Origin of the sequence: Myxococcus hansupus (assembly GCF_000280925.3) — a bacterium.
GTDB lineage: Bacteria > Myxococcota > Myxococcia > Myxococcales > Myxococcaceae > Myxococcus > Myxococcus hansupus.
In genome coordinates, this window is the sequence record NZ_CP012109.1 from 8502707 (window position 1) to 8560377 (window position 57671).

Consider the following 57671-nt stretch of genomic DNA (forward strand, 5'->3'; position numbering starts at 1 on the left):
CTTCATGTAGAAGGCGCCCGCGAGGATGTTCGTCGCCGGGTCGGACAGGTCCTTCCCCTGCAGGTCCGGGTACTTCGCCTGGAGCTCCTTGAAGGTGTTCGGGTTCACCTGCATCAGACCGGTGTCCGTCAGGCCGTTGCCGCCGTTGGTGGACGTGGCGGACACGTCACCGCGCGACTCCGCCCAGACCTGCGCGGCAATCATCTCCGCGGGCACGCCCGCCTTGGCCGCCGCGGACTCGATGAGGGGGCGCAGCTTCTCCAGCGCGGGAGGCAGGTTTCCGCCCAGGCCCTTTCCGCCGCTCGCGCCCGAGGTCGACCCGATGGACGGCGCGGACACGGGGCCGTCAATGGCCGGCGCGGCCGCGGCGCCGCCCACGTCCGGCGGGGCCACGGGGCCACCCGCCGCCGGCGCGCCCCCACCGTCACCCACCGGCGCCGCCGCGGCACCCCCCGCGGCCGGCGCGCCCTGGGGGCCACCCGCCGGGGCGCCCTGCGTGAGGCCCTCCACCGGATCATTCATGAACGGAGACGGGCCCTGCTGGGCGCCGGGGTTCAGCTCCACGGGAGGACGGCCACCGCCGCAGGACGACGCGGGCGAGAAGGAGCTGTCCTCGAAACCCTTGAAGGGCGAGGCGCCCGTGCCACACTGCGCGCCGGAGACGCCCTGCGCGCCCGTGCCGCAGCCCTGCGCGCCTTGCGCCCCCGCCGCGCCACCGCCCTGGATGGACTGCTGGAGCTGGACCAGCGTGTTGATGAGCTGCATGGCCCCCTCAATCAGGTTGCCCAGGGCCTGCTGCTTGCTGCCACCCGCGTCGAAGCCGTCCTGCTGCATCCCGAGCCGACCCAGCGAGGGCTTCTGGCCCGTGGCACCCGACGGGCCCGTCAGCGACGCGGAAGGACGGGAAACGGAGACATCCTGGGCCGGGGAGCGGATGGCGGAGGTAGCGGAGCCGCTGAGGGGAGAGAGGCGCATGGCGGAGGTCCTTCGGGATTGAGTGGAGGGCTTCGGTAGGCGACGGACTCACCAGTAGCAGCAGGTGTGCCAACGGCCCGGCGGGCCCGGACACCGCTCAACTCACTGATTTTATTGAACGTCGTTCGGGCCCCGACCCACGCGGCCCCCACGCGCCCTGGTGACCCTCGTCAGGGGGTGGTGCTCGCAGTCACCAGCGCCCGGCGTGGAGGAACCCCAGGGCCTCGGACCCGCCCACGCCCATTCGGCAGGAACCGTTGCATCGAGAGGGGAAGACTGCGCGAGCCGCCCATGCGGGGCCGGGGCGGCTCGTGCCATCACCTTCATCCGGCCCCCTGGAGGCTCGCGCGTCACAGTGGGTGCGGGCGCGCTAACGTAGCGGCCTCCACGATGAGAGGGGACGCGGGACCATGAGCCAGACTGAAGGCAGTGCAGCGAACGCGCGCGTACGGTGGTTGGTGGCGGGAGCCACCTCCGCGACGCCCACGGGGCGGCGCTTCGCGCTCAACGTCCACACCTTCAACGAGGAGCTCACGCGCGCCGCCGCCAACCTCCGCGTCACCGTCCCCGACCGGCTCGGGGCCAGCGACACACGCACCGTCGAGCTGTCCTTCGACAAGCTGCGCGACTTCAGCCTCGCGGGGGTCATCACCCACGTCACCGTGCTGCGCGAGCTGCACCACCTGTATGAAGCCCTCTCTGGCACGGACCCGCTGGGCACCCTGACGCCCGAGGAGGCCGCCACCCGCGTGGCCACCATCACCGGCCCGGGTCGCCTGCCGGACGCGGTCGCGGAGGCCCTCCGCGCCGCCGCCACGCCGCCCCTCGCCGCCGCCCCGGCCGCGCCCACCGAATCCGGCGATGACCTGGTGGAGGCGCTCCTCAACCGCGCCGAAGCCGGCTCGCCCGCCGCCGCCTCCCGTGCGGTGGATGCCTTCCTGCGCGCCATCAACCCGCGCGTGCCCTCCGCGCCCGCGCCCTCCGCCTCGCCCGCCGCCGTGTCGCGGCAGACGGCGCGAAGCCTGGTGGAAGAAGCCCTCCTGCTCACCGCGAAGGACCTGCTCGCCGCCGAGCCCGTGGCCCGCCTGGAGTCCGCGTGGCGGGGCCTCAAGTGGCTGCTGGACCAGGCGCCCGCGTCCTCGGGCATCGCGCTGGAGGTGCTGGACGTGGCGGGCCCCGGCCTGCTGGACGCGGTGCGCGGCGCCCTCGCCGCCGAGCCCTTCGAGCGCCCCGACGCCCTCTTCATCCTGGACGCCACCGACGACACGGCGCTCCTGGCCCGGCTCGCGGCGCTGGGCGAGCAGGCCCAACTCCCCGTGGTGGCGGCGGTGCCCGCGTCGCTGCTCGGCGTGGCGCCGGCGGAGCTGGCCCTGGCGCTGGAGGAGGAGCGCGAGCACGTCCCCGAGGCGTGGACGGAGCTGCGCCAGGACGAGGGCTCGCGCTGGCTGTGCGCCGTCATCAACCGCGTGGCGGTGGCCAGCGAGGGCCGCGGCGTGGCCCGGCGCGTGAGCTTCACCAGCCCCGCGCTCGCGGTGGCGGCGATGCTCGCGGCCAGCTTCCGGGACTCCGGCGCCTTCGCGCGCATCATGGGCCAGTCGGGCGGCCTGCGCGCGCCCGCCACCTGGGAGCTGCAGGGCGGGCTGTCCGTCCCCACCGAGCACTTCCTGCCCATCCGGGCGCAGGCGCGGCTGGAGGCGCGCGGCATCCTGGGCCTGGGCAGCGGGCGCAACGCGGACGCGGTGCTGCTGGCCGCCGCGCCCACGGTGTTCGGCGGCGGCTACGCGGTGCCGCTGCCCGCGCAGCTCCTCACCGGGCGCATCGTCCGCTTCGCCACCTGGGTGAGAGACCAGCTCCCCGCGAGCGCCGCGGGTGACGACGTGAACGCCATCTTCTCGCAGGCCGCGGAGGTGTTCCTCTTCCAGGGCGCCACGGAGAACGGCCAGCTTCGCGGCGAGCTGGTGGCCACGGACAGCGGCGGGCGCGGCGTGCATGTCACCGCCACCGTCCGGCCGGAGCACGCGGGGACGCGCTTCCAGCTCGCCTTCACCCTGCCGCTGCGCGCCTGAGTCAGTCCTTCTTGAAGCGCAGCACGTAGGCTTCCAGGAACACGGTGGGCAGGTCCAGGTCGCCCACCGGTTCGCGCGCGTAGCCGCGCCGCATGTACATGCGCGCCACGCCCACGGCGCCCCGGCGGACGTGGAGGCACACGGCGTCCACGCCCCACTCGCGGGCCCGGGCCTCGGCGGCGTCCAGCAGCGGCCGGCCCAGGCCGGCGCCGTGGTGGCTCACCGCGGTGGCCAGGCCGCGCAGATCGGCGGCGTTGGGCAGCCACGCCTCGGTGTCTGGAGCACCGGGCTTGAAGAGGGCGACGGTGCCCACCACCTGCCCGTCCACCTCGGCCACCAGCACGGTGGCCACCTTGCGTCGGGACGCGACGTCCCGCAGCTCCCGCTTGCGCTCCTCGCCGTAAACAACTTCCGGGAGCTTCTTCGCGTACTGGGTGAGGAAGGCCTCCACCAACAGGTCCCCCACCACCGCGTCATCCTCGGGCCGCGCCTCGCGCACGACGGCCCGCTCCACCACCTGCCGGGTCTCCATGGCCCGGGACTCTACGACGTCACCACGCGCCCAGGGTGCCCACCAGGTTGCCCGTCTTCGCGTCGAAGATATCCAGCCACACCCAGTGGGGCACGAAGACGCGCCCGCCGTGATGCTTGAACGCCGAGGTCCCCGAGCCGCTCGTGCTGTTCGGTACAGGGACGTCCCAACCCACACGCCCGGTCCGCAGGTCCCTGCGCACGAGCTGCTCGCCCCCCTGCTTCAACCCGTAGACCATGAAGAGCGCGTCCTCGGAGAAGGAGAGGGTGTCCACCACGGACTCCTTCACGTTCTTGGGGTCCATGTCACCGACGCCTTCGACCCACAGCGGGGCCTTCGCGCCCGGCTCGAACACCGCCGTCATGGGCATCCGGCTGCCAGGATTCCGCGACCCCATGACGACATCCAGGCCCTGCCACTTGTAGACATGCTCCGCGCGGAAGCCGGGGACAGCGGGGACCCCGCGCGGGTTGAGACAAGGAACGGGGCTCTTCCGAGCCGTCGTGATGAAGCAGTCCTCGCGGCTGTTCCACTTGGGCACCCCGCAGGAGGGCGGAGGCTCGATGACGGGCCGGGCGGCCGTCGTCGCCGTGTTGAGCAGGAGGTTGCGCTCATCCGCGACCTCGACCCAGACGGACTCGGCGTCGCCCTCGGGGACGCAGAGCCGCTTCGGCTTGTCGGAGAGCGCCACCTTTCCGAGCTGCTTGCCCGTGGCCGGCTCGAGGAGCAACACCGCGTCGGGCGTACTCACCACCACGCGCCCGCCCTGATGAGCGAAGTGGACCGTGCTGTACAGCTCCGCGAGCTCCCCCTGGAGCTCCAGCTCCCAGAGCAGCTCGAGCGACTTTCCATCGAACGCGGCCGCTTTCGACCGGATGTCCATCCCACCGGTGTTGGGCACGAGCCGGCGGATGCGCCCGACGATGTCGTCCGTCCCGTCCCCATTGAGGTCCACCAGCAGGGGAAGGCCCGTGGAGTCCCACTGGAACTTCGACTTCTGCGCCACCACCGGCGGCGGCGCCACGACGGGAGACGGGGCAGTCCCGCCCACGGGGAGGGGGCCCCCGCTGGACGGGGAATCCGGAGCGGAGATGAGGAAGACCGCGACCCCCACGAAGAAGAGCGCGACGACGGCGCCAATGGCCCCCAGTTGAATCACCCCCACCGGGATGCCTCCGCTGTCGACGGTGGGGGCCTCATAGGAGGGCCGCGGCGCCGTCGCGCCCCGCGTGTCGATGGAGGCGTTGCAGTAGCCGCAGGTGTACAGCGCCTGGCCCTCCGTGAGCGCGAAGGGCGCGTTACAGGAGGGGCACCGGGGCGAGGTCGGACGTGCGCGAGCCATGCCGGCTCTTTACCACCTCCGCCCCATGCGCTCCGAGCGTGGCGCCCTGACTCAGAGAAAACTTCCGATGAACCAGGGGAGCTGCTCGCCCAGCTTCTGCAAGAGGCCCCGCCGCTTCCACCCGCTCCAATGAATCTCCCGGGAGTGGCGCAGGTCCTTCTCGAAGGACGCGGCGAGCTGCGCGGCCAGCGTCGAATCCTCCACCACCACCGAGCACTCCTCCAACGTCGTCAACGCCAGCGGGTCCATGTTGGTGGAGCCCACGACGGACAGGGAGTCATCCACGAGCATCGTCTTGGAGTGCATCATGGACAGCTCGTACTCCCAGATGCGCACGCCGCCTTCCAGCAGGCGCGCATAGGACGCCCGCTGCGCCGCGTGCACGGGCGCGACGTCGTGGTGCCGCCCGGGCACCAGCACCCGCACGTCCACGCCCTGCTTCACCTTCTCCAGCAACATGTCGCTGATGGCGTCGGAGGGAATGAAGTACGAGTTGGCGATCCACAGCCGCTTCGTCGCCGCCGCGATGGTGAGCAACGTCATCCGCCGCGCGTCCGACACGAAGCGGTTGTCGGTGCTGGCCACGAAGCCCGCACGCGCGTCCCCCGCGTAGCGCGGCTCCGGGAAGTCCGTCGCGGGAAGGAAGTCACCGCCCGCCTCCTGCCAGTTCTGCGCGAAGGCGACCTGCATCTCCCGCACGGCCGGGCCCGCCACGCGGATGTTCATGTCGCGCCAGTACGCCTCGCTCTGCGCGTTCCCCATCCAGCTCTTCCAGATGCCCCAGCCGCCGGTGATGCCCACCTCGCCGTCCCGAATCACCATCTTCCGGTGATTCCGTGCCCGCAGGCGCGTGGCCTCCAGGGCCGCGAAGTCCCCCTGGATGGGACGGAAGTAGCGCGCGTCACACCCCGTGGCCGCCAGCGCGGGGATGACCGCCTCGAAGTTGACGCTGCCCAGCGGGTCCACGAGCACGCGGCACGCCACGCCGGGCCGCCGCGCCGTCAACGCCCGCACCAGCCGGTCCGACGGCTCCCCAGGCCGCCAGATGTAGCTGGTGAGGTGGATGCTGGAGTGCGCCGCGAGAATCTCCTCCTCGATGGCATCGAAGATGTAGCCGTTCTCCACCAACTCCGCGCTGTGGCCCGGCACCAGCGCCACGCCCAGGGACTGGAAGAACGCGAGCGAGCGCGCCTCCGGACTGGTCCCCGGCAACTCGCGCAGCCGCAGGTCATGACGGTGATTGGGAGCGACACACCCAGCGGCGAGGAACACCACGGGCAAGAGCCAGGCGAGCTTCACCGCCGGAAGCTAAGCGCCCGGAGTCAGGCGCGCACCTGCCGATGTTTCACGGACGACATCCCACCGCGCCCCTGGGTGAAAGCCCCGCGCGGAGGCTGGATGCACGCGTCGCGCATGACCACCTTCCCCCGCGTGTCCTCTCTCCGAAGAAGCCCCTTCGCCGCGAGCGCGCTGCTGGGCTCCCTGCTGAGCCTCGGTGCCCACGCGGCCAGCGCGGATGCCCCCCTCCGGGAGACCGCCCCCGCCGGACGGTACTTCGACCCCACCGGGGACGCACCCCAACGTGCGGCCGTCGCCACCTACGTCGAACCCGAGGACGTGCCGCTGCCAACGGGCGCGGCCGTGACACACGCCGCGTTCGCGGTGCTGCCCGTGGCCGGCGTGTGGGGCGCCAGCCGCGTGGGCGGAGACACCCGCGTGGCCGCCACCGCCTCGCAGACGGCGGCGGGGATGCTCCTGGGCGCCATGCCCTCGCGGCTCCTCTTCTTCCGCCCCGCGGCCCCCAGCCCCGAACGCTGGATGGAGCTGGAGACCGTGGCCTTTGGCGGAGGGCTGGTGCTGACCCCGCCGCTGGCAGCGCTCGGGACGTGGGGCCTGGGGGAGCTCGCCTTCGGCCGCAGCCAGCACACCGGACGCGCCTACGTGGGCGCGCTCGCGGGCGCGGCGGCGGGCACGCTGCTGGCCGTCATCACGCACGAAGTCCTGGTGAAGCTGTCCAAACCCAGCGCACGCGGAGGGGCCGCTCGCAAGCTCATCGGCCTGGGCTTCATCGGCGCGGGCGCCGCGCTGGGCTACCAATGGGCAGGCGGCGGACCGCGTCCCGATGGACACACGCGATAGTTCCGCCCATTCTGTTTCACACGCGCGCCGCGTCTGGGTCAGTCCTTTCACAACACACACGCCGCGCGCGTGACACGTGGCGCATTGTGATTGTCAGACCCCGACCCCACACTGCGCCTCGCAGCATGGACACCGCCACTGGAGAGACCGCAATGACTGCTCGCAAGCACCTCCGAATCGCCGTCGTCCTCACCGCCGCCGCCGCCGTGCTGGGCCTGGGAGTTGTCATGACGCCCGCCACGGCCTCCGCCGAGGATTGTCAGCCGCCCTGCTGGAAGCACCCCATCACCGGCGAACTGATTTGCGGCACCCCGTGTCCGTAAGCCACGCGGGCTGAAACACCTGGGGCCTCGTCCGCACCGCGCGGCCGAGGCCCCATTCATGTCCAGACGCCGCGTTCCGGCTCAATCCGCGCGCATCGCCTCCACCGGGTCCAGCTTCGCGGCGCGCGCGGCCGGGTAGATGCCGAACACCAGGCCCACGCCGCTGCTCATTCCCAGCGACAGCAGCACGGCCCAGGCCGGCACCTCGGCGGGCAGGCCCACCATCCACCGCGCCAGGTGCGCCAGGCCCACGCCCAGCCCCACGCCCAGCAGGCCGCCCACCAGGGACAGCACCACCGCCTCCACGGCGAACTGCGCGAGGATGCGCCGCCGCTTCGCGCCCAGCGCCTTGCGCACGCCAATCTCTCGCGTCCGCTCCGTCACGGCCACCAGCATGATGTTGAGGATGCCGATGCCGCCCACCAGCAGCGACAGCATGCACACGCCGAAGCTGGCCGCGGAAATCACCTTGGTGAGGCTGTTGAACATCTCCGTGGCGCTCTCGTTGGAGAACACGAAGAAGTCATCCTCCTCCAGGGGCTTCAGGTTGTGGCGCCGCCGCATCAGCAGCGTCACCTCATCCTGCGCCTGCTGGAGAATCTCGGACGAACGGGCCTGGATGCTCACCCGGTAGTCCCGGACGCCGAACAGGGGACGGAAGGCCGACAGCGGCATCATCACCTGGTTGTCCTGGCTGCCACCGCCCATGAAGCCGCCGCGCTTCTTCAAGGTGCCAATCACCACGAAGGTGCGGTTCATCACGCGGAGTTCGCGCCCCAGCGGGTTCATCGCCGGGAACAGCGTGTCGGACAGGTCCTGGCCAATCACCGCCACGCGCCGGCCATCCAGGTACTCCGCGTCGGTGAAGGGCCGCCCCAGCTCCACCGCCACCGAGTTCGTCTGGAAGTACTCCGGCGTGCCGGCCCACACATTCACGTTGGCGCGCGACTCACGCTCCCGCGTGCTGACCTTCTGCCCGCCCCGCGAGTCCTCCGCCGCCGCGCGCAGCACGGACGGCTGGATTCGAATGGCGGCCAGGTCCGCTTCGTTCAACCGGGGCCGCCGCGCCAGCTCCGCCAGGGAGAGGTTGCTGCCGAAGGGCAGCCGCTGCACCTGGAAGCAGTCCGAGCCCAGCTCGGACATGCTCTCGTTCACATGGATGCGAAGCCCCTCGATGAGCCCCATCATCGCCACCACGGTGGTGGCGCCAATGACGATGCCCAACAACGTCAGGAAGGAGCGCAGCAGGTTGGAGCTCAGGGTTCCAAACGCCAGCCGCAGGGTGTCCAACAATGCCATCATCGCCGCCGTCTCCCGTCACTCGTGGCGGAGCGCTTCCACCGGGTCCAGGTTCGCCGCCCGCGCCGCCGGCCAGATGCCGAACAGCAACCCCACCGCCGCCGCGAACCCCACGCCCGCCGCCACCGTCAGCGGCTCCACCGCCGCCGCCAGGGGCGTAATCAATGACACGATGCGCGCCAGGCCCAGGCCCACGATGGTGCCCATCGTCCCGCCCAGCGCCGACACGCACGAGGCCTCCATCAGGAACTGGAGGATGATGGTGCGCTTGCGCGCGCCCAGGGCCCGCCGCACGCCAATCTCCCGCGTCCGCTCGCGCACCGACACCAGCATGATGTTCATGATGCCGATGCCGCCCACCAGCAGCGTGATGAGGCCCACGCCCACCGCCACGGCGTAGAGCGCGCCCGTGAGCTGCGAGTACATGTTGGCCAACTGGTCGGGCCGGTTGATGGCGAAGTCGTCTGGCATGCCCGGGGGCGTATTCCGATGCTGCCGCAGCACCGCGGTGAGCCGGTCCACCACCTGCGGCGCGTGCTCCGGCGAGGTGACGGCCACCGCGATGTTGGGCGAGCGCTTCTTGCCGAACGTGGACAGGAAGCTGCGAAAGGGAATCATCACCACCAGGTCCTGATTCTCACCCAGGATGGTGCCCTTGGGCTCCAGCGTCCCCACCACGCGGAAGGGCTTGCCCTCCAGCAGGATGCGCTGCCCCACCGGGTTCAGTCCCGGGAAGAGCGTGCGCGTCAGCTCCGCGCCAATGACGACCACCGGCGCGCGGTTGTCCACGTCCGCGTCCGTGAGGAAGCGGCCCCGCTCCAAATCGAAGGACGACACGGTGGCGTAGTCCGGCGTGGTGCCCACCACCACCACCGAGCCGACCTTCCGGTCCAGGAAGCGGCCCTCCACGCGCTGGAAGAAGAGCGGCGCGGCGGCCAGCACGTGCTCGGACGCCTTGAGGATGGGTGGCACCAGGTCCGCCGTCAGGTCCTTGCGGTTGCGGTAGGTCCACCAGTCGCCGTTGAGCGTCCAGGGGAACTTGGAAATCTGGAGCGTGTTGGCGCCGATGTTCGCGAGCTGGTCCTCGAACGAGCGGTTGATGCCCTGGATGATGCCGACGATGGCCAGCAGCGTGCACACGCCCACGCCAATCCCCACCGTCGTCAGGACGGTCCGAAGACGGTTGGAACGGAGCGAGAACAGCGCGATACGCGCCCCCTCCCACACATCGACCCGGATGCTCACGTAAGGACCTCTCCGCCGCTTTGGCACGTCTCGCCCGGGCACACCTGTCCCACGGCCACCTGGATACGCGCCCCGGAACGGGTGATTGCACGCGACATTCCCTCGGTGCAAATACCGTGTGATGAAATCCTGGAATCGCCTGGGAGCGAGGGCACGCCCCGTCTGACGGTGTAGGTGCGCCCTCTGGGGGGCGCGGACCCACCGTGCGACGTGCGGCCACAGGAGCGGCCGCCGGCTTTCACACGCCTGCCACTTGGGACGCCGTGCCAGGTCGGAGGCTCGGCGTCCCAGGAATGGAACTATGGCAGGACCGTCACCGAGTCTCCCTGGATGTGAACGTTGAGGAGGGCCTCGTTGGGGTGCACGTCCGCCTCCTCGATGATGTCCTGCTCGTCCACGCCCACGCGCAGGGAGTACGTCCCGTCCGCCAGGCCGGTGATGTCAATCCACTGGCAGGGGATGTCCGCCACGTAGATGTCCGTCCAGCCGGGGAGATGCTCATCCGGTCCGAGGGGAAGAAGACGGGCGCGGCGTCGTCGCATTGGCGGTGATAGTCGACCAGGTAGAAGCCCTGCTTGCGGCCCTCGACCACCTCGTTACCCTGCGCGTCCCGCAGCGCGTACTGGGCGAAGTTCGTCAGGTGCTCGTGCCCGTGGCACTCATCCCAGACATAGAGGTCCGGGCGCACATCCGAGAGCGGCACCGAGGCCGCCGCCGAACCGAAGTTCTGGATGGACGTGCTGAAGCGCAGCAGGCGCCGCTCGCCGGGCCCCGCCACACAGCCCTCCAGCATCTCGCAGGAGTCCGCGGCGAAGGTGCGGCGCTCCACGTACAGCGAACGGGCCAGCACGTCCGCGTCCACGGCGAGGTCCGGCAGTCCGTGCTCTGGATCCACCGTCAGGCCACACCCCGCCACGGTCGGCAGGCTCGGTGGGGACGCGGGCGACGCGGGCACCTTCCCCCCACCCAGGATGACCACGCGACCCGCGGGCCCGTCGACGAGCCCCACGGGCGGCGCCACGCCCGCGACGAGGTCCGCGTACCCGTCCCCATTCAGGTCCCCGGGCGCGAGGACCGTGAAGCGGTTGAACCCCTCGTAGTTCGGCGGCAGGCGCTCCGCGCGCGGCCAGGCCCACACGGGGCGCAGGTCCGCGGAGACGCCCTGCTCGGGTGTATAGAGATAGAGCCGCCCGTCGGCGCTCACCACGAAGTCGTGGCCCGCGCCGTCACCATCCATGTCACGCACGGGGACAATGGTGGACCCGAAGCCCGCGAAGACGGGGTCCCCCATGGCCGACCAGATGGGCGTCTCGGAGTAGCCGCCCGCCTCGGACAGGTGGAGCCGCACCGTGCCGCCACCCGGCCCCGTGAAGCGCTCGGGGACGCCGTCACCGTTCATGTCCGGGACAAGGCTGAGGGACAGGGTGTTCACGTCCCAGAGGGGCTGTGTCATGAGCGCCCCGTCACACGGTTCCGTCGAATCCGCCTTGCAGCCACGAACAAGCGTGAGGGCGTCCGCGATGACGCTGCCTCGCAGCAGCAGCAGGTCTTGCGCGCCATCCCCGTCGTAGTCGCCCGCGCGCCGCACCGCCGTGGCGTAGAGCGGCTGCGAGCGCTCCGCCAAGGTGAAGGGCCCGCCGGGCGCGTTGGGCGTGGCCAGGAAGACGGACACCTGGGTGCCTCGCACGCTGACCACGTCATCCAGGCCATCACCGTTCACGTCCGCGAAGACGGCGTTGTTGTAGATGCCGCCTCCGGGCACGACGAACGCGGGCGCCGCGAAGACGGCGCTCAGGTCCGCCTGTCCCTTGAAGACGAGCGCCCCGTACTGGCCGGAGACCAGCACGTCCGCATGGCCGTCCCCATCCACGTCACCCGTGAAGACCACCATCCGGTTGCCGCTGGTCCGTGAGTTCGTGTTGTGCCAGTCCATCACCGTCGTCACGCCCTGCGTGGAGAAGTACGGCGCCTCGCCCGCGAAGATGGACACCTGCCCCGGGTCTCGCGTGGTGGTGAGGCACGGCGGCGCGGCGACAATCAGGTCCCGCTGGCCGTCACCATTCACGTCGCCCAGCGCGATGGCGCGTCCGAAGCAGCCCTGGGCGTAGGCGGGGTCGTGGCGCACTTCCCACAGCGGCTCCTCGGAGAGGAACGGGCCGGCGTCGCCTGAGCTGGCGTCGGGCGCGCCCCCGTCTGGCTCGCCGCCATCCCCTGAACCCGCATCCAGCGAGCCCGCATCCGACGGCCCCGGGTCATCCGGGTCATCACATGCGCAAAGTGAAACAGCCAGCAACGCGGTCAGTGCCAGGGCTCGAGTTCGATGCATGGGGTGTTGTCCGGGGAACGCGTCGCGTCCTGCCTCTCGCGACGTCTGGGATTGGACGCCCGCAGCGTAGACTGGCTCCACCACCCGACGTGAAGCCCTTGCCGAATGAAGGCTTTCTTCCAACCCCACCGCTCCCCGCGCCGGGGATGAACGCAATCTTGCGGCGCCACGGGAATCCCAGAAGGTCCACGCGCCACGGCGGGTGGCCGTCTGCTAGGAACGTCCCCACCTTCCCCCTGGCGCCCCTGTCCCGGGCGGCCACCGCGACACATGGCCCCGTCCGCCGCCCACGCCTCCGCCGATGCTTCGCCCACCGCGCCGCCGGTGTTCACACGCTCGCAGAAGGTCTTCACGATGACGGGCGCGGTGCTGGGGCTGCTGCTCGCCGCGCTGGACCAGACGATTGTCGCCACCGCGGGGCCGGCCATCCAGGCGGACCTGCGCATCCCCGCCTCGCTCTACCCGTGGCTCACGACGTCCTACTTCGTCGCGTCGACCTTGATGGTGCCCGTGTGGGGGAAGCTGTCGGACCTGCTCGGCCGGCGCACGGTGTTGGCGGCGGGCATCCTCGTGTTCCTCGCGGGCAGCTTCCTGTGCGGCGCGGCGCGCTCCACGGTGGCGCTCATCCTCTTCCGCGCGGTGCAGGGGCTGGGCAGCGCGGCCCTGTTCACCGCCGCGCTGGCGGTGGTGGCGGACCTCTTCGAGCCCCGAGAGCGCGGCAAGTACCAGGGCCTCTTCGGCGCCATGTTCGGCCTGTCCAGCGTCGTGGGTCCGCTGGTGGGCGGCTTCATCACCGACCACCTGGGCTGGCACTGGGTGTTCTTCATCAACCTGCCCGTGGGGGCGGTGGCGCTGACGCTGGTGCTGTCGCGCATGCCGAAGCTGAAGCCCCACCGCGAGGCGCGCGGCGGGCTGGACCTGCTGGGCGCATTCACCCTGTCGCTGGCGGTGGTGCCGCTGCTGCTGGCGCTCAGCCTGGGTCAGGGCGACGGTGGCGCATGGGCCTGGGGCTCATGGCGCATCCTCGGCCTGTTCGCGTTGGCGGCCGTGGGGCTGGTGGCCTTCCTGCGGGTGGAGTCGCGCGCGCCCGAACCCCTGTTGGACTTGAAGCTGTTCCGGCTGCGGGCCTTCAGCGCGGGCAACGCGGCGGTGTTCATCGTGGGCGCGGCGTTCCTGTCGGGCGTCGTCTTCCTGCCGCTGTTCATGGTGAACGTGGTGGGTTTGTCGGCGACGCGCTCGGGGCTGACCATCGTCCCGCTGACGCTGGGCGTGGTGACGGGGAACGTGCTGAGCGGACAGCTCGTGTCCCGGATGGGCCGCTACAAGGCGCTGATGCTGGGCTCCATGGTGTTGCTGATTGCCGGCTTCGCCATCATGGGCTTCACGCTGACACCCGACTCCACCCAGGCCGAGGTGACGGTGAAGATGGTGCTGGTGGGCCTGGGCCTGGGGCCGTCGATTCCCATCTATACGATGGTCATCCAGAATGCGGTGCCGCCCAGCCAGATTGGCGTGGCCACCGCGGCGGCCACCTTCTTCCGGCAGTTGGGGATGACCATCGGCGTGGCGCTGTTGGGCACGGTGTTCGCGTCCACGCTGACCTCGGAGCTGCGCACGGGGATGGCCCAGGCCACTGACGCCCTCCCCGCCTCCGTGCGGGCCGAGCTGCGGCAGGCGACCCCGGGCGTCAGCGGCGAAGGCGGCCCCACCGGACAGGTGTTCCAACCGGCCGAGGTGAAGGCTCGGCTGCGCGCGGAGTTCGAGGCGGAGCGGCGACGCGTGGCGACGACGCCGGAGGCCCAGGCGAAGCTGGACGCGGCGGAGCGTCAGGCGTTGGCGGCGGTGGATGCCGCGGACCGGGCGTTGAAGACAGCCTTCACGCGCGGCGTCGCGGCCGTGTACCACGTCGCCGTGTTCATCGCCGTGGCGGCGCTGCTGGTGACGCTGCTGCTGCCCGAACAGCACCTGCGCGGCAAGCACCGGCCAGCCCGCGCCGCGGAGCCGTAGGCTTCAGGAGCCGCTGCAACGAATCTGGAGCGGGTAGCTCTCCATCACCAGACACTGACCGCTGCTGCACTGGAACAGGTCGCAAATCTGCGGCGACTGGACACAGCGGAGCTCCGGGCCCGAACCCAGATTGAACGAGGCACACTGGAGCCCTTCCGGGCAGGCATTCTGCTCACCGGCACAGGCCGGGCCGAGCACCTGCCCTTCCTTCAGCGACAGCCGGGCCTCCGGTGATGAGGGCACTTCTTCTCCAGCGCCACGACACCCCGCCAGGACGAACGCGGCGATGACCCACTTCAGCCCCGGAACACGCTTGCCTTGCTTCCTCATGGAGAGCCCTCCCACCTGCCGTGGTCAGCACAACCGAAGCCAGACATACGCCACGAGGCGCCGCGGCGGCCACTCCCCGCGGCGTCCAGCGTCACCCGTACGACGCCAGCGCCGCATGCCCTGAACGCATGCAAGAGGCCGTGACGTTACGCGCGGAAGAGGGGCAGTCCTTCGCGGATCCGGTAGAAGACCTCCCCCCTGTCGAGCTGCCCGTCCTCGTCTTCCTGGAAGACTTCGTCGACGAACAGCTCGCGCAGACGCTCGCTCACGCCGTCACCGTAGCCCTGCTGATACGTATCCATGTCGAAGTGATGCTGAGCGTGGACCGAGGCGTCGACGCTGTGGTCATCCTCGATGACGACGCGCGCGTGGATGGCTCCTGCCGACAGCACGTGGTCGTTGTAATAGCCGAGCACCACGTCTCTTGCGTGGATGTCGCCCCGGACGTTGAGTTCCCCGTCGGTGTACAGCGCGTGGCAGCGCACGTCGCCCAACACGTTGATGAGCGAGTCGTTGCCACAGTCCCGCAGCACACCGTGAACGATGAGGTTGCCCGTCACGGCGAAGGGCCGCTGGATGTCGAGGTGACCGTCCACCTCCAGGTCGCCGTGGTGGAAGAACGGACGATTCAAGGTCAACGGTCCCTGGAGTCGGACGTGCCGGGGTGGCGCATCGAGCACGCTCCGCAGCGCGGCGAGGTAGTCCAGCGGCTTCTCGGGCTCACCGTAGCCGTGGAGCCCGGTGGCGAACTCCTGGGCGGACCCGACGTCATGCGTGAAGGAGAGCTTGCCGTCCGGTGCCGCGGCGCTCAGTGCGGCCATGTCGATGGGAAAGGGCGCGAACGGGTCCTCGCTCCGGGCGAAGGGGACGCGGGGCTGGCCTCCCGCGCGTTCCAGCAGGGCGCCGAGGGCTTGGAATTCCGCGATGCGCTTCGGGTCCTTGAGCCAGCGGTTCGCTCGCGCGCGCAGGACAGCGCCCAGCGGCGTGCGGCCGAGCCCGTCGAGGGCGTTCACCTCGGCGCCCCGGCTGAGCAGCACCTCCGCGATGGACACATGTCCGTAGGAGGCGGCCTGGTGAAGCGGGGTGGCATCGACTCCGTCGCGGGCATTGATGGGAGCGCCCGCATCGAGCAGCTCCTGATAGACGCGAAGACCGCCCATGCGGAACGCGGCGCCGCCGGCGTCCTGGATGTCGGATGAAGCCGTCGCTCCCGCCGAGCGGAGCACCTTCATGATTTCGAGCGCGCGTTCTTCCTGCTCGGCGGAGTCCTTGTCATAGGGAAGGGCTCGCAGCAGTGGCGTCTGGGCGTGGTCATCGCGTGCGTTCGGGTCGGCCCCCGCCTCGAGCAGGGTTCGCACCACGTCGACGCTGGGGAGCGGGTGCTCTCGCTGATAGGGCGCGAGCACGGCGAAGTGCAGCGGCGTGGAGCCGTAGTCGCCTCGGCCGTGAACGTCCGCGCCCTGGGACAGCAGGTCCTTCACCCGCTCCGGAGTCAGCTCCGTCCGCCAGCGCATGCGGTCCTGACACAGGGAGAGCAGGGCCTGGGTCGCGGTGGCCTTCGAGTCGGTCGACATGGCCGGGCATCTGAACAGCAATGCCCGCCGTACCCAAGCGTCACGGCGCCCCTCGGAGACACGAGGGACGCACGGAAGAGCGCTCTCAGTTTCCCAGAGTCTTCGACTGCGGCGCGGGCGCGGCGGCGGGCGCGCGCGGCGCGGGCGCCTCGGGGCGAGCGAGCGTCCCGGGCATCTCCGCCAGTGCGTACGTCATCCACGCCACGGCGGCGGTGCTGCGCGCCAGGTCCTGGGGGTCCACCTTGTCCAGCGTGTCCGCCTCCGTGTGGTGGACGTCGAAGTAGCGGCTGCTGTCCACCTCCACGCCGAAGAAGGGCACTCGCGCGGGCAGCAGCGGGCTGATGTCCGCCCCGCCCGCCTCTCGCGAAGCGAACTGCGTCACGCCCAGCGCGGTCAGCGGCGGCATCCACGGGCGCAGCAGCTCCTGTCCATCCTCCCCCGCGCGCACGCTGATGCTCACGGGCCGTCCACCGCCCGCGTCCATCTCCAGCGCGCCGACGTGCCGGGGCAGCTCCGCCGCGTGCGCCTCCGCGTAGGCGCGCCCACCGCGCAGGCCGTTCTCCTCGTTCATGAAGAGCACCACGCGCACCGTGCGCCGGGGCGCCTGCGGCAGCTTCGCGATGAGGCGCGCGGCCTCCATGACCATCACCACGCCCGCGCCGTCGTCATGCGCGCCCGTGCCCACGTCCCACGAATCCAGGTGCGCGCCGATGAGCACGATTTCCTGCGGCTTCTCCCGCCCGCGAATCTCCGCGATGACGTTGGACGAATCCGCGTCCGGAAGTTCGGAGCTGCCCAGCGACAGCTTCACGCGCACCGGGCCGCCCGTCAGCAGACGGTGGAGCAGGTCCGCGTCCTCGGTGGACACGGACGCGGCCGGGATGCGCGGGCCGTCACTGGAGAAATTCGTCGCGCCTGTGTGCGGCGTGCGCAGCGACGCGGTCGCCAGCGAGCGGACCAGCGCCCCCGCCGCGCCGTGCTTCGCGGCCACCGCCGGTCCCCGCGAGCGCAGGCCCGCGAAGCGACCGTAGTCGGACGGCACCGCCATGGTGTGATTGAAGAAGACGAGCTTCCCCTTCACCGCCGCGCCCAGCGACTCCAACTGCTCCAGGGACGTCACCTCGACCACCTCGGCGGTGATGCCCTCGGGGGCCGTCGGCGGGCTGCCGCCCAGGGCCAGCAGCGCCAGCGGGTGTCCGCGGGTGCGCTCGGAGGCGAGCACCTCGCCGGAAATCTCGCCGCGCACCCAGTGCGGCACCTTCACGGGCTCCAGCCAGGCCTTCACGCCGTCCGCCTTGAAGGTCCGCAGGGCCCACTGCACGGCGGCCTCGGCGCCTTCCGAACCCGACAAGCGCGGCCCGATGCCATCCGTCAGCTCCGCGAGCCGCGCATAGGCGCGGCCGTCCGTGAGCGCGGGCCCGATGAGCTTCTCCGCGGTGGCCTGCGAGTAAGCGGGCGCCGCGGCCTTCGCGGTGGCGGCGGGCTTCGCCGGGGCGGGCTTCGGCGCCGTTTTCGCGGCGGGTGCGGCCCCGGACAGCAACTGGAACGCGAGCGATGCGGGCAGGATGAAGGTGGCGACGGGCAAGGGTCCTCCAGGGAGGAGCCGACTCTCCGCCGATGCCACCGGCCTCGCAAGCGACACTGCGCATCACCTTCGCCAGAACGACAGGAAACCCCAGGACAGACGTGCGCCTACTCCCTCGAGGGGCGTACGGCATCTCAGTGTCCTGTGGCTCAAAGCGTCACGACGGGACTCAAGAGGCCCGCCCGGGTCAGCAGTTCACCTGCGCGTCTGCCAAGCGCGACATGCTCGGGTCTGCTCGCCAATGGCTTTTCTGGGGTGAGGATGACGAGCGAACCTGCCTTGTCGACAGGCTCGATGCGAATTGGAGCCGGGAGCGGAGGCACAGCCCCACGATGCCGCGACAGGTACGTGACCCAACCGACGAAGGTCCCCGTCGAGCCCTCCTCCGAGAGTGCCTCACGGAAGTTCGCTGACGTAGCCACCCCCCAATCAGGCGCCCAGGCAGTCTCCATCATGCGGAGGATGCGAGCCATCACCGACGCGTCCAGCAGGCGCTCCGCGTTGGGTCCCGTGCGGGGAAACTTCAAGACGCAGGAATTGGGCGTCGCCCCACAAGAGTCTCCGCACTTGATCCTGAGGGCCGCACTGGCGCCACCAGTTCCGCCGTTGCCGAACCAGAAGGTGAAGCCGAGATCTTCGAGAATGGGACCTCCCTTCTCGCGGTTGACGCCGCTTTGGAACAGCGCCTCGAGCGTGGGCACATCCGGGGGCATCAGCGGATGCTTGTGCGCCTCCTTCACAGACCGAGTGGGCTTGTACCATTGGGCAAAGAATGGGTCGCTCGGAGCCAACACGTTGAGCAGCGTTGCCGTGCGCTCGGCGCATTCGCGCGGCGACTCCTTCCGAGGTCCCCAATACGCCCCCACATAGTAGCTATCTGTGTCGGTCTCCGATTCGCCAGGCATGGTGGACATCCTCTCAGAGGGCTGGAGTGTGGAGGACTTTCACCCCCTCGACACCTGCTTCGTGCAACAGCGCTCGGATGGCAGCGGCCGCTTTCGCTTCTGCGACGTGCCACTCTATCCGGAGCCCTTGGCCCCGGACCGCCCTGATCTGCCGGTCCGCCTGCTTGACGAGGTCCTTGGCTCCAGAATGAAGGAACCATTCCTTCGGCTCCAACTCGTCGAAGAACTTCGCGTAGCCCGGCCCCTTGGCCTCCAACAACACTCCGTCCTTGAAACCATCGAACTTCACGCCCCCCGCCTGCGAACTCATGCCTCCGACCCAATAGGCGTCATCAGCGGAATGCCCCGAAATCTGCTCCTGGTAGCGACGAGCAGGAGGCTTCATGGACTCCTTCGCAGGCCCCCAGCGTCCCGGCCCCCTGGAGGGCCCCGCGCCCTGCGCCGTGGTGCTGGCACGCTGAAGGATGATGACGGCGCCTGGACCTCCCCCAAGTACCGCCGCGGCGCGCCCCACTGGTGCAGCCACGCGCTCGAAGGTCAGCGCCCCCTGCGCCGACAGAGCCAGTACCGGCACCGTGGCGTCCGCGCCCGCCAGCGCCCCTGTCACCGTGCGCGTGGTGGCGGTAGCGGTGCCTGTCGTGAGCACGAGGTTCGTGGCCAGTTCGGAGACGACCTGAATCTGTTCGCCCCGCGTCATGTAACGGAAGCGCTCGAAGTATTCCGGTGACGACGCGATGAGCGCCGCCACACCCGCGGGCAGATTCTTGAGGGCCGCGAGGCTGTCCAGCGGGTAGGTGAGGAAGTGGCCCACGGAGAGCGCCAGCTTCACGAACGCCGCTTCAGCCCCATCCAGCGTGCGCCCCACGTAATCCGCGTCGTCGTGGACATCCGCCAACGGTCGCCCGTCCACTTCTCGTAACGCGTCATCCAGCAACCGGTAGACGCCCGTGCGGCCGTCGTAGAACCGGCCCAACTCGAAGCCGTGAGCACGGAAGCCACCGTCTCGCCATTCGACAGGAGCCACGCGCTGCTGGGTCTTCCCGCTGCGCACCCACGCGAGGCAGCCGTCAGGCCGAAGCACCGCGACACCGGAGAAGCGCTCGACCTGACGCAGCAGCTCGGCGCGCGATAGCTCGCCCTCTTCCAGCGCCCTGCGCAGCAGATGCCCCACCGCGAGGCGAGCGGGAAACTGCGCCAGCGTGACCGGCTTGCTCAACAGCACTTTCAACAATCGCGCTGCCTGGATTGGGGGCAACGAACCTCCCGCAATCGGGCGCGCGTCTTGAGCATCAATACCCGCACGCGAGAGCAGGGCATCCCACGCATCCACATGCGCGGAGCCACGCTGCATGATGCCGCCCACGGAGCTTGCCCCCGCGTCCGTCCCGTCCCCGCGAGGCGCTCGCCGGCGACTCCGCCTCGCCCCGTCATCGGAATCCGAGAGGGCCAGCGGCTCAGCGGCAACGACACGTGAAGAGCCGCCACTCGGGGCCTCATTCCATGGGCGGGTGGACGTGACAGGCAGCCCCTGGCCCTGCCCTCTCTGCTGACGGGACGCGGGCGAAGTGGAGGCACAGCCCGTGGCCATCAGCATCAATGTGACGACCAGGACGCCAGCGCGCATTGTCTACTCCCAGCCCCATCGAGGAGATCGCCCCCGGCCGCGGCGCCCCCTTCTCGCGAGGGAACATCAGCGTGCCGCCACTGCCCTAGCGTAAAGCCTCCCATCCATGACACGCCAATCGACTCCGGCGTCCCCTGCTTCCGATGGCACGCCGCACACCAGGGAAACCGCCGCGAGCCCATGGGCGGCCTCCCTGGCATTGGCCCCATGCGTTACGCCAAACAGCTCAAAGGTCTATGATTTCGCAGTCGTGCACGAGGACATTCATCATCAACCCTTGCACCCGGCCGCGGACGCTGACGCGCGAGCCTTTGGACAGGTTCGCGGCCTTGTTCACCTGGTCATCAGCGACGAAGCACTGGACCTGGGGAATCTCGAACCGTCGGCCGGTCCCGACCGTGATGTAGACAGCGTCCAGGATGTCCTTCTTCACATCGTCGACGATGCCGGACGTCTGGATGACGTGATTCTTGAAGTTCGAGTCCGCGCGGACTTCGTTGTCAGCGTATTCAGCGAGCAGGGACCGCAGCTCGACATCCTTCGGCGCGGGACGGTTCGTCGCCGCGCGGGTGGATTCGGCGGTCGCGCCACGCCGGGCCGCCCCCTTGCTCCCCGCGCCAATCGCCCCGGCCATGCACGTACCGAAGAAGCAAAGGGAGACGAGACCGCCCAGGGCGAGGAACGTCACCTGGAGCGCCGACGGACCGCGAGGTGGCGGCGCACCGCACTTCGGGCAAGCAGCGGCGTTGCCAGCAACATCACTCCCACACGACTTGCACTTCACCAAGGCCATGGCTTCCCCCACTCCAGCGCGTCCCGAAACGGGACGAGGCTGAAGTAGGGCTGCGCATCCAGCGCGGTGGCCATACCTCCACAGAGGCACGGCCGACCGTCGCGACGTCCTCGGATGGACGGGCGGCGCAAGCCACGGGAGAGGCACACAGGAACACATGCCTGCGCCCCAGCACGTCATCAGCGTCCAGGAGCAAGAAGTGAATCCGGAATCCCAGGGGCCACCGCGCGCCGAGAGGGGGAACGCGGCGCGCGGGGCTCAACTGGGACTTCCACGGCGGTGTCGCTTTTGGGGGAGGCAATCACCGCCGCCGCGTCTCACTCCGAGGAGGAAACGTGGACGGCATGTTGAAGGGGGAGCGGGCGGCCGTCAAGCACGCTCCCTGACCTGGCTCACAATCGGACACTTACGCTCCGTGAAGACAGACGATTCCACCCTCACTGTCCAACCGGCACCTGCAACGCAAGGCGGGCATCCCCGGCGGAGCGTGTTACAGGCCCTGCGGAGACAAGCCCATGCAATCCACCCTGACGCGGCGGCCCCAGGCGACGGCATTCAGCATCGAGGACCTGCTGGACCGCGTCCGGCGCGGTGAGGTGCGCCTGCCCCACTTCCAGCGCCCGCTGCGGTGGGAGGCGGGGGACGTGAGGGACTTGCTCGACAGCGTGTACCGCGGCTATCCCATCGGCACGCTGCTCTTCTGGAAGCGCGAGGCCCCCGCCGCCAGCGTCAGCTTTGGCCCGGTGCGCATCGACGCGCCGTCTCACAGCCAGGCACTCTGGGTGGTGGACGGGCAGCAGCGCATCACCGCGCTGGCCGCCGTCCTCCTGCACCCGGGTCACGAGTCATCCCCCCGGGATGGCTTCACCCTCTACTTCGACCTGGAGGCCCAGGACATCGTCCAGCCCAGCCCCAGCGAACTGCCTCCGCCGCACTGGCTCCCGCTCAACCGGGTGCTGGACAGCGAGCAGCTCCTGGCCTGGCTGGACCGCTACCCCGGCCGCGAGAAGAACCCGGAGCACGTCCGCGCGGCCATCCGCCTGGGCAAGGCGGCGCGCGAGTACCAGATGCCCGCGTACGTCGTCGAAGCCGCGGAGGAGAAGACGCTGCGCATCATCTTCAAGCGGCTCAACACCGCCGGAAAGCCCCTCACCGACGACGAGGTCTTCAACGCGCTCTACGGCGGCGCGGCGGGCTCGCGGCTGCCCAACCTGAAGGCGCTGGCCGTCAGCCTGATGGACCTGGGCTTCGGCCGCATCGACGAGTCCCTGCTGCTGCGCGCGGTGCTCGCGGTGCGCGGCCTGGACTTCACCCAGGACTTCCAGAAGCAGCTTCGCGAGGAGGACGACCTCACGGAGACGCTCCTCCAGACCGAGGCGGCGCTCCGCAGCGTCATCGTCTTCCTCAAGCGCGACGCCGGCATCCCCCACGGGCGGCTGCTGACGAACCCGCTCTACTTCGTGCTGCTCGCGCGCTTCTTCCACCTGCACCCCGAGCCCTCGCCCCGCAGCCGGGACTTGCTCGCGCGCGGCTTCTGGCGCGGCAGCCTGGTGGACAGCTTCCTCGACAGCCGGGCCCTGTCGCCGCAGGAGCTGCTCGCCGCCATTGGCCCGGAGGAAGAGCACTCCGTCCAATCCCTGCTCGCGCAGGTGCGCCCCCTGTCCGACGAATGGCTGGCGCAGCACGCCCAGCCCGCGACCTTCGGCCTGGCGCTGCGCTCGCGCGGCATGGCGCTCAATGCCTTGTACGCGCTCCAGCCCCGGAACCTGCACACCGGAACGCCGCTGGAGGCCGCCCAGCTCTTCAGTGACACCGAGCCCGTGAGCCTCAGCCCCGTGCTCCGGGAGCTCAAGGTGACGGAGCCCGACGCCGAGCTGAAGCTGGACCCCGCGCTGTACCGCTCCTTCCTCTTCACGCCCGCCAACTACCTGCTGCACCCGCCCCTGCCCGGGCAGCCCATGTTGGACGCGCTGCGCGCCAGCCCGGGACCCTCGCCCGAGGTCCTCCACAGTCACGCCATCACCCCCGCCATGCTGGGGATGTTGCGCGAGGGCGGCACGCTCGAGTTCCTGATGCAGCGCATGGAGCTCATCGATAGACACATCATCGAGTTCCTGCGGGTCCGCACCCGCTACGAGGAGTCGGACCGCCCGTCCCTCCAATCGCTGGTCGTCGAGGAGGAGGACTGACTTGGAGCCCACCCGCACCACGGCCGGAATCCTCGACGTCCACCTGGGCGACGTCCACGTCGGCACGCTGACGATGCTCGAGGACGAGCGCATCGAGTTCGCCACCACCGAGGAGTACCGCCAGCGCTACCCGCGCCCGGTGCTGGGGCAGGTCTTCGAGGATGACCTGTCCCGCAAGCACATCAGCCGCCTGCGGCTGCCCACGTTCTTCTCCAACCTCCTCCCGGAAGGCGCGCTGCGCGAGCTCATCGCCGAGCGCGAGCAGGTGGCCCGCCAGCGCGAGTTCTTCCTCATCGCGCGGCTGGGCGAGGACCTCCCCGGCGCCGTCGTCGTCCGGCCCGCCAGCGTGCTGTCGCTCAGTGGCCTGGCGCCGCTGGAGGAAACCCAGACACCTCACACGCCGCAAGATCAGGAGCCGCTGCGCTTCTCGCTGGCCGGCGTGCAGCTCAAGTTCTCCATGCTGCGCCGGGACAAGGCGATGACGCTCCCCGCGGGCGGGCGCGGCGGCAACTGGATCGTGAAGCTGCCGGACAACCGCTACGACCGCGTCCCGGAGAACGAATTCTCCATGATGACGTGGGCCCGCGCCGCCGGCATCACCGTGCCGGAGGTGACGCTGCTCGACGTGGCCAACATCCAGGGCCTGCCAGAGGGCATCACCCTGCGCGAGGACGTGGCCTACGCCGTGCGCCGCTTCGACCGCCCGGAGCCCGGCAAGCGCGTCCACATGGAGGACCTGACGCAGGTGCTGGGGCTGTACGCCGACGAGAAATACAAGAAGTACAACTACGAGACGGTCGCCAACGTCATCTTCAAGGTGGCCGGGCTGGACGCGCTGCACGAGTTCCTGCGCCGGCTGGTGTTCATCGCCGTCATCGGCAACGGCGACGCGCACCACAAGAACTGGTCGCTGCTGTACCCGGACGGCCTGCGCGCCACGCTGTCCCCCGCCTACGATTTGGTGTCCACGCTCCAGTACATGCCGGCGGACACGCTCGCGCTCAACTTCGCCCGCTCCAAGCGCTTCGAGGACATCTCGCTGAGCGGCTTCGAACGGCTGGCGCGGAAGCTGGACCTGTCCCCCGGCGACGTGCTGCCCGTGGTGAAGTCCGCGGTGCAGGCCTCACTCGACACGTGGTCCTCGCTCCACGCCCAGCTCCCGCTGTCCGACGAGAGCCGGCAACGCATCGAGGCCCACTGGAAGCGCGTCCCCCTGCTGCAGGAAACCTGAGCCGAAGCGCGGGCGCGCTGGGGTGATGCCTACCCCACCATGCCCGCCGCCATCGCCTGGACACCGACAGTTCCAGTTACCTGTTCTATCTGTTGCGCACGTCGTCAGAGCCCTGACCGAGGGTGCGAGCGACGCCACGCATGAAATCCGGACATGCAATTTTTCCACAAATAGTGTCTATGTCCTGGAAAGCGGAAAGGCGTCTACGAACACCTCGCATGCCTTGAACCGGCGTTCCCCCCACGTCGGTATCAGGCAGCGCCCTGGCAACCCAAGGGAAGCATGTCGACCGAGCAGTGGGCCCATCGCTTCTTCGAGCTGTCCACGGAGCCCCTGGTCGTCCTGGGCCGTGATGGCGTGTTGCTCGAAGCCAATCCTGCCTTTGGCCACCTGGTGGGATTGCCCCTGCGCGCGTTGCGGCACATCCCATTACAGGAGTTTGTCCACGCAGACGACGTTGCATCGCTGTTTGCCAATCTGGGGTCGAGCAGCCCCACCACATTGACGTGTCGTTGGCGTCAGGCGGCTGGGTCCTGGAAGCCTCTGTCCTGGCGCATCTCCGCCCCATCTGAACAAGAGCCGCTGTACTGCACGGTCCAAGCGCACGAGGCGCCGCCGGAGCGCCTGGCCAGGCGCCACGGCCCCGCGCCCTGGCCCATGGGTGACAATCTGCCCTTCGGGCTCTACCTGGTGGAGATCCGCACCGGCCGCATCCAGTACGCCAACCACCGCTTCTGCCAGCTCTGGGGCATCACCGCCTTGGAGGCCCGAATCGAACGCGGCGAAATCATGCACGACGAGGTGCTGCATCACTGCCGGGCCGCGGGCGATGCAGCGGAGTTCCTGCGGCTGCCGGACACGTGCGTCGCGGAAGAATGCCCCGGGCTCGTCGAGGACGAGGCGCTGATGGCGGATGGCCGCACCGTGCGCCGGCTGTCCACGTCCTCACGGGTCGACGGGGACGCCACGCACTACCGGCTCTTCGCCTTCGAGGACGTCACCGAGCGCAAGCGCACCCAAGAGGCGCTGCGCCGCTCCGAGGAGAGCTTCCGCAAGCTCATCGACCGGGCCCCCGAAGGCATCTTCGTCCACACGCAGCGCCGCTTCATCTACGCCAACCCCACGCTGCTGCGGGCCCTGGGCTACGACGACGCGGCCGAGCTGATGGCCAAGCCCATCTGGAGCATCGTTCATCCGGACGACCTGGAGCTCGTCAAGGACCGCGTGCACGCCGCGGCCGTGAAGGGTGAGCAAGCCCCGCTGCGCGAGGTCCGCTACCTGCGGCGCGACGGCTCCTGGTACGACGCGGAGAGCGTGGGCATCCCCATCGAGTTCGACGGGCACGAGTCCGTCGTCGTGATGTCGCGCGACATCACCGAGCGCAAGCAGGCGCAGTCCCAGCTCCTCCAGAACGACCGCATGGTGCTGGCGGGCACGCTGGCGGCGGGCGTGGGGCACGAAATCAACAACCCGCTGACGTACGTGATGGCGAACCTCGCCTCCGCCATGGACTCGGTGAGCCGGCTGGGCACGGAGCTGACGCGGGCGGGAGAGCACGGCCCGCGCACGGTGCCCTGGCCCGCGACGCTGCATGACACGGAGTCGCTGCTCAAGGAAGCCCAAGAGGGCGCCATGCGCGTGCGCAACATCGTGCGCGACCTGAAGTTCATCTCCCGCCAGGACGAGGAGCGGCGCGAGGCGGTGGACGTGCGGCAGCCGCTCGACTTCTCCATCAACATGGCCACCAGCCAACTGCGCCACCGGGCGCGTCTCATCAAGAAGTACGAGCCCGTCCCCCGCGTCCACGCGGACGGCTCACGGCTGGGTCAGGTGTTCCTCAACCTGCTGGTGAACGCGGCCCACGCCATTCCGGAAGGCAACGCCGAGGAGCACCACATCACCGTGTGGGTCCGCGCGGGCGCGCCGGGCAGCGTGATGGTGGACGTGAGTGACTCCGGCTGCGGCATGACGCCCGCGGTGCTCTCCCGCGTCTTCGACCCGTTCTTCACCACCAAGCCCGTGGGCAAGGGCACCGGGTTGGGGCTGTCCATCTGCCACAGCCTCATCCGCAAGCTGGGCGGTGACATCACCGTCCGCAGCGAGCCCGGCAACGGCACCACGTTCACCGTCACCCTCCCCACCGCGCCGGACGCCGTCGTCCCGGAGGCGGCCCCCTCGGCGCCCGCCCCGCGCGTCGAGCGGCGCGGCCAGGTGCTGGTGATTGACGATGAGCCCGCGGTGGGCCGCTCCCTGGCGCGCATCATCGGCATGAAGCACCGGGTGACGGTGGTGAACAACGGCGAGGACGCGTTGGCGGTGCTGACCTCCGGCGCGCCCTTCGACGCCGTCTTCTGCGACCTGATGATGCCGGGCATCTCCGGCATGGACGTCTACGAGCGCGTCCGCGAGAGGGGGGACGGCGTCGCCCAGCGCTTCATCTTCATCACCGGTGGTTCCTATACGACGCGGGCCCGCCAGTTCCTCGAACGGGTGCCCAACCTCCAAATCGAGAAGCCCTTCGACGTGGAGACCATTCATCAAAGCCTGGGACAGCTCCTGGGTTTGACTCGTGGCAACGAATGACGCCGGAAGTCTCGGCCCAACAGTGAAAGGAGTCCTCAGGTGATTGACGGCAATTTCGTCATCGATGCGGTGACACACGCATACAACCTCCACCCGACAAACTACCGCGCGGGCAAATACGCCGAGTCGCTCGCGGGGCTCATCTGGGGGCTGCACAGCGGGCTCTCCGGTGACACGCACCGGGTGCCCACCACGGAAGGCTTCTTGAAGAACTGGTCCGTGCGGGAGCTGGCGCACCTGCTCTTCGTGGAGAGCGGCGTGGACCTGGCGGTGCACCACGTGCTGCCGCTCGAGACGCTGTACCACGACGGCCTCTGCTCCTTCGAGAAGACGCTGGAGATCCGGCACCGCTACCCCAACCGCTTCCTCGTGTACGCGGGCGTGGATCCGCTGCGCGGCACGGCGGCGCTGGACGACCTGGAGCGCCAGTTCGAGGCGCTCAAGCCGAGCGGCCTGAAGCTCTATCCGGCCGCGTGGCTGGGCGACAAGTTCCGCCACACGGGCTGGCGCATGGATGACCCGAGCATCGCCTTCCCGCTGTTCGAGCGGGCGCAGAAGCTGGGCATCAAGAACGTCGCCGTGCACAAGGGCCTGCCCATGGGCGCGGTGCCGCTGGAGCCCTACAAGGTGGACGACATCGGCGGCGCGGCGGACGCGTTCCCGGAGCTGAACTTCGAAATCGTCCACGGCGGCATGGCCTTCCTGGACGAGACGGGCATGCAGCTCTCCCTGTTCCCCAACGTGTATGTGAACCTGGAAGTGACGGGCGCGCTCATCGTGAAGCGCGAGCGCTGGTTCGCCGAGTCCCTGGCGGCGCTGCTGAAGTGGGCCGGCCCGGAGAAAATCATGTGGGGCTCCGGCACGGTCTTCACCCACCCGCACCCGGCGCTGCACAAGTTCTGGCACGACTTCCAGCTCCCCGACGACCTGGTGCAGGTGGCGGGCATGCAGGTGACGCCAGACGTGAAGCGGATGATTCTGGGCGGCAACTACGCGCGCTACGCGGGCGTGGATGTCGAGTCGGTGAAGAAGAGCATCGCCAACGACGAGTTCTCCCAGTTGAAGGCGCGCGGGAACATCCAGCCGTACGGCTACCACGAGGGCCTCTATGCCTGAGCAGGCACTGCGCGAACGCATCCAGGACATCCCAGACCCGTGTAGCTGCGCCACCGGCGTGCCGCTGGGCATCGGGGAGATGGGGCTCATCGAGTCCGTGAAGCGGACGGACGGACAGGTGACGGTGCGCATGCACATCACCTCACCCATGTGCATGATGGCCGCCTACTTCATGCGGGAAATCGAGGAGCGGCTGCTCAAGGTGGACGGCGTCACCACGGTGAACGTGGAGTTCGACCAGGAGCTGAAGTGGACGCCGCAGGACATCGAGCCGGGGGCCCGCCAGCGGCTCGCGGACAAGCGCATCACCATGCTGGGCGGCCGGCTGCTGCCCCAGGACTCGGAGCAGCGCCGCTCTTGAGCAGGTGACGCGGCGCTGGCGGGAATCACTCCCCGCCAGCGCCCGGCCCCACCCGCTAGTGATTCTCCGCCGGCGTGTGATTCACGAGCGGCGCCGGCTGCTCCGCCTTGCGCCGCCTGAGCACGCTGCGCACCGCCACGTAGAAGGCGGGCACCAGCAGGATGGCCAGGACGGTGCCCGACACCATGCCGCCGAACACGCCGGTGCCAATCGCGCGCTGCGTCTCGGCGCTCGCGCCGCTGGCCAGCACCAGCGGCACCACGCCCAGGGCGAACGCGAGCGACGTCATCAGGATGGGACGGAAACGCAGCCGCGCGGCCTCGACCGCGGCCTCGATGGGCGAGCGGCCCTGCTCCTCCAACTGCTTGGCGAACTCGACGATGAGAATCGCGTTCTTCGCGGACAGGCCGATGATGGTGATGAGGCCCACCTTGAAGAAGATGTCGTTCATCAGCCCCACGGCCAGCACGGAGCCCAGCGCGCCGATGAGGCCCAGCGGCACCACGAGCATGACCGACAGCGGAATCGACCAGCTCTCATACAGCGCCGCCAGCACCAGGAAGACGACGAGCATCGACAGCGCGAGGAGGATGGGCGCCTCGGAGCCGGACAGCCGCTCCTGGTAGGAGAGGCCCGTCCACTCCACCGCGAAGCCCGGCGGCAGCTCCGCGGCGATGCGCTCCATCTCCGCCATGGCGTCACCGCTGCTGAAGCCCGGCGCCGCGTTCCCAGCGATGCGCACGGCGGGATAGCCGTTGTAGCGGACGAGTTGCATGGGCCCCCGCTCCCAGACGGGCTTGGCCACCGACGACAAGGGCACCATCTGCCCGCGCACGTTGCGGACGGGCAGCTTGAGCACGTCCTCCACCTGCATGCGGGACTCCGCGCGCGCCTGGAGGATGATTTGCTGCATGTAGCCCTTGTTGGGGAAGTCGTTGACGTACGTCGACCCCAGCGCGGTGGAGATGACGGCGTTGATTTCCGAGAAGGGCACCCCCAGCACGGCCGCGCGTTCACGGTCGACCTGGATTCGCACCGTCGAGCCGTCCGGCAGCCCCTCCTGGTACGGGAAGCCGATGACGGGGCTCTCCGCCGCGCGGGCGAGGACCTGATTCATCGCCTTGTTCAGCGCCTCCGGCCCGTGTCCGGAGCGGTCCTCCAACCGCATCGCGAAGCCCGAGCTGTTGCCGAGCCCGTCCACCGACGGCGGCAGGACGTTGAACACCATGCCCTCTCGCTGCACGCCGAAGCGCTCGCTGGCGGCGGCCACCTCGCCCGCCGCCGTCGCGCCCTGGCGTGCCTTCCAGTCCTCCAGCATCACGAACATCAGGCCCGCGTTCGCGCCCGAGCCGAAGAACCCGAAGCCCTGGATGGTCAGCACGTCCTTGATGCCCTCGCGCTGGCCCAGGTAGTCCTCCAGCTCCTTGAGCACCGTGTTCGTCCGCTCGGCCGTCGCGTCCGCGGGGAGCTGCACCGCGGCGTTGAAGAACCCCTGGTCCTCTTCGGGGAAGAAGGCCCCTGGCAGACGCACGAAGGCCAGGGCGACCATCGCCACCACGGCGACATAGGCCACGAAGGCCCGGCCCAGCCGCCCGACGATGGCCCGCGTCCAACGCGCGTACCGCCCCGTGACCCGCTCCAGCAGCCGGTTGAAGCCCCCGAAGAAGCCCCGGCGCGCGCCCGCATGGCCCGGCGCCACCGGACGCAGCAGCGTGGCGCAGAGCGCCGGCGTGAGCGTGAGCGCGAGGAAGGCCGAGAAGAGAATCGACACCGCCATCGCCAGGCTGAACTGCCGGTAGATGGTGCCCACCGAGCCCGTTGCGAACGCCATGGGGATGAACACGGACGTGAGCACCAGGGTGATGCCGATGACGGCGCCCGTGATTTCCCGCATCGCCTTCTTGGTGGCCTCGACGGGGGACAGCCCCTCCTCCGCCATGATGCGCTCGACGTTCTCCACCACGACGATGGCGTCGTCGACGATGATGCCAATGGCCAGCACCATGCCGAACATCGTCAGCACGTTGATGGAGAACCCCGACGCCAGCATCACCGCGAAGGTCCCCAAGAGCGCGATGGGCGCGACGATGGCCGGAATCAGCGTGTACCGCACGCTCTGCAGGAACAGGTACATCACCGCGAAGACGAGCAGCATCGCCTCGAAGAAGGTCTGGACCACCTGCGAGATGGAGATGCGCACGAACGGCGCCGCGTCGTAGGGAATCGTGTACTCCACGCCCGAGGGGAAGGCCCGGGAGAGGTCCGTCATGCGCTCACGGATGCGCTCCGACGTGTCCAGCGCGTTGGCCCCCGGCGCCAACTGGACGCCGAACGTGGCGGCGCTCTTGCCGTTCTGCCGGGTGCCCGTGGCGTAGCTCTGCGGCCCCAGCTCTACCTTGGCGACGTCCTTGAGCAGCACGCTCGAACCATCCGGGTTCGCCCGGAGGATGACGCGCTCGAAGTCCGCGACGTCCTCCAACTGCCCCTGGAGGAGCAGCGGCGTGGTGACGCGCTGGCCGGGAACGGCGGGCATGTCCCCCAGCCGCCCAGGCGAGGCCTCCGCGTTCTGCGCGCGAATGGACGCGGCGACCTCCTCGACGGAAATCCCGTGCGCGGTGAGCCGCTCCGGGTCCAACCAGACGCGCAGCGCGCGGGCCGGCGTGAAGAGCTGGACGCGGCCGACACCGGGCACGCGCCGCAGGTCCTCGATGACGTTCCGGCTCAGGAAGTCGCCGAGCGCGTCCTCGTCATAGCGGCCATCCTTCGACGCCAGCGTGGAGAAGAGCAGGAAGTTGGTGGCGGTCGTCTCCACCTGGAGCCCCAACTGCCGCACCATCTGCGGGAGCCGTGACTCCACCGTCTTGAGGCGGTTCTGGATGTCGACCTGCGCCAGGTCGGCGTCCGTCCCCGGCGCGAACGTCACCACGATTTGCGCGACGCCCGACGTGTCACTGGACGACTCGAAGTACAGGATGTTCTTCACACCCGCCAGGCCGCGCTCGATGAGCGAGACGACGCTGTCGTTCATGGCGGCCGGCGTGGCGCCGGGATAGGTGGCGGTAATCGTCACGCTCGGCGGCGCGATGGAGGGGTACCGCTCGATGGGGAGCCGGGGAATGGAGATGGCCCCGGCGAGCATGATGAAGATGGCAATCACCCAGGCGAACACTGGGCGTTCAATGAAAAAACGAGGCACGGCTCACTCCAGTTCAGCGTGCGGTCGAGGCGTGCTGCCACTCAACGGGGGTGACTTGAAGGCCGGGAGCCAGGCGGTCCTGCCCCTCGACCACGACACGCTCTCCCGCGGAGAGACCCTCTTCGACGACGTAGCGCCCGTGGATGACGCGCCCGACGCGGACAGCGCGCTGCTCGGCGGTGTTGTCCTCGCGGACGACGAAGAGCTGGGCCTTGCCCTCGGCGTCGTGGAGCACGGACTGCTGAGGCACCAGGAGCGCGTTCTGGACCTCCCCCAGCACCACGCGTGCCCGGACGAACATGCCCGGCAGGAGCTGCTGCTTCTCGTTGGGGACCAGCACACGCACCGTGCGCTCGCCGGAGCCGGGGTCGACGGTGATGTCGGAGAACTGCACCCGGCCTCGCTCCGGATACGGCGCGCCGGAGGCGGAAATCAGGATGACCTCCGCACCCTCGCTGCCAGAGCCGCCCTGGGCGGACTGCAGGGACACCGCGCGGTCCGCGGGTGACTTGATGTCCACGAAGACGCGGTCAATCTGCTGGATGACGCTCAGGGGCGTCACATCCGCGGGGCCCACCAGGGCGCCCTCGTTGACCTGGGAGATGCCGATGTGCCCCGCGATGGGCGCGGTAATCGTCGCGTAGTCCAGGTCGACACGGGCCCGCTCCAACGCCGCGCGGGCCCGCGCCACCTCGGCGGTCGCGATGGCGAGCGTCGCGCGGGCGTCATCGAGCGCCTGCTGGGTGCTCGCCCCCTGGTCGAAGAGGACCTGGATGCGTTTCGCATGGAGCTCCGCCTGGAGCTTGCTGGCCTCACTCCCGGAGTGGGCCGCCGCCGCGCCGTCCACCGTCGCCCGGAACACCGCGGCCTCCAGGCTGTAGAGCGGCTGCCCCTTCTGCACCGTGTCGCCCTCGACGAAGCGGCGGCTGCGCACCAGCCCGCCCACCTGCGGACGGACTTCCGCGACCCGGAAGGCCGCCACGCGCCCCGGGAACTCGTCATGCAGGACGACGGACTCCCCTTGCACCTTCAGCGTGGCCACCTCCTGCACCGGGGGTGCGTAGGCGGCCGCCTCCTGCTTGCCGTCACACGCGAGCAGTGGGAGCAGCGTCCAAGCGAACAACAAACCCGTCGACCGTCGAATAGACATACTTTTCACACCCAACCGCACAATGAAGCGACACCTGCTCCGCGCAGATGACATGACACATGGGACGTATCGAGACACAACCGCGTGACAAGCCCAGTCCACGCAAGCGCCCGGCCGGACAAACCCTTGGCCGTGGCGTCAACCGATTGGAGTCACGCTGCCAGTGATGAAGCGCTACTCCCGGGTGAGTTCCTCGAGCCTGCGGATGACCGCGGCCCTGACTTCAGGGCTGATTCCCTGGTCCTCGATGAGATCCGAGAACCACAGGCCATCCGAGGCCAACCGGCAGATGATGGAATTGATGTCTTGAGGGCTTACACCACCGGGACCCAACTTGAGGTCTTCCTGCCAACTACAGTTCCACCGCTCGCGCAGGTCGGGCTCGACCATCATGCTCCCAATCAGCGCGCGCAGGCCCTTGTTCTCCTCCGCGCTCGCGGGACTGGAGACCATGGCGCGGAGGTACGCGCGGGCTTCCCGCCCATGCGCGTCCGGGTCCTCCGCGATGTGCGCATGGAACGAGTCGACGAACTGCTGGTTCATCTCCTCGAACAGCGCGTCCAGCAGGAGCTGCTTGCTTCGGAAATGGTGCTGGAGGCCGCCCTTCGTCACACCGGCCCGGGCGGCGACGGCTTCGAGCGTCACCCCCTGCGTCCCCCCTTGCGTGACGATTTCGAGCGCGGCACGCAGGAGCTGCGCCCGAATCACGTCGGGCTGCTTCTTGCGATGGTGGGCGCTCGTCATGACCGGAACATGCCGTCCGGATGGATTCTTTTCAACTTGGATTTGAGAGGCCCCTGAAGGGACCTCTTTTCAGGCACTTACACATGAAGAGAGGCCCCAGCGGGCGCCAGGAAATCAGGCGCGCGGCTGCTGGAACGGCGCCATCTGGGCGGCCAGGGCGCGCTGGAAGGCGGGCCTCGCCTCACAGCGTTCCTTGTAGGCCTTGAGGGAGGGAAATCCGTCCAGCAGGTCCGTGTGCCGGAGGATGCGGAGCACCGTCACCATCATCAGGTCGCCGGCGGTGAAGCGGTCCTCCAGGTACTCGCGGTCGCCCAGTTGGGCCGCGAGCTCGCCCAGCCGCCCGTTGAGCGCCTCCACGATGCCGGGCCTGCGCAGCTTCGCCCACTCCTCCTTGGCGAAGAACAGGTCCACCTCCGCGAGTGGCTGAATCATGATTTCGATGGAGTTCAGCGCCGCGAAGAGCCACGACACCGCGCGAGCCCGGCCCGCCGCGTCCGCTGGAAGCAGCGCCTCACACCGCGCCGCGATGTGGAGCACGATGGCGCCCGACTCGAAGAGCACGAGCCCGTCCTCCTCCAGCACCGGCACCTGTCCGAAGGGCTGGAGGGCGCGGTAGTCCTTCGACACCTGGACCTCGGGGTCGATGAGCCGCGTCTGGTACGGCAGCCCGGCCTCCTCGAGCGCCCACCGCACCCGGAGGTCCCGGACCAAACCCTGTGCGAACGGGGGCACCCACTTGAACGCGCTCACGGTGATCATGCTGTGTCGTCTCCTCGGTGTCGGCGGCCTGGAAGCGCCCACTGTCGCCACGTGGCGCGGCATCCTCAAGCACGCGGAGAAAACGCCGTCAACGAACCGACGATGCCCGGTCCTCATCCACCAGCGCCTTCGGCGCGCTCTCCCGGACGCGCTGCACCGTCGATGCCCATAGCAGCTCACGCGCCTTGGCGCTGTCGTCGAACTGGCCCTGGCGAATGCGCGCCGCGAACTCGCGGAGCAGTGCGGTCAATTCGCCGTCCCGCCCGAGCAACGCGGACAGCGCCTTTCGCTCCACGTCTTGGGGACCGTCACCGCATCGGAGCTGGCGCTCGGCGATGCCCATGGCATTGGCGATCATCCGCGCGCTGTAGGCCTTGTCACCGGGGAGCGAGGGCAGCAGCTCCTTGAGCAGCACCTCGCGCGCCACCGCCAGCAACTCCGCGCCATCCGGACGTTCACGCATGCCGTCCTCCCGTCATCCGGAGAATCTCCAACTCCACCTCCGGCACGATGTGCGCCGTCAGCGCCAGCTCCAGGGACGGCTCCTGACCGGACACATGGCGCTCGCCCTGCTGCACCGCGATGACGGCCCACCGCACGTGGGCATACACCTCCCAATAGAGCACCGCGTCCCGTTCGAGCCGGCGTCCGCTCACACGCTCGTAGCCGCGAAACAGCGCCTCGCGTGAGCCCATGCCCCCCGCCTCCTTGCCGAGCTGACCGAAGCGCCAACACCGCGCGCAGAACCAGCCCAGGTCCTCCAGCGGGTCCGACCAGGCCGCGAACTCCCAATCCAACACCGCCGTGAGCCCCGCCTCGTCCACCATGTAGTTGCCCGTGCGGAAGTCGCGATGTGTCAGCACCGGCTGCGCCGTCTCGGGCGCGTTCCGTTCCAGCCAGCGGAGGCCCCACTCCAGGGCCGGGAACGCCGTGTGATGTCCGTCCAGGAAGTGCCTGAACTCCTTCACGCCCTGGAGCGCGGGAGAGCGCACGGGCGCGGGCAGGAAGGACAGCCGCTCCACCGGTGGGCGGATGGCATGCAGCCGCGCCATCTCCTCGCCGATGCGCTCCACCAACCGCTCCCGGTCTCCGCCCAGGTGGGGCTCCTTCATCAACCGGTGCGCCGCGGCCGTTCCCCGCGCCTTGCGCATCACGAAGAAGTCGCGACCCAGCACGGACGCGTCGCCCAGCCACAGGGGTTCGGGGACCGTCACCCCGGCGGCGAAGGCCTCTCGCAGCAAGGCGAACTCCTGCGCGCGGCTGTGCGACACGGCGACGCCCGAAGGTGCGTCCGCGCGCAACACGCACGCCAACACGCCTTCATGGGCCCCGCCCGTGAGCGACACCGACAGCAGCCAGTTCTCCTGGATGGCCCCACCCGAAAGCAGGCGCGCGTCATCGATTCGCGCCGAGCGAGCGCCCGCCTTCTCCGCCAGGAACGCCTCCAGGGCCTGCCTCCGTGCGTCCCACATGGCTCACACGCCCCACTTGAAGAACCCTGGCCCCTCCGCCAGGTAGGCGCGTGACAGCACTTGCTTGTGCACCTCGCTGGCGCCGTCCACCAGGCGGGCTTGCCGCGCGTAGCGGTAGATCCACTCGACCAGGGTGTCCCGGGAGTAGCCCCGCGCGCCCAGGAGCTGGATGGCCGTGTCCGCCGCCTTGTGCAGCGTGTCCGCGACGTGAATCTTCGCGATGGAGATGTCCGTGCGAGCGAAGTCGCCCTGGTCCAGCTTCCAGGCGGCGCTCATGGTGAGCAGCCGACCCATGTGGATGTCCTTGGCGGCGTCACCCAGCATCCACTGCACGCCTTCGTGCTGGGCCAGCGTCACGCCGAAGCTCATGCGCTTCGAGACGTAATCCCCTGCTTCTTCCAGGCACCGTTTGGCCAACCCCAGCCAGCGCATGCAATGCGTGAGGCGCGCCGTGCCCAGCCGAATCTGCGTCACCTTGAGCCCGTCCCCCACTTCCAACAGGCGGTTCGCGTCCGGAATCTCCAGCCCGTCGAAGACGATTTCGCAGTGCCCGCCGTGCTCCTCGGGTCCCATGATGGGAATGCGCCGCTCGATGCGCCAACCCGGCTGGTCCGCGTCGAACAAGAAGGCGGTGAGCCCCTTTCGCTCATCGTCGGACGTGCGCGCCACCAGCACGAAGTGCTGGGCTCCCTGTGCACCGGTGATGAACCATTTGCGGCCGGTGATGACCCACGTGTCGCCACGCCGCGTGGCCTTCGTGTACGTGAGGGACGGGTCGGAGCCACACCCCTGGGGCTCCGTCATCGCGAACGCCGAGCGCACCTTCCCGTCGATGAGGGGCTGCAACCAGCGCTGCTTGAGGTCCTCGGTCCGGAGGACCTTCTCCAACAGAATCATGTTGCCGTCGTCGGGCGGCGCGGCGTTGAACATCACGGGCCCGAAGGGCGAGCGCGCCGCCTCCTCGTAGCAGGCCGCCATGCCCACCACGCCCAGGCCCTGCCCGCCACGCGCCTTCGGCATCTGGAAGGCCCACAGTCCTTCGGCGCGAGCACGGGCGCGCACACGGGCGACGATGTCCTCGCGGATGTTCTCGTGCGCGTCGAACACCTCGGGCTGCTTCTCCAGCGGCAGGACGTGCTGTTCGACGAAGGCCCGCACGCGCAGGCGGTAGTCCTCGACCTCGGGGGACAGGGAGAAATCCATCGGTGGCTCCTGGAGAACGGCGCGGAACTCACAACGTGGAGCAGAGGTGGCCGCCATCCACCTCCAGCACGCTGCCACTCATGTAACCGCCGGCGTCCGAGGCCAGGAGCAGCAGCGGCCCATCCAACTCGTGCAGGTGGCCCAGCCGGCGGAAAGGGATGCGCGCAATCAGCTTCTTCGCGGCTTCGCTTTCGAAGAACTCGCGGTTGAAGTCCGTCTCGATGTAGCCCGGCGCCAGGGCATTCACGCGAATCCGGTGCCGCGCCAGCTCGAGCGCCATCGCCTTGGTGAGCTGAATCAACCCCGCCTTCGACGCGCAGTACGGAGCGACAGCGCCGCTCACGCGCAGGCCCAGGATGGAGGCGATGTGGATGATGCTCCCCGGTGTCGCCCGCTCGACCAGCCGACGCGCCACGGCGCGGGCCACCAGGTAGGCCCCCTTGAGGTTGGTGTCGACCACCGTGTCCCACTCCGCCTCCTCCACCTGGAGGAAGAAGTGCTGGCCGGACACACCCGCGTTGTTCACCAGGACGTCCACCACGCCACCCGTCAGGGCCTCGGCCCGGGCCACGGCCGCGCTGACGGAGTCGGCCTGCGTCACGTCCAGGGACACCGCGTGGGCACGCAGGCGCTGGCCCCGCAGGCGCTCGACCTCGGTGACCAGCGTCTCCATGCGGCGGGCCGCCAACACGACCTCCGCGCCCGCCCGGGCCAGCACCTCCGCGAAGTGCAACCCCAGCCCTCCCGACGCGCCGGTAACCAACGCGCGACGGCCACCCAGGTCAAAGGCAGACGGCTTCATGGCGACCCTCCGGAGACTCCAGGCACGACAGGTCAACCAAGACGCTATTGGCAATCTGCCAACATGTCCAGCCTGGCGTGACCCTACAGCACGCGCCGGCCCAGCTCCGGAAACACCTTGGACACCTTGCCCAGCAGGTAGTCGCCGTAGGTGCCCCGGTAGGCATGCACGCTGGCGCCATCCCAGCGGCGTGAGCGGTCCGCATCCACATCCACGCCCGAGGCCCGGGGAAGTGGCTGGACCTCGGCCACGAAGTCCGGGTCGAAGAACAGCGGGAAGGACAGCCGGCTCTTCCCACTGACGTTCTTCACCCGATGTGGCGTCGACCGGTACCAGCCACCCGTCATCCGGTCGAGCATGTCACCGACGTTGCAGACCAGCGTCCCGGGCACGGGCGGCGCCTCCACCCAGCCGCGAGGCGTCTTCACCTGCAAGCCGCCGTGTTCGTCCTGCGCCAACAGCGTGAGCAGGCCGTAATCGGTGTGCTCGCCCACGCCCCACCGCGCCTCCGAGGTCTCCGGCTCCGCGGGGTAATGGAAGACGCGGAAGAGCACCGTCGGGTCCGCCGTGTAGTGCCGCTGGAAGTAGTCCGCTTCCAAACCCAGGCTCAGCGCGATGCCCTCCATCAACGCGTGCCCCGCGCGGGTGCAGGCCGCCATGTAGTCCAGCACCGCGGAGCGCAGCTCCGGCACCTCCGAGGGCCACAGGTTCGCGCCGTGCAGGGGCCAGCCGGCCTTCACGCGCGGGTGCTCACTCCCCAGCTCCGTGCCCAGGTAGAGCCCTTCCTTCCGGTCCGGCCGCCCCGAGGTCAGCTCGCCGCCCAGCGGAAACCATCCCCGCCAGGCGACGCCGCCTCGCGACATGGCGATGGCCTCCTTCGCCGCCCGGGACAGCGCGAAGAAGCGGCGGCTCTCCTGCTCCAACCGCGCGAACTGCTCACCGGACACGCCGTGGCCCGTGACGTAGAAGAAACCACTGTCACGACAGGCCAGCTCGACCTCGCGTGCGACCTGGGCACGCTCGGTGGTGCGAGAAGCGTCGAACAGGGACGCCATGTCGATGACAGGCAAGCCGCCGGGTGTGGAATCCAGTCCAGACATGCCTCGAAGCCTACACAGGTCTGGACCCTGAAAGGGTGGGGCGCGAGAGTCCAATGGCCGCCATGACGACGCCTTCCCCCTCGGAGTCCCCCCACACCGTCCTGTCCACCGGGCTCGTGTGGCTCATGGCCGCCGCCTCGGGGGCGACGGTCGCGAACCTCTATTACAACCAGCCCCTGCTGGGGGACATCGGGGCGGCGCTGGGCGCGTCTGGGAGCGCGCTGGGGCTGGTGCCCATGCTGACGCAGGTCGGCTACGCGGTGGGCATGCTGTTCATCGTCCCCTTGGGCGACAGCCTGGAGCGGCGGCGGGTCATCGTCACCATGAACGCGCTGGTGGCCCTGGCGCTCGTGGGCGTGGCGCTCTCACCCACGTTGCACTGGATGGTGGCCGCGAGCTTCTTCGTGGGCGTCACCACCATCATCCCCCAGCTCCTCGTCCCCTTCGCGGCGCACCTCGCTCCCGCCGCGCAGCGGGGCCGGGTGGTGGGCACCGTCATGAGCGGCGTGCTCATGGGCATCCTCCTCTCGCGGACGGCCGCGGGCTTCGTGGGGACACACCTGGGCTGGCGCACCATGTTCTGGATCGCGGCGGGGCTGATGCTCGTGCTGGCGGGCGTGCTGCGCTTCACCCTGCCCTCCCAGCCGCCCGTGGCCTCGATGCCGTATCCCCAGTTGCTGCGCTCACTCATCGACCTGGCGCGCACGGAGCCTGTCCTGCGGCTGCACGCGGTGCTGGGCGCGCTCAGCTTCGGCGCGTTCAGCGTCTTCTGGTCCACGCTGGCGCTGTACCTCCAGAGCCTGCCGCAGCAGTACGACGCGCAGGTGGCGGGGCTCTTCGGCGTGGTGGGCGTCGCGGGCGCGGCCGTGGCGCCGCTGGTGGGCCGCTACGCCGACTCGCGCGGAGACCGGCGCATCAACGCCGGGGCCATCGTCGTGCTGCTCCTGTCGTTCGTCGTGATGTGGCCCCTGGGACGCTGGCTGTGGGGCATGGCGCTGGGCGTGGTGCTGCTCGACCTGGGCGTTCAGGCCAATCAGATTTCCAATCAGACGCGCGTGTACTCGCTGCGTCCCGAGGCCCGCAGCCGGCTCAACACGCTCTACATGGTGACGTACTTCGCGGGAGGCGCCGCCGGTTCGTGGCTGGGCACCTTCGCCTGGACGCACTGGGGTTGGACCGGCGTCTGCGCCTCCGGCGCCGCGCTGTGTGTCGTGGCCCTGCTGGCGCTCAAGCGGGGCCCGAGGGGCTCTGGGTTGAAGACCTGAGCCTCACGTGCCGTCTTGAATGGAGTTCCCGAGCGCCTCGGCGGGGATGAGTCGATACCGCTCTTGGGTCGGCACACCCAGGTGACGGGCGATTTGGACCAGGGCCGCGCCTTCGATGAAGACGAAGGCCTCTGTCTTGTGACGGTAGGGAGGGCAACGCCCGGTGTTCCTGCCCCGGGCGGCGCTCGAACGTCCAGAAGACGACTCCGCTCAGCTCACTCCGTCTTCTCCGCCGCCACCGCGACGAGGAGCTGCTTCGCCTTCACCTGGCTGCCCACGGACACGTTGAGCTCGGAGACCGTGCCCACGACATCGGCCACGACCTGGAACTCCATCTTCATGGCCTCCAGGACCACGAGGACGTCTCCAGGCTTCACCGCCGCGCCGACCTGCGTGTCCACGCGCAGGATGCGGCCGTCCATCGGCGCCGCCAGCCGCCCGCTGCCCGCGCCGTCGGACTTCGATGGCGGTCGGAACGTCACGTCCGTGAGGGCATGAGCCCCCGCGCCCGCATCCAACCAGAGCGTGTCCCCCTCCCGCTGGTAGCGCGCACGCCCACGCATCCCACCGATGGAAAAGTCGAGCACGCCCCCGGACAGCCCCAGCATGGCCACGTCGAAGGACGCGTCCCCCACGGTCACCGTGTACGCATCGGAGGACACGGGCTGGACCGTGACGTCCTCCTCCGCCCCCCGGCTCGCCAGCTTCATCCGCACGGGGTGGCGGTACGCCGTGTTCCAGTTCAGCAAGGACGCATCCAGTCCGGCCGCGTCCGCCAGCTTCAAGCCCTCATCGTGGAACAGCAACGCCGCCGCGAGCGCACGGGTCTTCGCGTCCGCGACGTACAGCCCTTCGACCTCCGGCGCGGGCGCGTGCTTCGCGATGAACGCCGTGTCGTACTCCCCCGAGCGGAACGCTCCGTGCTCCAGCACGTACAGGAGCAGGTTCTTGTTGGTGGTGACACCGAACACCGTCAGCTCGCGCAGCGCCTCCACGAGCCGCCGCCGCGCCGTCTCCCGGTCCGGGCCGTGCGCAATCACCTTCGCCTGCATCGAGTCGTAGAAGGGCGGAATCTCCTGCCCACCCCGCACGCCATGGTCGATGCGCACGCCCTCGCGCGTGGGCAGCGCCCACGTCAACAGCCGCCCGGCCTGCGGCGCGTAGCCCTTGGCCGGGTCCTCCGCGCAGAGGCGAACCTCGATGGCGTGCCCCGACGCGGAAATCGCCTCCTGCGTCCGAGGCAGCTTCTCCCCCGCGGCCACGCGGAGCTGCCACTCCACCAGATCCAACCCGGTAATCATCTCCGTCACCGGGTGCTCCACCTGGAGCCGCGTGTTCATCTCCATGAAGTAGAAGTCACCGCTCGGCGCGAGCAGGAACTCGATGGTCCCCGCGCCCCGGTAACCAATGGCCCGGGCCGCGGCCACCGCCACCTCGCCCATGCGCGCACGCAGCTCGGAGCTCACCGCCGGCGACGGACTCTCTTCGACAATCTTCTGGTGCCGCCGCTGCACCGAACAGTCCCGCTCGCCCAGGTGCACGACGTTGCCGTGCGTGTCCGCGAAGACCTGGACCTCCACGTGACGCGCGTCGATGACCGCCTTCTCCAGGATGAGCTCTCCGCTCCCAAAGGCATTCGTCGCCTCCGAGCGCGCCGCGCGCAGGGCCGCGCGGAGCTGGGACGCCTCGTGCACCAACCGCATGCCCCGACCGCCGCCCCCCGCCGCGGCCTTCACCATCAGCGGGAAGCCGATACGCTCGCCCTCCACCGCCAGCGCCTCGTCATCCAGGTCCGAGGCCTCGTAGCCAGGAATGCACGGCACGCCGGCCGCGAGCATCCGCAGCTTCGCCTGACGCTTGTTGCCCATCAGGGTGATGGCCTCGGCCTCCGGGCCGATGAATACGAGACCCGCGTCCTGGCAGGCGCGCGCGAAGTCTGCGTTCTCGGAGAGGAAGCCGTAGCCCGGGTGAATCGCCTCCGCGCCGGACGCCTTCGCCGCTTCGAGAATCTTCTCGATGACGAGGTACGACTCCTTCGCCGGGGACGGCCCAATGGGCACGGCCTCGTCCGCCGCGAGCACGTGCGGCGCGGACCGGTCCGCCTCGGAGAACACCGCCACGGTGCGGTAGCCCAGCCGCTGGCACGTCCGAATCACGCGGACGGCAATCTCGCCACGGTTCGCGATGAGGACCTTCTTGAAACGCTCCATCGTGTCCGCTCCTCTCACAGCCGCGCGACGCCGAACGTGTTGGGATGGACCTGCCGCCGCTTCGCCTCGCGGCAGACCGACAACGCGAACCCGAGCACCCGTCGCGTGTCACGCGGGTCGATGAGCCCGTCATCGAACAGCCGCGCGCTGCCGTTGAACGGATGCGACTCCTTGTCGAACTGGTCGATGATGGGCTGGCAGAACGCCTTGATTTGCTCCTCGTCCACCACCTGTCCCTGGCGGGCCAGCTTCTCCCCGAAGACGATGGACATCACCTTCGCCGCCTGCTCGCCGCCCATGACGGCGGTGCGCGCGTTGGGCCACCCGAAGATGAAGCGCGGATGGAAGGGCCGGCCGCACATGCCGTAGTTGCCCGCGCCAAAGGCTCCGCCAATCAGCACCGTGAGCTGCGGCACCGTCGCGTTGGCCACGGCCTGAATCATCTTCGAGCCGTGCTTCACGATGCCGCCCTGCTCCGGCTGCGTCCCCACCAGGTAGCCCGTGGTGTTCTGCAGGTAGAGGATGGGCGTGTCCTTCTGGCAGCAGAGCTGGATGAACTGCGCCGCCTTCGTCGCGCCCTTGGGGGAAATCGGCCCGTTGTTGCCGATGATGCCCAGCGGATGGCCGTACAGGTTCGCCCAACCACAGACGGTGTGCGCGTCGTACTCATCCTTGAAGCCGGTGAACTCCGAGCCATCCACGATGCGCGCGATGACTTCACGGCAGTCATAGGGCTTGCGGTAGTCCATGGGGACGGCGCCGCAGAGCTCGTCCGGGGAGTAGAGCGGCTCGGCGTACGTCGGACGCTCCGCGGGCGGGAGCTGCGCGTTCCACCCGAGCTTCGCCACGATTTCCCGCGCGATGCGGATGCCGTCGGCGTCGTCCTCGGCCAGGTAGTCCGCCGTGCCCGCCACCGTCGCGTGCATCTCCGCGCCACCCAGCTCCTCGTCGGTGGCGATTTCCCCCGTGGCCGCCTTGAGCAACGGCGGGCCCGCGAGGAAGACCTTCGCCTTCTTCTTCACCATCACCACGTAGTCGGACAGGCCCGGCAGGTACGCGCCGCCCGCGGTGCTGGAGCCATGCACCACCGTCACCTGCGGGATGCCCGCCGCCGACAGTCGCGCCTGGTTGTAGAAGGTCTCCCCGCCCGGGATGAAGATCTCCTGTTGGTACATCAGGTTGGCGCCGCCGCTCTCCACCAGCGACACCATGGGCAGCTTGTTCTCCAGCGCGAGCGCCTGGGCTCGCAGCGCCTTCTGCACTCCCCACGGTGACGCGGTGCCACCCTTGATGGCCGAGTTGTTCACGAAGACGATGCACCGCACCCCGGACACGTAGCCAATGCCGATGATGCTGTTGCCGCCCGCCAGCGAGCCGTCGCTGTCATCGTGGTAGCGGTAGCCACACAGCGTGGACAGCTCCAGGAACGGGGAGCCCCGGTCGAGCAGCAGCATCAACCGCTCGCGAGGCAGCAGTTGACCGCGCTTGTGGAACTTCTCGCGCGCCTGGTTCTCCGTGTGACGGACCTTCGCCTCGATGTCCCGCAGCTCCGCGACACGCGCCAGCATGTCCGCGCGGTGAGCCTTGAACGTCTCGGAGCCCGGGTCGATTCGCGATGTGAGTCGTGGCATCGGTGTCACTCCTTCCCTTCGCGCAGCAGCGCCTCGGGGATGTCCATGTGCCGGGAGCGCAGCCACTCCCCCAGCGCCTTGCCCTGTGGGTCGAAGCGCGTGGAGGAGGAGACGCCCTCTCCCAGCATTCCATCGATGACGAAGTTCAGCCCCCGGAGGTTGGGGAAGACGTGCCGCTCGATGCGCAGGGGCGCCGCCTCGGGGAGCAGCTCGCGCAGCTTCGCCTCCGTGAGCGCATGCGCCAGCCACCGCCACGCCGCGTCCGAGCGTGCCCAGACGCCAATGTTCGCGGTGCCACCCTTGTCGCCGCTCCGCGCGGCGATGATGCGTCCCATCGGCGCGCGGCGCGTCGGGCCTCCCAGGGCCTGGGCCGGCAACGGCGCGGACTCCACCGGCTCCAGCGATTGCGACTCCGACGGCGGCGCGATGACGGTGCGCGTCCCATCTTCGAGCACGGCGACGTGCTCGATGCGCCCCGCCTCGACATAGGCCGGGGTGTAGACACCGTACGGCGCGCCATCCGAAGGCGGCGCTGTCATCGTGAAGCCGGGATAGCTGCCCAGGGCCAGCTCCACGGCCGCGCCGCTGAAGGCCCGTCCCACGACCTTCGCGTCCGAGTCCTTCACCACCACGCGCAAGAAGGCGGCGGCCTGCTCTTCCGTGGCCGCGTCCTCGCGGTCCGTCCGCGTGAGCATCCACTGGACTTCCTTCGGCTTGCGCGTCAGCGCCACCTCGAGCTGCTCGCGCGCCAGCCGCGCCTTCTCCTCGATGTCCAACCCCACGAGGATGAACGTGGCTTCGTTCCGGTAGCCGCCCAGGTGGTTGAGGCACACCTTCACCGTGGGCGGAGGCGGCTCACCCCGCACGCCGGAGATGCGGACACGGTCCTTCCCTTCCTGCGCCAGGGTGACGGTGTCGAAGCGCGCCGTCGCATCGGGGCCCGCGTACCGCGCCCCGGTGATTTCATAGACGAGCTGCGCCAGCACCGTGTCCACCGTCACCGCGCCGCCCGTGCCCGCGTGCTTGGTGATGACGCTGCCGCCGTCCTCGTGAAGCTCGGCCAGCGGAAAGCCAGGACGCCGCGCGTCCAGCTCCGTGAAGAACGAGTAGTTGCCCCCCGTGGCCTGCGTGCCGCATTCGAGCACGTGGCCCGCGACCATGGCCCCCGCGAGCTTGTCCCAGTCATCCACCTTCCAGCCGAAGTGCGCCGCGGCCGGCCCCACCACCAGCGAGGCATCCGTCACCCGTCCGGTGACGACGATGTCCGCTCCGGAGCGAAGGCACTCGGCGATGCCCCACCCGCCCAGGTACGCATTCGCGGTGAGCGGCGAGCCCAACCCCAGCGCGTCCGCCTGCGCGGAGAGGTCATCCCCCTCCACGTGCGCGACCTTCACCTTCACCCCCAGCTTCGCGGCGACCTCGCGCAGCGCGGCGGCCAGGCCCGCGGGGTTCAGTCCTCCCGCGTTGGTGACGACCTTGACCTGCTTCTCCACCACCAACGCCAGACACTGCTCCATCTGATTCAGGAACGTCTTGGCGTAGCCCGTGGCCGGGTCCTTCATCCGGTCACGGCCCAGAATCAGCATCGTCAACTCGGCCAGATAGTCGCCGGTCAGGACATCGAGCTGGCCGCCTTCGAGCATCTCCCGGACCGCTGAGAAGCGATCTCCATAGAAACCCGAGGCATTGCCGACACGCAGGGGGGACGCGGACATGAGCTCTCCACTCGGCAGCAACGAAGACGCGCGAGTCTTGGCAGGCGTCTCTAAAAAAGCAAGCGTGCTTGCTTTTTTAACGGTCGGCTCGCATCCTGGCCGGGTGAGTGAGGTATCCGGCCCCCCAGGCAGGCAGGAGCAGGAGCGCAGCCGCGTCACGCGTCAGCGGCTGATGGAGGCCGCCATTGGCGCCCTCTCCGAATCAGGCTGGGCGGGCGCGACGATGACGGTCATCGCCGAGCGGGCGGGTGTGTCCCGAGGCGCCTGTCAGCACCACTTCCCCACCCGCGCCGACCTGGTGGCCGCCGCCGTGGAGTACGTGGGGCATCAGCAGGTGGAAGCGGTCATTCGCAAGGCCGACAAGCTTCCGGCCGACGCGCGCCGCACGGAGGCCATCCTCCACATGCTGGCCGGCATCTACCTCAGCCCGGTGTTCACCGCGGCGGTGCAGCTCTGGGTGGCCGCCGTGGCGGATGCGGAGCTGCGCGCGCAGCTCGCGCCGTTGGAGGCGCGCGTGGGCCGGGAGTTCCACCGGCTGACGGTGCAGCTTCTCGACGTGGATGACAGCGACGCGGAGGTGCGCGAGCTGATTCAGGCCACGTTGGACCTCATCCGCGGGCTCGCGCTGGCGAACCTGCTTCGGGACGACAGCGCGCGCCGGAAGAAGGTCCTGCACCGCTGGTCTCTCACGTTGGAGAAGGCCCTGAGCGCTCGGCGCTCGCAGCGGGCTTGACGACTCACGACTTCCTTCACGAACGACCTCCATTTCAGGAGCTGACATGGGCTACCGCTCTCTCTTCGCACCCGGCTGTTTCAGCAACCGCACCATCGTCGTCACCGGCGGCGGCAGTGGCATTGGACGCTGCACCGCGCACGAGTTGGCCGCGCTGGGCGCCAACGTCGTCCTGGTAGGCCGCAAGGCCGACAAGCTGGAGGCCGTCGCCCGGGAGATTCAGGAGGACGGCGGCAAGGTGTCCTTCGAGGTGCTCGACATCCGCGACGAGGAGGGCGTGAAGACCACCGTGGCGCGCATCGTCGCCGCGCACGGCCCCATCCACGGCCTGGTCAACAACGCGGGCGGGCAGTTCCCCTCGCCGCTGTCGGCCATCTCCAAGAAGGGCTTCGACGCGGTGGTGTCCACCAACCTCACCGGCGGCTTCCTGATGGCGCGGGAGGTCTACCTCCAGTCCATGAGCAACCACGGGGGTTCCATCGTCAACATGCTCGCGGATTCGTGGGGCGGCATGCCGGGCATGGGGCACTCGGGCGCGGCGCGCATGGGCATGCTCAACCTGACGCAGACGGCGGCGGTGGAGTGGGCCGCGTCTGGTGTGCGCGTGAATGCCGTGGCGCCGGGCTGGGTCGCCTCCAGCGGCATGGACAGCTACAAGGACGAAGGCGTGAAGGCGATGATTCCCCTCCTCAAGAAGGAGGTGCCGCTCCAGCGGCTCGCCACCGAGTCCGAGGTGAGCGCCGCCATCGTCTTCCTGCTTACCGACGCCGCGGCCTTCATCACCGGCGACGTCATCAAGATTGACGGTGGTGCGTCGTGCAACACGAAGATCTTCCCGCTGGAGGAGACCACCGCCTCCAAGCCCTACGAGGGCTTCCACCGCGCGACGGCGCCGCGCATCCTCGGCGGGGAGTCGAAGGAGTAGGCGGGGAACAACGGCCCCGCTTCCGCCCGTGCCGCGCGGAAGCGGGACGCTACTGTCTCAGAGGCTCAGAGCCCGTCCGGGTAGCAGAAGCCGTAGCTGCGGTCGAAGCCGCCGCTCGCGAGCGGGTAGGACACGAAGCCCAGCTCCTCACCGGGGCCGCACTGTGAACGGGCGCGCTTGTAAGGGAAGCAGGTGCCACGGCCCGTGCGGTTCAGGTCGAGGCACGCGCCGCGGGCGCCCTCGACGCCGCAGAACTCAGCGTAGCCCAGGGTGCACTCCTCGCCGATGAGGGCCGGGTCGAAGTCGAAGCCCGCCGCCACCTGCACGGACTGCTCCTGGCACAGCCCCTGGACGCCGCACACGGTGCCCGAGGGGCAACCGGGGTCGGCGGCCATGAAGTCACACGTGGCCATACACGTGCTCGGGGAGCCCCAGGCCGTCGTACAGGCGAAGCCCTCGGCGCAGTCGGTGCTCGCCAGTTCGTACTCGCTGGTGGGCGCCGTGTACGTGCACGCCTCGCCGTGCGTCTTGGTGCCGAGCGACTTCTCCAGCGTGCCGTCATCCGCGGCGCGGTTGGTGGCCACGCAGGTGTGGCCGGGGATGTTCGACGTCACCGAGCCCTCGCGGGGGTCACACCCTCCCTGGCGGACGGTGTTCCACGTCGCGAAGCGGATCCACCGGCACTCGCCGCCCGCCACTGGCGCGGTGCCAGAGTAAGGCGCGGACAGCGGCGGCGCGGCCACCGACTGGCGCAGCGTCACGTTCGCCAGCGCGCCAATCGTCTGCTGCGGCGACACCTTGAGCGCGAGCAGGAGGGAGCCCGACTCCGCCACGAAGGTCCGCGCGGTGGACGTCCCCGAATCCTGCACGCCCCACACGCACTGCTCACACGTGAAGAGGTTGGTACCTCCCGTCGCCAGGTCATAGAGGCCGGGCTGGGTGTTCACGTCCAGCCGGATGCGGGCGACATCCGCGGCCGCCGGGTCACCCTGGTCGGAGAACGTGCCGACGTAGGTCGGCTGCGAGCCGTACTGCACCGGCGTCCGCTCGATGCCGTTCGTCAGCTCGCCCATCGTGATTTCGGTGCACCCGGCGGGGGGCGTCAGCAGCGCCGCCTCCGCCTCCGCCGCGCGCAGCGTCTCCTGCTCGGGCACGGGGGACGGGTCGGCCGGCTGCTCCGGCACACCACATCCCACCACAGCGGTCAGCAATGCCACACTAAAACGCCACTTACCTACAAATGCAACTCCAGAACGTCGATTCATCATGAGGTCCAGTCCAGTTGCCGTCCCGGCCGTTCGGCTTGCCCTGATTGGCTCAGGGCGAGCGAGGATTAGCCGAAGAGTCTGACATTCGGCAACAGGCTGCTCTGCGGCGCCTGACAAATCCTTTCGCAGTAATGTTCATTGACTTTCGCGCACCGGAGGGTGGGCTATCGCCAAACCCTAACGTCGGAAACGCACGACGCTCACGTCGAGGGCGCCGGCTTCCACGTCCAGGACCTCACGCATCAACTCCAGGGCCCGTGCCTCATTGAAGCTGCCGGAGCCCGCGCCGATGACGGGGAAGGCCACGGAGCGGAATCCCCGCTCGCGGGCCCTGGCCAAGGCATTGCGGACGGAGTCCTGGATGGAGCGCTCCGAGGCTCGCCAGAGCATGTTGATGCCCGCCACGTGGATGATGCCCTTGAAAGGCAGACGCCCCGCGGACGTCACCACGGCCGAGCCCAATGGCATGGCCCCCGCCTTCGCCACCTCCCGGAAGGGCCCTGTCCCGCCCCGGCGCTTGATGGCCCCGGACACCCCCTGCGGCAACAGCAGCCACCAGGGGATGATGTTCCGGTTCCACGCGTTGACGATGGCCTCGACGGGCTGGTCGAGCAGGTCACCTTCGACGACAGAGACGGGCATGGCGCGAACTCTAGCGCCAGCCCGCCTGTGCAGCGCCTGTCAAAACGCTCAGTCGCACGAATGCGTGTGCGTATGCTCCGTGGCCTTCGGGCTCCAGCCTTCGTTGCCGTCCTTCTCGAAGAAGAACTTCGCGCGCGGGCGCTGGCGCGTCCCCACCTCGTTGAGCGTGGCCGCGTCGTACAGACGCCCGTTCACCATGGTGTAGCGCACGGACCGGCTGTGCTTCAGGTCCTGCAAGGGATTGCCATCCAGCACGATGAGGTCCGCCAGCTTGCCCTCCTCCAGCGAGCCAATCTCCCCATCCAGGCCCAGGTAGCGCGCCCCGCTCAGCGTCGCCGAGCGCAGCGCCTGCAACGGCTTCATCCCGCCGTGGCCGAACATCCAGACCTCCCAGTGTGCCGCCAGGCCTTCCCGCTGGCCGTGCGCGCCAAGCTGCACGCTCACGCCCGCGTCACTCAGCTCCTTCGCCACCTTGGCGGCGGCGAAGTGGCCGAACTCGTCGTCCGGCACGTGCATCGGCCGGCGGCTGCGCGCGTCCACCACCCGGCGCGGGACGAAGGACAACAGCCGCTCGTCCTCCCAGACGTTCGTCTTCTGGTACCAGTAGTTCTCACCCCACACGCCGCCGTACGCCACGCCCAGCGTCGGAGTGTAGCCCGTGCCGCTCTTGCCCCAGAGCTGCTTCACGTCCGCGTAGATGCGCGCCACCGGAATCGCGTGCTCCACGCCCGTGTGCCCATCCACCACCATGGTCAGGTTGTGCTGGAGCAGCGAGCCGCCCTCCGGCACCACCAGCATGTCCAGCTCGCGCGCCGCCTGGAGCACCTTCTGCCGCTGGTCCCGGCGCGGCTGGTTGTAGCTCTTCACGCTGAAGGCCCCCATCGCCTTCATCCGCCGCAGGTGCGAACGCGCATCGTCCGCCGTCTCGATGGGCGCGCGGTACCCCGTCCCTGACGCACCATAGAGAATGGTCCCCGTGGAGAAGATGCGCGGCGCCACCACGCCGCCCGCCCGCGCCATCTCGCTGGCCGCGAACACCTCTTCCGACGAGTTCGACGGGTCGTGCAGCGTCGTCACACCGAAGGCCAGGGACGAGGCATGCACCCAGCTCTGCTCGGGCATCAGCCCGTCCATGCCCATGGGCCCGTGCCAGTGCACGTCGATGAGGCCGGGCATCAACGTCTTGCCCTTCACGTCCACCACCTTCGCCCCCGACGGCACCTGCACCTTGCCCACCGGACCCACCGCCACGATGCGGTTGCCCCGCACCACCACCACGCCCTGCTCGAGGACCTCGTCACCCTTCATCGTGATGACGCGGCCCCCCACGAAGGCCAGCGTGCCCTCCGGCACGTCCGCCTTCACCGGGAAGGAGATGTCCACGCCCTTCTCCGGCGCCTCCGGCAGCTTCTCCGGCGCGCCGTCGATGAACGCGAAGCTGTCCTTCAGCGAGCGCGTGTAGAACTCGGGCCCCAGCGCCCAGTGCAGGCGCTGACTGTCGCCGGACCAGTGCAGGAACATCCCCGCGTCCCGGCTCACCTTCGACTGCGGCAGCGCCTTCGCGCTCGGCCCCACCGTGGCCGACTTCGCCCCCAGCGCGAACGGGACGATGTACGCGTTGAAGTTCTCCCGGAACGCCACCCACTTCTCGTCCGGTGACACGCGCAGCTCGGTGGCTTCGGCGCTGGTCAGGTGCGTGCGCTCCTCGCCCCCGCTCAGCCCGATGCTCTTCAGCGAGCGGACGTCCTCCTTCTCCTTCCGCTCCGCGTGCAGGAAGTACACGCGGTCCAAACGCGCACCGAAGTGCGGCTGCTCACCGTCACGCACCAGCCGCTTCGGGGTGCCGCCGCCCACGGGCATGGCGAAGAGGCCCGTGTTGCGGCTCCACTGTCCGGGCATCAGGTAGCCATCCCCCGACGCGCGGTACACCAGCGTCTTCCCATCCGGGCTGAGCGCGGGCTCCACGTAGTAACCCGGGTCCTTCGTCAGGACCTTGCCCTCGCCGCCCGTGGCGGACACCAGGCGGATGGTGCCCATCTTCTCGTCGTCCCACGTCGTGTAGACGATGGAGCGCCCGTCCCGGGAGAACGACGGATAGAACTCGAAGTGGTCGTCCTGCTTCGTCAGACGCCGCGGCGTCCCCGCCGGCAGCTCCTTCACGTACAGCTTGCCCAGCGACTGGTACACCACGCGGTCCCCCTTCGGGGACACCTGTACCCAGCGCAGCATCTTCGTGTTGAAGCGCTCGGGCGCCACCGCCTGTGGGCTGCGCACGACCTCGGCAATCGTGCGCGTGCTGCGGACGCGGAAGGGAATGGGCGTCACCTTCTTCGTGGCCACGTCGATACGCTGGAGCTTGCCGCCCGCCCAGAACACGAGGGACGTGTTGTCCGGCGTCCACGCCAGCGTCGGATACACGCCGTGGATGGCCCACGTCTCCTGCATGTCCCGGTCGAGCCCGTCGTACAGCGGGCGCTCCGCGCCAGACACCACGTCGGTGACGTAGAGCACGCTCTTGCCGCGCACGCGGCGGACGAACGCCAACTGCTTGCCATCACGCGACGGCGTGGGGCGGATGGAGCCGCCCGGCCCGGTGACGAAGGGGTCAATCTCCTTCGTCTCCAAATCCAGACGCTGGATGGCGTAGATCTGTCCGTTGGGGTCCTTGTTGTATTCGAAGGACTTCCCCGGCGTGACGTCCTGGCTGAAGTAGACGTAGCGCCCGTCCGGGGAGTACGCGGGCTCGCCCAAATCCTTCTGGTCGTTGGTGCGCTCGGTGAGCTGCACGCCCTCGCCGCCGGAGCGGTGGTACATCCACACCTCGCCCGCGCCCAGCGAACGCCGCGCGGTGAAGTGCTTGCGCGCCACGATGAACTGGCCGTCCGGGCTCCACGCGGGGCTGTTGAGCAGCCGGAACTTCTCCTCCGTCACCGCCCGCGCGTTCGAGCCGTCCCGGTCCATCACCCAGATGTTGTCGCCCCCACCGCGGTCGCTGGTGAAGACGATGTGCTTCCCATCCGGGCTGAAGCGCGGCTGCATGTCCCACGCGACGCCGGACGTCAGCGCCTTCGCCTCGCCACCGCCCATGGGCACCACATAGATGTCACCCAGCAGGTCGAAGACGATGGCGTCTCCGCGCGGGCTGACGTCCACGTTCATCCACGTGCCCTCGGTGACGTCGATGTTCACCTGACGTGAGGGGAAGCCGGGCGCGTCCACCTTCCAGGTGTCCTTGGCGTCCTTCTCCGCCTTCTGCGCGGCCTCACCGGAAGGAGGTGGCGCCGCGTTCACCTCGGCGGCGCGGGCGGCGTCGCGCGCGGTGTCCTTCGTGTCGGGGGATGGCTGCGGCGGGTCTTGCCGGACCGCGGGAGGCTTCGCCGGAGCTTGCTGCGCGGCCCACGGCGCGGTGGGCAGCAGCAGGACGGCGAGGAGGGAGGAGGTCAGTCGTTTCACCAGAAGTCCTCTTCAGGGAGTAACCGTGTGTCGGGTGGCGGAGACTACCCGGCCCCATGGGGCCAGGGGGTGCCGGCCGTGAACAGGCGGACAGGCGAGCCTCTTCCGGGCCGTGTAAGCTCACACCCGTCGAGCCCCATCGACTCCCAGGGGGGAGCCTCCATGCAGACGCGTAACCATTCCTCGTCCGGGCCGGGCGCGAAGAAGCTCGCCGTGCTCGTCATCCATGGCATCGAGGTGGATGACCCAGGTCTCTTCGACACCGCCGTGCGCCTCTTGCACAAGCATTTCGGGGAACACGCGGGAGCCCACCCGGACGCCCTCGTCGTCGAAACGGTGAACTGGGCCTCCGTGCTGGAGAGCGCGGAGAAGGATTTGCTCGCCCGCTACGGCCCCCCGGACGCGGAGACGTACTGGAAGTCCCTCTACGACAGCGTGCGCTCGGTGAACCAGGGCCACGAATCCGCGCTCGTCCCGCTGATGCTCCGCATGATGCGGCCGTCCCTGCGCGGCATGGACCTGCGATACCCCGGCCTGCGCTGGATGCTGGTCCACTTCGTGGGCGACATCATCGCGTACCAGACGAACCCCGCGGACCCGGACGTCTACACGAGCATCCACCGCAAGGTCGCCGAGGCCCTGGGCCGCCTGCGCGAGAAGGCCGGTGACGACGCTCCGCTCTGCGTCATCGCGCACAGCCTGGGCAGCGTCATCGCCAGCAACTACTTCTACGACTTGCAGGTCCAGCGGCTCGCGGGACGGGACATCATCGAGGACTCGGTGCGCGCGGCCCAGGGCGGCTCGCCCCTGGAGCGCGGCGAGACGCTCAGCCACTTCTTCACGCTGGGCAGCCCCATGGCCCTGTGGAGCCTGCGCTATCCCCACGCCGGGCTCGACCAGCCGGTGCACGTGCCCGCCCCGGAGCTGGCGCGCCATCACCCGGGCCTGGGTGGGCAGTGGATCAACTTCTACGATGACGACGACGTCTTCGCGTGGCCGCTCCGGCCGCTCAGCGAGGCCTACCACGCGCTCGTGGAGGACCGGTCCGTGCGCGTGGCGGGTCCGCTCTTCTCGTGGACGCCCCTGGTCCACCCCTTCTACTGGTCGGATGACGGGGTGATGTGCGACATCGCCGCGTCGCTCGCCGGTGCGTGGAAGCAGCTCGCCAACGCCCCGTGCGTCGCCGCGTAGCCCGCGAGGACACCGGGGGAAGCGGTCCGGCACGCCAAGTGTGGGCAGGCATGCGCATCGCTACAACGCGGTGTGCCATGCGGCCTTGAATCTGGTATCGCGCCCTCATGTCGGACGACTTCACGCTTCCCGAAGACAAGGCCGGGCGGTTGGAGCGCTGCGCCCTCTTCTACACGGACGTGGTGCCCCACAATCATGCGCTGGGGCTGCGGCTGGTGGACGTTGGCGCCGCCGAGGCCACCGTCGAGCTGCCCTACGCCGAGAACCTCATCGGCAACCCGGAGACGAAGGTCATCGCGGGCGGCGCGGTGACGACGCTCATCGACGCCACGTGTGGCACCGCGGTGTTCCTCAAGCTGGGCCGCTTCGCGCCGCTCGTCACATTGGATTTGCGCATCGACTACCTGCGCCCCGCGCGCCCTGGCGTCGTCCTCACCTGCGTGGCCGAGTGCTACCGGCTCACGCGTCAGGTCGCCTTCGTGCGCGCGCTCGTCCACCAGGGCGACCCGGGCCATCCGGTGGCCTCCGCCCAGGGAACCTTCATGCGGACGGAGGAATGACGGCCATGAGTGACACCCCGACCTCCCCTCCCCTCCCCGAGTTGGTGCGCCAGGTGCGCAAGTCGCGTGAGTACAAGCGGCTCACCGACGCCATCCCCTACACGCGCTTCATGGGCATCGGCGTGGAGAACCTCGCCGGCGAGATGCTCTGCCGCATGGCCTTCAACCCGAGGAACATCGGCAACAGCCTGCTGCCCGCGCTGCATGGCGGCACGCTCGGCGCGCTGCTGGAGTCCGCGGCCGTCTTCGAGCTGCTCCTCCAGACGAACACCGAGCGCGTGCCCAAAGTCATCTCGCTCACCGTGGACTTCCTGCGCTCGGGCAAGCCGCAGGACACCTTCGCCAAGGCGCTCATCACCCGCCAGGGCCGGCGCGTGGCCAATGTGCGGGTGGACGCGTGGCAGGACGACCGCACGCGGCCCATCGCCAGCGCGCACGCGCTGTTCCTGCTGTCGGAGCCGTAGTCGTTCTCACGACGGCGGGATGCCCTCGGGGCCCCGGGCGCTCCGAAGCGGGAGCGCCCGCCCCGCCGTCCGCCGCCCCTGCCCCACGCCTGGAGCCGCCTCCACCTTCGGCCTGATTTCTCAAGGGCACCGGAGGTGGACGATGAAGCGATGGATGATGGCGGGCTCCCTCGTGTGGGCCAGCGCGGCCCTGGCGCAGCAGGCGCCGCAATCCCAGACGCAGAATGGAACGGATGACACCGAGGGCATGATTCGCATGGGCCGGCCCGACGCCATCGACCAGGGAGAGGCCCTGGAGCCAGTGTTGGAGGGCACGGGCGGCTCCGGCCCCCAGGGCGCCGCTCCCGATGCCCGGGGCGCGGCGCTGATGCAGCAGGGCTTGATGCCCATCCCCACGGAGGAGCAGGCCTTCCTGAACGCGCTCCACCAGGCCAACCAGAATGAAGTGAAGCTGGGCAAGCTCGCGCAGCAACAGGGCACGGCCCAGGGTGTGAAGGATTATGGCGCACGGCTGGTGAAGGACCATCAACAGGCGGACCAGCGCCTGATGGCCTACGCCAAGGCGAAGAACCTCACCCTGTCCGAGCCCCAGCCCGACACCGACTTCGCGAAGACGCTGGAGCGCGAGGAGCAGGCGTCCATGGCGATGCTCCAATCCCTCCAGGGCCCCGCGTTCGACCGCGCCTTCCTGGCCTCCATGGTGGCCGACCATGACATCGACATCGCCAAGGTGATGGCCGGGCAGCAACAGTTCGCGAGCAACTCCGAATTGAAGCCCGTGCTCGATGACATGTTGCCCACCCTGCGCGAGCACCGGCAGCAGGCGTACCGGCTGCTGGGCCAGGAAGCACCGCGACAGGCCCGCAGGCCACCCGGCGGACGCTGACGTCAGCGCGCGGTGACGGACACGGAGAAGATTTCCATCTGTCCCGCCTCACCGGCCCACGTCACCAGGTACGTGCTGCCTTCCGCCTCCCCGGTGAGGCGCAGCTTCCCATTGCCCAGGGACTCCACGCTCAAGACGACCGGGTCGCTCACCGCGACGCGCCGGAGCCCTGGGACGGACAGCTCACGCACCTCGTTCAAACGCAGGGGCGGAAACGAAGCCGCCGAGGGCGCGCCGTCCGCCCCCGCCAGGACCGCCCGCAGTTGCGCGTCAGCCGCTGGGGGGGCCTCGGGTGAGGGAAGACGCCACAGGGCGACGCCGAAGCCCGCGAGCAAGGCCATCAGGGAGAGCACCGCTCCCACGATTCGGATTCGATGGCGCAGCGGGAGTCCCGCCGGTTGAGTCAATGCGGTCATGAGTGCATCCATGGAAGCAAAGCGCTGCTCCGGATCGGGCGAGAGCCCTTGGGCCAGTCCAGCGCGAATGTGTCTCGGCAGGTCCTGGGAGCGCCTCCGGGAGGGCAGGTTCCGTGGAGCGGCGTCCGAGGGAAGAAGCGATGGCCGCTCTCCCTCGAAGGCCTCGTGGAGCGCGACACAGAAGCTGTACTGGTCACTGCGCGCGTCCACCGCATGTCCCGCGTGCTGCTCGGGAGACATGTAGGCGGGTGTCCCGGCGACCTGACCGTGACGCGTGAGCACCGACGCCTTCGCGGAGGTGGCCTCGTCCCTCCCTTCCATCTGCACGGTGCTCGGCACCGCCGCGTCCTGTCTCGCGAGGCCGAAGTCGGTGACGCGCACCCGTCCGTCGAAACCCACCAGGACGTTGGACGGCTTGAAGTCGCGATGCACCAGCCCGGCCCGGTGCGCGGCGGCCAGTCCCGCTCCCGCCGCGAGGAACACGTCCAGCACCTCGCGCCAGGGCCGTTCCCGCTCGCGGAGCCACTCCGCCAGCGTGGTGCCCTCCACCCACTCCATGGCCAGGAAGTCCCGCCCCTCCGCGGTGCCCAGTTCGAAGATGGGCAACACGTTGGGATGTGACAGGCGTGCCATCGCTTGGGCTTCCCGGAGCAACCGGGCCCGGCCCTCCTCCTCCGCGCCCTCGCGCAACGGCCGCAGCAGCTTGAGCGCCACCCGCCGCCCCAACCGGCTGTCATCCGCCGCGTACACCACGCCCATGCCGCCCATCCCCAACACACCGCGAATCACATAGGGCCCCAGCCGCGTGTCGGGCGGAAGCCCCGTGTCTGGCGACGGGTCCGACAGCGTGGGCAGCCCCGTGTCCAGCCGCGTGGGTGTCCTGGAGTGCCCGGTGCCCGGAAGCGAGGACTCGGCCGCGACGGCGGCCACCAGCTCCCGGCACTCCGCGCAGCCATCGAGGTGCGCCTCCACCTCCAACACCTTCGCGGATGGCAACGCGCCACTGGCAAAGGCCGCGAGCAGGTTCTCGTCCGGACAGGCCGGCAGGGAGGAGGGCACCAACGTCATGATGTGTGTCGAATCATCGCAGCGTGGACAGGCCCCGGGAAGCCCGGGGCACCGCACACCGAGGCGCGTGCCTCAGTCCTGGACGACGACGCGGTAGGTGCCGAGCTTGTTCTCGGAGCCCGCCCAGGTGAGGAGGGTCGTCTCACCCGCCTTGACGCCGGTCACCTTCAGCACGCCCTTGCCCTCGGTCTTGATGTCCGCGACGTCGGGGTCACCCACGGCGACACGGACCAGTCCCGGCACGTTCAGCTTCTGGTGTCCGCCCTTCTTCAA

General features: G+C 69.4%; 46 protein-coding genes and 1 pseudogene (2 of these 47 running past the window's edge). 16 read left to right on the forward strand and 31 right to left on the reverse strand.

Going from position 1 to position 57671, the window contains the following annotated elements; genetic code table 11:
- Positions 1 to 975, reverse strand: partial view of a lytic transglycosylase domain-containing protein gene (locus A176_RS33505; RefSeq protein ID WP_002637719.1) — the 5' portion only. The gene continues 183 nt to the left of window position 1, outside the view; 975 of the gene's 1158 nt are visible here — the first part of the coding sequence; its start codon is at positions 973 to 975; the stop codon falls past the left edge of the window.
- 410 nt (positions 976 to 1385) lie between these two features.
- Here A176_RS33505 and A176_RS33510 point away from each other — a divergent pair, with 410 nt between their 5' ends.
- Positions 1386 to 3041 carry a type VI secretion system contractile sheath small subunit gene (locus A176_RS33510; protein WP_044890223.1) on the forward strand — a complete coding sequence of 552 codons (1656 nt, stop codon included), beginning with the start codon at positions 1386 to 1388 and terminating at the stop codon, positions 3039 to 3041.
- Between the two features lies 1 nt (position 3042).
- On the opposite strand, the gene A176_RS33515 is transcribed toward A176_RS33510, so the two are convergent.
- Genes A176_RS33515 through A176_RS33525 form a run of 3 tightly spaced genes read right to left on the reverse strand, consistent with a single transcriptional unit; the run spans position 3043 to position 6214 of the window.
- Positions 3043 to 3573: a GNAT family N-acetyltransferase gene (locus A176_RS33515; RefSeq protein WP_002637721.1), complete on the reverse strand. Its 531-nt coding sequence runs from the start codon at positions 3571 to 3573 to the stop codon at positions 3043 to 3045.
- A 19-nt stretch (positions 3574 to 3592) separates the two neighbouring features.
- Entirely contained in the window at positions 3593 to 4915 is a 1323-nt protein-coding gene (locus A176_RS33520; protein WP_002637722.1) for an Rcat domain-containing protein, read from the reverse strand.
- A 51-nt stretch (positions 4916 to 4966) separates the two neighbouring features.
- Entirely contained in the window at positions 4967 to 6214 is a 1248-nt protein-coding gene (locus tag A176_RS33525) for a phospholipase D-like domain-containing protein (RefSeq protein WP_002637723.1), read from the reverse strand.
- Between the two features lie 114 nt (positions 6215 to 6328).
- Here A176_RS33525 and A176_RS33530 point away from each other — a divergent pair, with 114 nt between their 5' ends.
- Together A176_RS33530 and A176_RS39460 are read left to right on the forward strand one after the other, a co-directional pair.
- On the forward strand, positions 6329 to 7054 hold the full coding sequence (locus A176_RS33530) for a hypothetical protein (protein ID WP_144429663.1): 726 nt from the start codon (positions 6329 to 6331) through the stop codon (positions 7052 to 7054).
- A 152-nt stretch (positions 7055 to 7206) separates the two neighbouring features.
- Entirely contained in the window at positions 7207 to 7377 is a 171-nt protein-coding gene (locus A176_RS39460; protein WP_002637725.1) for a hypothetical protein, read from the forward strand.
- Positions 7378 to 7458: 81 nt separating this feature from the next.
- On the opposite strand, the gene A176_RS33540 is transcribed toward A176_RS39460, so the two are convergent.
- From A176_RS33540 to A176_RS33550, 4 genes and pseudogenes are all read right to left on the reverse strand, one after another.
- Complete coding sequence (locus tag A176_RS33540; RefSeq protein WP_002637726.1) at positions 7459 to 8679, reverse strand: ABC transporter permease; 1221 nt, start codon at positions 8677 to 8679, stop codon at positions 7459 to 7461.
- Between the two features lie 15 nt (positions 8680 to 8694).
- Entirely contained in the window at positions 8695 to 9921 is a 1227-nt protein-coding gene (locus A176_RS33545) for an ABC transporter permease (protein ID WP_002637727.1), read from the reverse strand.
- 299 nt (positions 9922 to 10220) lie between these two features.
- A complete protein-coding gene (locus A176_RS40735) occupies positions 10221 to 10463 on the reverse strand; it encodes a lysyl oxidase family protein (RefSeq protein WP_250635852.1) in 243 nt (80 codons plus the stop codon).
- A gap of 53 nt (positions 10464 to 10516) precedes the next feature.
- Positions 10517 to 12247, reverse strand: a pseudogene (locus A176_RS33550) (FG-GAP-like repeat-containing protein); the annotation flags it as partial.
- Between the two features lie 270 nt (positions 12248 to 12517).
- On the opposite strand from A176_RS33550, the gene A176_RS33555 reads away from it, so the two are divergent.
- On the forward strand, positions 12518 to 14254 hold the full coding sequence (locus A176_RS33555) for an MDR family MFS transporter (protein ID WP_002637729.1): 1737 nt from the start codon (positions 12518 to 12520) through the stop codon (positions 14252 to 14254).
- A 3-nt stretch (positions 14255 to 14257) separates the two neighbouring features.
- Here A176_RS33555 and A176_RS33560 read toward each other — a convergent pair whose 3' ends face one another.
- The 6 genes from A176_RS33560 to A176_RS33585 all read right to left on the reverse strand — a co-directional run bounded on the left by A176_RS33560 (position 14258) and on the right by A176_RS33585 (position 21065).
- Positions 14258 to 14584 (reverse strand): hypothetical protein, encoded by a 327-nt coding sequence (locus A176_RS33560; RefSeq protein ID WP_002637730.1) that lies wholly within the window; start codon positions 14582 to 14584, stop codon positions 14258 to 14260.
- 146 nt (positions 14585 to 14730) lie between these two features.
- A complete protein-coding gene (locus tag A176_RS33565; RefSeq protein ID WP_002637731.1) occupies positions 14731 to 16158 on the reverse strand; it encodes an ankyrin repeat domain-containing protein in 1428 nt (475 codons plus the stop codon).
- An 85-nt stretch (positions 16159 to 16243) separates the two neighbouring features.
- On the reverse strand, positions 16244 to 17743 hold the full coding sequence (locus A176_RS33570; protein ID WP_002637732.1) for a M20/M25/M40 family metallo-hydrolase: 1500 nt from the start codon (positions 17741 to 17743) through the stop codon (positions 16244 to 16246).
- A 149-nt stretch (positions 17744 to 17892) separates the two neighbouring features.
- Positions 17893 to 18648, reverse strand: a complete 756-nt coding sequence (locus tag A176_RS33575) for an Imm52 family immunity protein (protein WP_044890260.1) — start codon at positions 18646 to 18648, stop codon at positions 17893 to 17895.
- 13 nt (positions 18649 to 18661) lie between these two features.
- Positions 18662 to 19864, reverse strand: coding sequence for a Tox-REase-5 domain-containing protein (locus A176_RS33580; protein ID WP_237076902.1), 1203 nt, complete (start codon positions 19862 to 19864; stop codon positions 18662 to 18664).
- A 634-nt stretch (positions 19865 to 20498) separates the two neighbouring features.
- A complete protein-coding gene (locus tag A176_RS33585; RefSeq protein WP_002637735.1) occupies positions 20499 to 21065 on the reverse strand; it encodes an OB-fold protein in 567 nt (188 codons plus the stop codon).
- A 515-nt stretch (positions 21066 to 21580) separates the two neighbouring features.
- On the opposite strand from A176_RS33585, the gene A176_RS33590 reads away from it, so the two are divergent.
- The 5 genes from A176_RS33590 to A176_RS33610 all read left to right on the forward strand — a co-directional run bounded on the left by A176_RS33590 (position 21581) and on the right by A176_RS33610 (position 28545).
- Positions 21581 to 23254: a DUF262 domain-containing protein gene (locus A176_RS33590; protein WP_002637736.1), complete on the forward strand. Its 1674-nt coding sequence runs from the start codon at positions 21581 to 21583 to the stop codon at positions 23252 to 23254.
- A gap of 1 nt (position 23255) precedes the next feature.
- Positions 23256 to 24485, forward strand: coding sequence for a type II toxin-antitoxin system HipA family toxin (locus tag A176_RS33595; RefSeq protein WP_002637737.1), 1230 nt, complete (start codon positions 23256 to 23258; stop codon positions 24483 to 24485).
- Between the two features lie 282 nt (positions 24486 to 24767).
- Complete coding sequence (locus A176_RS33600) at positions 24768 to 27068, forward strand: hybrid sensor histidine kinase/response regulator (RefSeq protein WP_002637738.1); 2301 nt, start codon at positions 24768 to 24770, stop codon at positions 27066 to 27068.
- A gap of 39 nt (positions 27069 to 27107) precedes the next feature.
- Positions 27108 to 28184, forward strand: a complete 1077-nt coding sequence (locus A176_RS33605) for an amidohydrolase family protein (protein ID WP_002637739.1) — start codon at positions 27108 to 27110, stop codon at positions 28182 to 28184.
- Positions 28177 to 28545: a metal-sulfur cluster assembly factor gene (locus A176_RS33610; RefSeq protein WP_002637740.1), complete on the forward strand. Its 369-nt coding sequence runs from the start codon at positions 28177 to 28179 to the stop codon at positions 28543 to 28545. The genes A176_RS33605 and A176_RS33610 overlap by 8 nt, the downstream gene beginning before the upstream one ends.
- A gap of 55 nt (positions 28546 to 28600) precedes the next feature.
- Here A176_RS33610 and A176_RS33615 read toward each other — a convergent pair whose 3' ends face one another.
- From A176_RS33615 to A176_RS33655, 9 genes are all read right to left on the reverse strand, one after another.
- Complete coding sequence (locus tag A176_RS33615; protein ID WP_002637741.1) at positions 28601 to 31741, reverse strand: multidrug efflux RND transporter permease subunit; 3141 nt, start codon at positions 31739 to 31741, stop codon at positions 28601 to 28603.
- A gap of 13 nt (positions 31742 to 31754) precedes the next feature.
- Positions 31755 to 32891: an efflux RND transporter periplasmic adaptor subunit gene (locus tag A176_RS33620; protein ID WP_226994065.1), complete on the reverse strand. Its 1137-nt coding sequence runs from the start codon at positions 32889 to 32891 to the stop codon at positions 31755 to 31757.
- A gap of 174 nt (positions 32892 to 33065) precedes the next feature.
- Positions 33066 to 33635, reverse strand: a complete 570-nt coding sequence (locus A176_RS33625) for a TetR/AcrR family transcriptional regulator (RefSeq protein ID WP_002637743.1) — start codon at positions 33633 to 33635, stop codon at positions 33066 to 33068.
- A 114-nt stretch (positions 33636 to 33749) separates the two neighbouring features.
- Entirely contained in the window at positions 33750 to 34394 is a 645-nt protein-coding gene (locus A176_RS33630; protein ID WP_002637744.1) for a glutathione S-transferase family protein, read from the reverse strand.
- A gap of 88 nt (positions 34395 to 34482) precedes the next feature.
- Positions 34483 to 34857 (reverse strand): DUF6285 domain-containing protein, encoded by a 375-nt coding sequence (locus A176_RS33635; RefSeq protein WP_002637745.1) that lies wholly within the window; start codon positions 34855 to 34857, stop codon positions 34483 to 34485.
- The gene (locus A176_RS33640) at positions 34850 to 35866 is read right to left on the reverse strand and encodes a phosphotransferase family protein (protein WP_002637746.1); all 1017 of its coding nucleotides are present in this window, start codon (positions 35864 to 35866) and stop codon (positions 34850 to 34852) included. The genes A176_RS33635 and A176_RS33640 overlap by 8 nt, the downstream gene beginning before the upstream one ends.
- Positions 35867 to 35869: 3 nt before the next feature.
- A complete protein-coding gene (locus A176_RS33645; RefSeq protein ID WP_002637747.1) occupies positions 35870 to 37069 on the reverse strand; it encodes an acyl-CoA dehydrogenase family protein in 1200 nt (399 codons plus the stop codon).
- Positions 37070 to 37097: 28 nt separating this feature from the next.
- Positions 37098 to 37871 (reverse strand): SDR family NAD(P)-dependent oxidoreductase, encoded by a 774-nt coding sequence (locus A176_RS33650; protein ID WP_021781309.1) that lies wholly within the window; start codon positions 37869 to 37871, stop codon positions 37098 to 37100.
- A gap of 83 nt (positions 37872 to 37954) precedes the next feature.
- The gene (locus tag A176_RS33655) at positions 37955 to 38971 is read right to left on the reverse strand and encodes an isopenicillin N synthase family dioxygenase (protein ID WP_002637749.1); all 1017 of its coding nucleotides are present in this window, start codon (positions 38969 to 38971) and stop codon (positions 37955 to 37957) included.
- A 62-nt stretch (positions 38972 to 39033) separates the two neighbouring features.
- Here A176_RS33655 and A176_RS33660 point away from each other — a divergent pair, with 62 nt between their 5' ends.
- Positions 39034 to 40236 (forward strand): MFS transporter, encoded by a 1203-nt coding sequence (locus A176_RS33660; protein WP_044890263.1) that lies wholly within the window; start codon positions 39034 to 39036, stop codon positions 40234 to 40236.
- Positions 40237 to 40451: 215 nt separating this feature from the next.
- On the opposite strand, the gene A176_RS33665 is transcribed toward A176_RS33660, so the two are convergent.
- The 3 genes from A176_RS33665 to A176_RS33675 are packed head-to-tail and all read right to left on the reverse strand — an operon-like array spanning position 40452 to position 45792.
- On the reverse strand, positions 40452 to 42446 hold the full coding sequence (locus tag A176_RS33665; RefSeq protein ID WP_002637751.1) for an acetyl-CoA carboxylase biotin carboxylase subunit: 1995 nt from the start codon (positions 42444 to 42446) through the stop codon (positions 40452 to 40454).
- 14 nt (positions 42447 to 42460) lie between these two features.
- The gene (locus A176_RS33670) at positions 42461 to 44077 is read right to left on the reverse strand and encodes an acyl-CoA carboxylase subunit beta (RefSeq protein ID WP_002637752.1); all 1617 of its coding nucleotides are present in this window, start codon (positions 44075 to 44077) and stop codon (positions 42461 to 42463) included.
- A 5-nt stretch (positions 44078 to 44082) separates the two neighbouring features.
- Positions 44083 to 45792, reverse strand: coding sequence for an acyclic terpene utilization AtuA family protein (locus tag A176_RS33675; protein ID WP_002637753.1), 1710 nt, complete (start codon positions 45790 to 45792; stop codon positions 44083 to 44085).
- A 64-nt stretch (positions 45793 to 45856) separates the two neighbouring features.
- On the opposite strand from A176_RS33675, the gene A176_RS33680 reads away from it, so the two are divergent.
- Positions 45857 to 46525 carry a TetR/AcrR family transcriptional regulator gene (locus A176_RS33680; RefSeq protein ID WP_044890226.1) on the forward strand — a complete coding sequence of 223 codons (669 nt, stop codon included), beginning with the start codon at positions 45857 to 45859 and terminating at the stop codon, positions 46523 to 46525.
- A gap of 46 nt (positions 46526 to 46571) precedes the next feature.
- Positions 46572 to 47450, forward strand: a complete 879-nt coding sequence (locus A176_RS33685; protein WP_002637755.1) for an SDR family oxidoreductase — start codon at positions 46572 to 46574, stop codon at positions 47448 to 47450.
- Positions 47451 to 47515: 65 nt separating this feature from the next.
- Here A176_RS33685 and A176_RS33690 read toward each other — a convergent pair whose 3' ends face one another.
- The 3 genes from A176_RS33690 to A176_RS33700 all read right to left on the reverse strand — a co-directional run bounded on the left by A176_RS33690 (position 47516) and on the right by A176_RS33700 (position 52813).
- Complete coding sequence (locus A176_RS33690) at positions 47516 to 48634, reverse strand: hypothetical protein (RefSeq protein WP_002637756.1); 1119 nt, start codon at positions 48632 to 48634, stop codon at positions 47516 to 47518.
- 261 nt (positions 48635 to 48895) lie between these two features.
- Entirely contained in the window at positions 48896 to 49360 is a 465-nt protein-coding gene (locus A176_RS33695; protein WP_002637757.1) for a macro domain-containing protein, read from the reverse strand.
- A 48-nt stretch (positions 49361 to 49408) separates the two neighbouring features.
- Positions 49409 to 52813, reverse strand: a complete 3405-nt coding sequence (locus A176_RS33700) for an amidohydrolase family protein (protein WP_002637758.1) — start codon at positions 52811 to 52813, stop codon at positions 49409 to 49411.
- Between the two features lie 162 nt (positions 52814 to 52975).
- On the opposite strand from A176_RS33700, the gene A176_RS33705 reads away from it, so the two are divergent.
- The 4 genes from A176_RS33705 (at position 52976) to A176_RS33720 (ending at position 55914) form a co-directional block, all read left to right on the forward strand.
- Positions 52976 to 54004, forward strand: a complete 1029-nt coding sequence (locus tag A176_RS33705; protein ID WP_002637759.1) for a hypothetical protein — start codon at positions 52976 to 52978, stop codon at positions 54002 to 54004.
- Between the two features lie 107 nt (positions 54005 to 54111).
- Positions 54112 to 54564: a PaaI family thioesterase gene (locus A176_RS33710; RefSeq protein ID WP_002637760.1), complete on the forward strand. Its 453-nt coding sequence runs from the start codon at positions 54112 to 54114 to the stop codon at positions 54562 to 54564.
- Positions 54561 to 55028, forward strand: coding sequence for a PaaI family thioesterase (locus A176_RS33715; protein WP_044890228.1), 468 nt, complete (start codon positions 54561 to 54563; stop codon positions 55026 to 55028). Before A176_RS33710 ends, A176_RS33715 begins: the two co-directional genes overlap by 4 nt.
- Before the next feature lie 142 nt (positions 55029 to 55170).
- Complete coding sequence (locus A176_RS33720; protein ID WP_002637762.1) at positions 55171 to 55914, forward strand: DUF4142 domain-containing protein; 744 nt, start codon at positions 55171 to 55173, stop codon at positions 55912 to 55914.
- 2 nt (positions 55915 to 55916) lie between these two features.
- Here the strand turns inward: A176_RS33720 and A176_RS33725 are convergent, their stop codons facing one another.
- Together A176_RS33725 and A176_RS33730 are read right to left on the reverse strand one after the other, a co-directional pair.
- The gene (locus tag A176_RS33725; protein WP_002637763.1) at positions 55917 to 57398 is read right to left on the reverse strand and encodes a protein kinase domain-containing protein; all 1482 of its coding nucleotides are present in this window, start codon (positions 57396 to 57398) and stop codon (positions 55917 to 55919) included.
- A gap of 72 nt (positions 57399 to 57470) precedes the next feature.
- Positions 57471 to 57671 carry the 3' portion of a pilus assembly protein N-terminal domain-containing protein gene (locus A176_RS33730; RefSeq protein ID WP_002637764.1) on the reverse strand. It continues 117 nt past the right edge of the window, so 201 of the gene's 318 nt are visible here — the last part of the coding sequence; its start codon lies beyond the right edge, outside the window — the gene reads right to left on this strand; it ends in the stop codon at positions 57471 to 57473.

What these genes read in the sequence shown, in the direction of transcription:
- A176_RS33510 (WP_044890223.1), top strand. Translation starts at nt 1,386, where the DNA reads ATGAGCCAGACTGAAGGCAGTGCAGCGAACGCGCGCGTACGGTGGTTG.
- A176_RS33515 (WP_002637721.1), bottom strand. Translation starts at nt 3,573, where the DNA reads ATGGAGACCCGGCAGGTGGTGGAGCGGGCCGTCGTGCGCGAGGCGCGG.
- A176_RS33520 (WP_002637722.1), bottom strand. Translation starts at nt 4,915, where the DNA reads ATGGCTCGCGCACGTCCGACCTCGCCCCGGTGCCCCTCCTGTAACGCG.
- A176_RS33530 (WP_144429663.1), top strand. Translation starts at nt 6,329, where the DNA reads ATGACCACCTTCCCCCGCGTGTCCTCTCTCCGAAGAAGCCCCTTCGCC.
- A176_RS39460 (WP_002637725.1), top strand. Translation starts at nt 7,207, where the DNA reads ATGACTGCTCGCAAGCACCTCCGAATCGCCGTCGTCCTCACCGCCGCC.
- A176_RS33540 (WP_002637726.1), bottom strand. Translation starts at nt 8,679, where the DNA reads ATGATGGCATTGTTGGACACCCTGCGGCTGGCGTTTGGAACCCTGAGC.
- A176_RS40735 (WP_250635852.1), bottom strand. Translation starts at nt 10,463, where the DNA reads ATGCGACGACGCCGCGCCCGTCTTCTTCCCCTCGGACCGGATGAGCAT.
- A176_RS33555 (WP_002637729.1), top strand. Translation starts at nt 12,518, where the DNA reads ATGGCCCCGTCCGCCGCCCACGCCTCCGCCGATGCTTCGCCCACCGCG.
- A176_RS33560 (WP_002637730.1), bottom strand. Translation starts at nt 14,584, where the DNA reads ATGAGGAAGCAAGGCAAGCGTGTTCCGGGGCTGAAGTGGGTCATCGCC.
- A176_RS33565 (WP_002637731.1), bottom strand. Translation starts at nt 16,158, where the DNA reads ATGTCGACCGACTCGAAGGCCACCGCGACCCAGGCCCTGCTCTCCCTG.
- A176_RS33575 (WP_044890260.1), bottom strand. Translation starts at nt 18,648, where the DNA reads ATGCCTGGCGAATCGGAGACCGACACAGATAGCTACTATGTGGGGGCG.
- A176_RS33585 (WP_002637735.1), bottom strand. Translation starts at nt 21,065, where the DNA reads ATGGCCTTGGTGAAGTGCAAGTCGTGTGGGAGTGATGTTGCTGGCAAC.
- A176_RS33590 (WP_002637736.1), top strand. Translation starts at nt 21,581, where the DNA reads ATGCAATCCACCCTGACGCGGCGGCCCCAGGCGACGGCATTCAGCATC.
- A176_RS33600 (WP_002637738.1), top strand. Translation starts at nt 24,768, where the DNA reads ATGTCGACCGAGCAGTGGGCCCATCGCTTCTTCGAGCTGTCCACGGAG.
- A176_RS33610 (WP_002637740.1), top strand. Translation starts at nt 28,177, where the DNA reads ATGCCTGAGCAGGCACTGCGCGAACGCATCCAGGACATCCCAGACCCG.
- A176_RS33620 (WP_226994065.1), bottom strand. Translation starts at nt 32,891, where the DNA reads ATGTCTATTCGACGGTCGACGGGTTTGTTGTTCGCTTGGACGCTGCTC.
- A176_RS33625 (WP_002637743.1), bottom strand. Translation starts at nt 33,635, where the DNA reads ATGACGAGCGCCCACCATCGCAAGAAGCAGCCCGACGTGATTCGGGCG.
- A176_RS33630 (WP_002637744.1), bottom strand. Translation starts at nt 34,394, where the DNA reads ATGATCACCGTGAGCGCGTTCAAGTGGGTGCCCCCGTTCGCACAGGGT.
- A176_RS33635 (WP_002637745.1), bottom strand. Translation starts at nt 34,857, where the DNA reads ATGCGTGAACGTCCGGATGGCGCGGAGTTGCTGGCGGTGGCGCGCGAG.
- A176_RS33640 (WP_002637746.1), bottom strand. Translation starts at nt 35,866, where the DNA reads ATGTGGGACGCACGGAGGCAGGCCCTGGAGGCGTTCCTGGCGGAGAAG.
- A176_RS33645 (WP_002637747.1), bottom strand. Translation starts at nt 37,069, where the DNA reads ATGGATTTCTCCCTGTCCCCCGAGGTCGAGGACTACCGCCTGCGCGTG.
- A176_RS33650 (WP_021781309.1), bottom strand. Translation starts at nt 37,871, where the DNA reads ATGAAGCCGTCTGCCTTTGACCTGGGTGGCCGTCGCGCGTTGGTTACC.
- A176_RS33655 (WP_002637749.1), bottom strand. Translation starts at nt 38,971, where the DNA reads ATGTCTGGACTGGATTCCACACCCGGCGGCTTGCCTGTCATCGACATG.
- A176_RS33660 (WP_044890263.1), top strand. Translation starts at nt 39,034, where the DNA reads ATGACGACGCCTTCCCCCTCGGAGTCCCCCCACACCGTCCTGTCCACC.
- A176_RS33665 (WP_002637751.1), bottom strand. Translation starts at nt 42,446, where the DNA reads ATGGAGCGTTTCAAGAAGGTCCTCATCGCGAACCGTGGCGAGATTGCC.
- A176_RS33670 (WP_002637752.1), bottom strand. Translation starts at nt 44,077, where the DNA reads ATGCCACGACTCACATCGCGAATCGACCCGGGCTCCGAGACGTTCAAG.
- A176_RS33675 (WP_002637753.1), bottom strand. Translation starts at nt 45,792, where the DNA reads ATGTCCGCGTCCCCCCTGCGTGTCGGCAATGCCTCGGGTTTCTATGGA.
- A176_RS33685 (WP_002637755.1), top strand. Translation starts at nt 46,572, where the DNA reads ATGGGCTACCGCTCTCTCTTCGCACCCGGCTGTTTCAGCAACCGCACC.
- A176_RS33695 (WP_002637757.1), bottom strand. Translation starts at nt 49,360, where the DNA reads ATGCCCGTCTCTGTCGTCGAAGGTGACCTGCTCGACCAGCCCGTCGAG.
- A176_RS33705 (WP_002637759.1), top strand. Translation starts at nt 52,976, where the DNA reads ATGCAGACGCGTAACCATTCCTCGTCCGGGCCGGGCGCGAAGAAGCTC.
- A176_RS33710 (WP_002637760.1), top strand. Translation starts at nt 54,112, where the DNA reads ATGTCGGACGACTTCACGCTTCCCGAAGACAAGGCCGGGCGGTTGGAG.
- A176_RS33715 (WP_044890228.1), top strand. Translation starts at nt 54,561, where the DNA reads ATGACGGCCATGAGTGACACCCCGACCTCCCCTCCCCTCCCCGAGTTG.
- A176_RS33720 (WP_002637762.1), top strand. Translation starts at nt 55,171, where the DNA reads ATGAAGCGATGGATGATGGCGGGCTCCCTCGTGTGGGCCAGCGCGGCC.
- A176_RS33725 (WP_002637763.1), bottom strand. Translation starts at nt 57,398, where the DNA reads ATGACGTTGGTGCCCTCCTCCCTGCCGGCCTGTCCGGACGAGAACCTG.